General features: G+C 69.9%; 44 protein-coding genes and 1 pseudogene (1 of these 45 running past the window's edge). 29 read left to right on the plus strand and 16 right to left on the minus strand.

The features are described from left to right. Positions 1-133, plus strand: a pseudogene (locus ACFY2Z_RS34970) (4-hydroxy-3-methylbut-2-en-1-yl diphosphate synthase); the annotation flags it as partial. A gap of 28 nt (positions 134-161) precedes the next feature. Here ACFY2Z_RS34970 and ACFY2Z_RS34975 read toward each other — a convergent pair. Further along, positions 162-626: an ATP-binding protein gene (locus ACFY2Z_RS34975; protein WP_390748028.1), complete on the minus strand. Its 465-nt coding sequence runs from the start codon at positions 624-626 to the stop codon at positions 162-164. A gap of 136 nt (positions 627-762) precedes the next feature. Between ACFY2Z_RS34975 and ACFY2Z_RS34980 the strand changes: the two genes are divergently transcribed. From ACFY2Z_RS34980 to ACFY2Z_RS35000, 5 genes are all read left to right on the plus strand, one after another. Further along, positions 763-1,578 carry a helix-turn-helix domain-containing protein gene (locus ACFY2Z_RS34980; RefSeq protein ID WP_390748029.1) on the plus strand — a complete coding sequence of 272 codons (816 nt, stop codon included), beginning with the start codon at positions 763-765 and terminating at the stop codon, positions 1,576-1,578. Beyond that, positions 1,575-1,832 carry a DUF397 domain-containing protein gene (locus ACFY2Z_RS34985; protein WP_390748030.1) on the plus strand — a complete coding sequence of 86 codons (258 nt, stop codon included), beginning with the start codon at positions 1,575-1,577 and terminating at the stop codon, positions 1,830-1,832. Before ACFY2Z_RS34980 ends, ACFY2Z_RS34985 begins: the two co-directional genes overlap by 4 nt. A 92-nt stretch (positions 1,833-1,924) precedes the next feature. Beyond that, the gene (locus ACFY2Z_RS34990; RefSeq protein ID WP_390748031.1) at positions 1,925-2,773 is read left to right on the plus strand and encodes a GNAT family N-acetyltransferase; all 849 of its coding nucleotides are present in this window, start codon (positions 1,925-1,927) and stop codon (positions 2,771-2,773) included. A gap of 31 nt (positions 2,774-2,804) precedes the next feature. Then, on the plus strand, positions 2,805-3,353 hold the full coding sequence (locus ACFY2Z_RS34995) for a GNAT family N-acetyltransferase (RefSeq protein WP_390748032.1): 549 nt from the start codon (positions 2,805-2,807) through the stop codon (positions 3,351-3,353). 108 nt (positions 3,354-3,461) lie between these two features. Continuing rightward, entirely contained in the window at positions 3,462-5,162 is a 1,701-nt protein-coding gene (locus ACFY2Z_RS35000; protein WP_390748033.1) for a proline--tRNA ligase, read from the plus strand. Positions 5,163-5,261: 99 nt separating this feature from the next. Here ACFY2Z_RS35000 and ACFY2Z_RS35005 read toward each other — a convergent pair whose 3' ends face one another. The 3 genes from ACFY2Z_RS35005 to ACFY2Z_RS35015 all read right to left on the minus strand — a co-directional run bounded on the left by ACFY2Z_RS35005 (position 5,262) and on the right by ACFY2Z_RS35015 (position 7,425). Continuing rightward, a complete protein-coding gene (locus ACFY2Z_RS35005; RefSeq protein ID WP_390748034.1) occupies positions 5,262-6,164 on the minus strand; it encodes an aminoglycoside phosphotransferase family protein in 903 nt (300 codons plus the stop codon). A 74-nt stretch (positions 6,165-6,238) separates the two neighbouring features. After that, positions 6,239-6,721 carry a ferritin-like domain-containing protein gene (locus ACFY2Z_RS35010; RefSeq protein WP_390748035.1) on the minus strand — a complete coding sequence of 161 codons (483 nt, stop codon included), beginning with the start codon at positions 6,719-6,721 and terminating at the stop codon, positions 6,239-6,241. Continuing rightward, on the minus strand, positions 6,718-7,425 hold the full coding sequence (locus tag ACFY2Z_RS35015; RefSeq protein ID WP_390748036.1) for a hypothetical protein: 708 nt from the start codon (positions 7,423-7,425) through the stop codon (positions 6,718-6,720). The genes ACFY2Z_RS35010 and ACFY2Z_RS35015 overlap by 4 nt, the downstream gene beginning before the upstream one ends. 240 nt (positions 7,426-7,665) lie before the next feature. Here ACFY2Z_RS35015 and rimP point away from each other — a divergent pair, with 240 nt between their 5' ends. The 10 genes from rimP (at position 7,666) to ACFY2Z_RS35065 (ending at position 20,142) form a co-directional block, all read left to right on the plus strand. Continuing rightward, a complete protein-coding gene (gene rimP, locus ACFY2Z_RS35020) occupies positions 7,666-8,175 on the plus strand; it encodes a ribosome maturation factor RimP (protein WP_390748037.1) in 510 nt (169 codons plus the stop codon). Positions 8,176-8,177: 2 nt separating this feature from the next. After that, entirely contained in the window at positions 8,178-9,173 is a 996-nt protein-coding gene (gene nusA / locus ACFY2Z_RS35025) for a transcription termination factor NusA (protein WP_311697213.1), read from the plus strand. A 129-nt stretch (positions 9,174-9,302) separates the two neighbouring features. Continuing rightward, entirely contained in the window at positions 9,303-9,614 is a 312-nt protein-coding gene (locus tag ACFY2Z_RS35030; protein WP_390748038.1) for a YlxR family protein, read from the plus strand. Between the two features lie 145 nt (positions 9,615-9,759). Continuing rightward, entirely contained in the window at positions 9,760-12,852 is a 3,093-nt protein-coding gene (gene infB / locus ACFY2Z_RS35035) for a translation initiation factor IF-2 (RefSeq protein ID WP_390748039.1), read from the plus strand. 236 nt (positions 12,853-13,088) lie between these two features. Beyond that, positions 13,089-13,382: a DUF503 domain-containing protein gene (locus tag ACFY2Z_RS35040; RefSeq protein ID WP_311697210.1), complete on the plus strand. Its 294-nt coding sequence runs from the start codon at positions 13,089-13,091 to the stop codon at positions 13,380-13,382. Positions 13,383-13,420: 38 nt separating this feature from the next. Next, positions 13,421-13,873: a 30S ribosome-binding factor RbfA gene (gene rbfA, locus ACFY2Z_RS35045; protein WP_311697209.1), complete on the plus strand. Its 453-nt coding sequence runs from the start codon at positions 13,421-13,423 to the stop codon at positions 13,871-13,873. Then, positions 13,870-14,775 (plus strand): tRNA pseudouridine(55) synthase TruB, encoded by a 906-nt coding sequence (truB, locus tag ACFY2Z_RS35050; protein ID WP_390748040.1) that lies wholly within the window; start codon positions 13,870-13,872, stop codon positions 14,773-14,775. Before rbfA ends, truB begins: the two co-directional genes overlap by 4 nt. 237 nt (positions 14,776-15,012) lie before the next feature. Further along, a complete protein-coding gene (locus ACFY2Z_RS35055; RefSeq protein WP_390748041.1) occupies positions 15,013-18,723 on the plus strand; it encodes a trypsin-like peptidase domain-containing protein in 3,711 nt (1,236 codons plus the stop codon). 136 nt (positions 18,724-18,859) lie between these two features. Then, positions 18,860-19,816, plus strand: coding sequence for a bifunctional riboflavin kinase/FAD synthetase (locus ACFY2Z_RS35060; RefSeq protein WP_390748042.1), 957 nt, complete (start codon positions 18,860-18,862; stop codon positions 19,814-19,816). 95 nt (positions 19,817-19,911) lie between these two features. Further along, positions 19,912-20,142 (plus strand): DUF397 domain-containing protein, encoded by a 231-nt coding sequence (locus ACFY2Z_RS35065; RefSeq protein WP_311697205.1) that lies wholly within the window; start codon positions 19,912-19,914, stop codon positions 20,140-20,142. 114 nt (positions 20,143-20,256) lie between these two features. Here the strand turns inward: ACFY2Z_RS35065 and ACFY2Z_RS35070 are convergent, their stop codons facing one another. From ACFY2Z_RS35070 to eccE, 3 genes are all read right to left on the minus strand, one after another. After that, complete coding sequence (locus ACFY2Z_RS35070; RefSeq protein WP_390748043.1) at positions 20,257-23,295, minus strand: SCO5717 family growth-regulating ATPase; 3,039 nt, start codon at positions 23,293-23,295, stop codon at positions 20,257-20,259. A 186-nt stretch (positions 23,296-23,481) separates the two neighbouring features. After that, positions 23,482-24,324, minus strand: coding sequence for a hypothetical protein (locus ACFY2Z_RS35075; protein ID WP_390748044.1), 843 nt, complete (start codon positions 24,322-24,324; stop codon positions 23,482-23,484). Next, entirely contained in the window at positions 24,324-25,640 is a 1,317-nt protein-coding gene (eccE, locus tag ACFY2Z_RS35080; RefSeq protein ID WP_390748045.1) for a type VII secretion protein EccE, read from the minus strand. Before eccE ends, ACFY2Z_RS35075 begins: the two co-directional genes overlap by 1 nt. A 351-nt stretch (positions 25,641-25,991) precedes the next feature. Between eccE and eccB the strand changes: the two genes are divergently transcribed. From eccB to ACFY2Z_RS35140, 12 genes are all read left to right on the plus strand, one after another. Next, on the plus strand, positions 25,992-27,581 hold the full coding sequence (gene eccB, locus ACFY2Z_RS35085; protein WP_390748046.1) for a type VII secretion protein EccB: 1,590 nt from the start codon (positions 25,992-25,994) through the stop codon (positions 27,579-27,581). Positions 27,582-27,787: 206 nt separating this feature from the next. Then, a complete protein-coding gene (locus ACFY2Z_RS35090; protein ID WP_311697200.1) occupies positions 27,788-28,099 on the plus strand; it encodes a WXG100 family type VII secretion target in 312 nt (103 codons plus the stop codon). Positions 28,100-28,172: 73 nt separating this feature from the next. After that, on the plus strand, positions 28,173-28,457 hold the full coding sequence (locus ACFY2Z_RS35095; protein ID WP_365168340.1) for a WXG100 family type VII secretion target: 285 nt from the start codon (positions 28,173-28,175) through the stop codon (positions 28,455-28,457). Between the two features lie 211 nt (positions 28,458-28,668). Beyond that, positions 28,669-29,979, plus strand: a complete 1,311-nt coding sequence (mycP, locus tag ACFY2Z_RS35100) for a type VII secretion-associated serine protease mycosin (RefSeq protein ID WP_390748047.1) — start codon at positions 28,669-28,671, stop codon at positions 29,977-29,979. 41 nt (positions 29,980-30,020) lie between these two features. After that, on the plus strand, positions 30,021-30,368 hold the full coding sequence (locus ACFY2Z_RS35105) for a hypothetical protein (RefSeq protein ID WP_390748048.1): 348 nt from the start codon (positions 30,021-30,023) through the stop codon (positions 30,366-30,368). 31 nt (positions 30,369-30,399) lie between these two features. Beyond that, a complete protein-coding gene (locus ACFY2Z_RS35110) occupies positions 30,400-31,953 on the plus strand; it encodes a hypothetical protein (protein ID WP_390748049.1) in 1,554 nt (517 codons plus the stop codon). Positions 31,954-32,036: 83 nt separating this feature from the next. Then, the gene (locus tag ACFY2Z_RS35115) at positions 32,037-33,368 is read left to right on the plus strand and encodes a S8 family serine peptidase (protein ID WP_390748050.1); all 1,332 of its coding nucleotides are present in this window, start codon (positions 32,037-32,039) and stop codon (positions 33,366-33,368) included. 552 nt (positions 33,369-33,920) lie between these two features. Beyond that, entirely contained in the window at positions 33,921-34,259 is a 339-nt protein-coding gene (locus tag ACFY2Z_RS35120; protein WP_390748051.1) for a hypothetical protein, read from the plus strand. After that, positions 34,256-35,380 (plus strand): WXG100 family type VII secretion target, encoded by a 1,125-nt coding sequence (locus ACFY2Z_RS35125; protein ID WP_390748052.1) that lies wholly within the window; start codon positions 34,256-34,258, stop codon positions 35,378-35,380. Before ACFY2Z_RS35120 ends, ACFY2Z_RS35125 begins: the two co-directional genes overlap by 4 nt. A gap of 77 nt (positions 35,381-35,457) precedes the next feature. Beyond that, positions 35,458-36,798: a hypothetical protein gene (locus ACFY2Z_RS35130; protein WP_390748053.1), complete on the plus strand. Its 1,341-nt coding sequence runs from the start codon at positions 35,458-35,460 to the stop codon at positions 36,796-36,798. Positions 36,799-37,770: 972 nt separating this feature from the next. Continuing rightward, on the plus strand, positions 37,771-38,466 hold the full coding sequence (locus ACFY2Z_RS35135) for a hypothetical protein (protein WP_390748054.1): 696 nt from the start codon (positions 37,771-37,773) through the stop codon (positions 38,464-38,466). Between the two features lie 8 nt (positions 38,467-38,474). Continuing rightward, a complete protein-coding gene (locus ACFY2Z_RS35140; protein WP_390748055.1) occupies positions 38,475-39,671 on the plus strand; it encodes a S8 family serine peptidase in 1,197 nt (398 codons plus the stop codon). 113 nt (positions 39,672-39,784) lie between these two features. Here the strand turns inward: ACFY2Z_RS35140 and ACFY2Z_RS35145 are convergent, their stop codons facing one another. Then, positions 39,785-40,477 (minus strand): hypothetical protein, encoded by a 693-nt coding sequence (locus ACFY2Z_RS35145; RefSeq protein WP_390748056.1) that lies wholly within the window; start codon positions 40,475-40,477, stop codon positions 39,785-39,787. Positions 40,478-40,586: 109 nt separating this feature from the next. Here ACFY2Z_RS35145 and ACFY2Z_RS35150 point away from each other — a divergent pair, with 109 nt between their 5' ends. Next, positions 40,587-41,015 carry a hypothetical protein gene (locus ACFY2Z_RS35150; RefSeq protein WP_390748057.1) on the plus strand — a complete coding sequence of 143 codons (429 nt, stop codon included), beginning with the start codon at positions 40,587-40,589 and terminating at the stop codon, positions 41,013-41,015. 20 nt (positions 41,016-41,035) lie between these two features. Here the strand turns inward: ACFY2Z_RS35150 and ACFY2Z_RS35155 are convergent, their stop codons facing one another. The 8 genes from ACFY2Z_RS35155 to eccCa all read right to left on the minus strand — a co-directional run. Continuing rightward, entirely contained in the window at positions 41,036-42,364 is a 1,329-nt protein-coding gene (locus tag ACFY2Z_RS35155) for an SUKH-4 family immunity protein (protein ID WP_390748058.1), read from the minus strand. A 121-nt stretch (positions 42,365-42,485) separates the two neighbouring features. Beyond that, the gene (locus ACFY2Z_RS35160; RefSeq protein WP_390748059.1) at positions 42,486-44,609 is read right to left on the minus strand and encodes an ATP-binding protein; all 2,124 of its coding nucleotides are present in this window, start codon (positions 44,607-44,609) and stop codon (positions 42,486-42,488) included. Positions 44,610-44,693: 84 nt separating this feature from the next. Beyond that, positions 44,694-45,017, minus strand: coding sequence for a hypothetical protein (locus ACFY2Z_RS35165; protein ID WP_388975656.1), 324 nt, complete (start codon positions 45,015-45,017; stop codon positions 44,694-44,696). A gap of 485 nt (positions 45,018-45,502) precedes the next feature. Further along, positions 45,503-47,641 carry an SUKH-4 family immunity protein gene (locus ACFY2Z_RS35170; protein WP_390748060.1) on the minus strand — a complete coding sequence of 713 codons (2,139 nt, stop codon included), beginning with the start codon at positions 47,639-47,641 and terminating at the stop codon, positions 45,503-45,505. Between the two features lie 371 nt (positions 47,642-48,012). After that, positions 48,013-50,211, minus strand: coding sequence for an SUKH-4 family immunity protein (locus tag ACFY2Z_RS35175; RefSeq protein WP_390748061.1), 2,199 nt, complete (start codon positions 50,209-50,211; stop codon positions 48,013-48,015). A 7-nt stretch (positions 50,212-50,218) separates the two neighbouring features. Further along, complete coding sequence (locus tag ACFY2Z_RS35180) at positions 50,219-55,966, minus strand: toxin glutamine deamidase domain-containing protein (RefSeq protein WP_390748062.1); 5,748 nt, start codon at positions 55,964-55,966, stop codon at positions 50,219-50,221. A gap of 286 nt (positions 55,967-56,252) precedes the next feature. Continuing rightward, positions 56,253-56,651, minus strand: coding sequence for a hypothetical protein (locus ACFY2Z_RS35185; RefSeq protein ID WP_390748063.1), 399 nt, complete (start codon positions 56,649-56,651; stop codon positions 56,253-56,255). A 172-nt stretch (positions 56,652-56,823) separates the two neighbouring features. Next, positions 56,824-57,671 carry the 3' end of a type VII secretion protein EccCa gene (gene eccCa / locus ACFY2Z_RS35190; RefSeq protein ID WP_390748064.1) on the minus strand. 3,097 nt of this gene lie beyond the right edge of the window, so the window shows 848 of its 3,945 coding nt (coding positions 3,098-3,945); its start codon lies off the right edge, out of view; the stop codon is at positions 56,824-56,826.

The raw sequence follows: 57,671 nt of genomic DNA on the forward strand, positions 1-57,671 counted from the left end.
GGGCGAGGTCATCAAGACGGTGCCCGAGTCGAAGATCGTGGAGACCCTGATCGAGGAGGCCATGAAGCTGGCCGAGCAGATGGAGAAGGACGGCGTGGCCTCCGGCGAGCCGTCCGTCGCGGTCGCGGGCTGAGCCCCACGCACCCTTCACGCGAGTCCCGTCACCCGTCGGTGGCGGGACTTCGTCGTACCTCCGCCCAGACGCATTTCCCCGGCCTGCGCGGCTCCACGCCCCACCGCTCGGCCAGTGTCTCCACCAAAAGCAGACCCCGCCCGGACTCGTCGACCGCCGGGTCCCCCGGGGGCCGGTGCGCGGGGAGGCGCTCGGTGCGGGTGTCGGAGACCTCCAGCCGTACGCCGTACGGCGTCTCGACCAGCCGTAGGTGGAAGTCCCGCCCCGGCACATGCCCGTGCCGTACGGCGTTGGCGGCCAGCTCGGCGGCGATCAGGGTGACGGTCTCGTTGAAGGTGCCGTCGTAGGGGTGCCCCCACTCGTGGAGCCGATGCGAGACGAGACGCCGGGCGAGCCGGGCGCCCCGGGGACTGGACGTGAACCGCATCTCGAACGCGTGCGCGGACGGGATGCGCCTCGGCATATGCCAGTCATGGGGAGTTGCTGACTTCATGGGGTTTACGCTCCCGCACGCTGCGTAGCGTTGAACAGCGGCTGAACCGCGACCGTCGGGCGTTGTACGTGATCGGGGCGCGTCTGTACGCGAGCTGAGCCGTAACCGGTGCTGCGCCAGGAGCGGTGAGGGGTGTATGAGCGACGATCAGGCCGTGGGGACGGGTGTGCCGCACATCTTCGGGCGGCAGTTGAAGAGGCTGCGGACGTGGGCGGGGATGGGACGTGCGGAACTCGGCGCGCGTACGGGGTACTCGGAGTCGACGATCGCCTCCTTCGAGCAGGGGAGACGGATTCCGTCGCGGCAGTTCATCGGGCAGGCGGATGAAGTGCTGGACGCGCATGGGGTGTTGCTGGAGTTCGTCGAGGAGATGGAGAGGGCGCAGTATCCGCCGTTCTTCCAGGATGCGGCGAAGTTGGAGAAAGAGGCGGTGGAGTGGCATGTGTACGACGCCCTCGTGGTCAACGGTCTGTTGCAGACGGAGGACTACGCGCGGGCGGTGTTCGCCATGAGGCGGCCTTTGCTGGACGAGGACGTCGTCGACCAGCGTGTGACAGCTCGGTTGGCCCGTCAGTCGATCTTCTCCAGGAAGCCGGCGCCCGTCATCAGCTTCGTGATGGAGGAGTCGATCCTCCGTAGGCGTCTGGGCGGAACGGCTGTCATGCGGGGCCAGTTGGAACAGATTCTGCTCGTCGGGCAGCAGCGGAACGTCGAGATCCAGGTCATGCCGAACGACCGCGAGGAGCACGCGGCACTCGCTGGCCCCTTCACGTTGATCGAGACGACGGAAGGGCGCAGGATCGCCTATGCGGAGGTGCATACGTACAGCCGCCTCTTCACCGACCGTCGAGCTGTCAGGGAGTTGGAGGAGCAGTACAGCCTTCTGCGCGCCCAGGCCCTGACCCCGCGCGAATCACTGACTTTCGTAGAGAGGTTTCTGGGAGAGACATGAACACCCAAGAGCCATCCGAGCTTGTGTGGTTCAAGAGCACCTACAGCAGCGGCGAGGGAGGTCAGTGCCTCGAAGTCGCCCTGAGCTGGCGCAAGTCCAGCTACAGCGACGGCGAAGGCGGCCAATGCCTAGAGATCGCTCCCTGCCCCACCGCCATCCACATCCGTGACTCCAAGCACGCTCCCGACACCGGTCCCACCCTCACCCTCCCACCCGCCGCCTGGGAGGCCTTCGTCGGGTTCGCCGCTCGGTGATCGTGCCCTTACCGGGTGCTACGGGGCGGCGCCCACGAGGTACGCCAGGTACAGTGCGGAGATCAGCAGATCCCAGGGTGAGGCATCCGCACTTGTTGACGCAGACCACCACCCGGGTCCTCGAGCCGAGTGACCTGGACGCCGCACTCGCCGTCCTCGACCGCGAGCCGGTCACGAACGCCTTCGTGACGTCCCGGGTGCAGGTCGCGGGCCTCGACCCGTGGCGCCTGGGCGGCGAGATGTGGGGCTGGTACGAGGACGGCATGCTGACGTCGCTGTGCTACGCGGGCGCCAACCTCGTGCCGATCTGCGCGACCCCGCGCGCGGTGCGCGCCTTCGCCGACCGTGCCCGGCGGGCCGGCCGCCGCTGCTCATCGATCGTCGGACCCGCCGGGCCCACCGCCCAGCTGTGGCGGCTGCTGGAGCCCGGCTGGGGCCCGGCCCGAGAGGTCCGCGCCCATCAGCCGCTCATGATCACCGACCGTATGCCCGCCGACATCGCCCCGGATCCGTATGTCCGCCGCGTCCGCAAGGACGAGATGGAGACGATCATGCCGGCGTGCGTGGCGATGTTCACCGAGGAGGTCGGCGTCTCCCCGATGGCGGGCGACGGCGGGCTGCTCTACCAGGCCCGGGTCGCCGAACTCGTCGGCGCCGGACGGTCCTTCGCCCGGCTCGACGACCACGGCCGGGTCATGTTCAAGGCGGAGATCGGCGCGGCCACCCCGAGGGCCTGCCAGATCCAGGGCGTGTGGGTCGCCCCCGAGTACCGCGGCCAGGGCCTCGCGGCGCCCGGTATGGCAGCCGTGCTGCGCTATGCGCTGCACGAGGTGGCGCCGGTGGCGAGCCTGTACGTCAACGACTACAACACCGCGGCCCGACGGACCTACCTCAGGGTGGGGTTCCAGGAGGTCGGCGCCTTCATGAGCATTCTGTTCTGAGAGCGGCTCGATGCCCCGGTAGGCTCCAGGCATGCCGCGTACCCCCGTCGACGTAGTGATCGGCCCCCTGGACCTGTCCGCCCGCGTCGACGAGGCGCTCGCGGTGCAGGCCGTAGCGTTCGGGCTCGGCGCCGAGGAGGTCGCCGTGCGCCGCCAGATCGTGCTGCGGCACATGAACTACCCGGGTGCGCGTGCACTGGGCGCCACCACCGTCGACGGACGGCTCGCCGGGTTCGTCTACGGCATGCCCAACGACCGTACGCACTGGTGGTCCACCGTCGTCGAGCCCTATCTGCGCGCCCAGGGGCACGACGACTGGCTCGACAGCTCCTTCGTGATCACCGAACTCCATGTCCACCCGGCCTACCAGAACCGGGGCATCGGCCGCGGCCTGATCACCACCATCACCGACGCCGCCGCCCAGCCGCGCTCGATCCTCTCGGCGATCGACACGGACAGCCCGGCCCGCGGCCTGTACCACTCCCTGGGCTATGTGGACCTGGCCCGACGGGTGGTCTTCCCCAGCGCGCCGAAGCCGTACGCCGTAATGGGCGCTCCCTTGCCACTCCGCCGCCGTTAACGGATTTCCACCGGCACAGCAAGCCCGGCTAACCTCCTAGCCATCAGCCTCCTCCCTGCGCGGTCTCGCCCGGGCGGGGGGATCCCATCGGCAGGAGTACGAGAAACCATGGCGAACGCACCGGTCCAGCGCATGTCCCAGTTGATGGCGAAGACGCTGCGCGACGACCCGGCGGACGCCGAGGTCCTCAGCCACAAGCTGCTGGTCCGCGCCGGCTACGTGCGTCGTACCGCCGCAGGCGTGTGGACCTGGCTGCCGCTCGGCAAGAAGGTCCTCGCCAACGTGGAGCGGATCGTCCGCGAGGAGATGGACGCGATCGGCGCGCAGGAGGTGCTGCTCCCCGCCCTGCTGCCGCGCGAGCCGTACGACGCGACCGGCCGCTGGGACGAGTACGGCGCCGAGCTGTTCCGCCTGAAGGACCGCAAGGGCGGCGACTATCTGCTCGGCCCGACCCACGAGGAGATCTTCACCCTCCTGGTGAAGGACCAGGCGTCCTCGTACAAGGACCTCCCGGTCATCCTCTACCAGATCCAGACCAAGTTCCGGGACGAGGCGCGGCCGCGCGCGGGCATCCTGCGCGGCCGTGAGTTCCTGATGAAGGACTCGTACTCCTTCGACCTGGAGGACGAGGGCCTGGCCCACTCCTACGCCCTGCACCGCCAGGCCTACCAGCGGGTCTTCGAGCGCCTCGGCCTCGACTACCGGATCGTCGCCGCGACCGCGGGCGCGATGGGCGGCTCCAAGTCCGAGGAGTTCCTCGCCCCGGCCGAGGCCGGCGAGGACACCTTCGCCGACTGCCCGAACTGCGACTTCGCCGCGAACACCGAGGCGATCACCTACGAGCTGAAGCCGGTCGACGCCGGCGAGGTGCCCGCGCCGGAGGAGATCCCCACCCCGGACACCCCGACCATCGAGACCCTCGCCGCCTCGCTCGGCGTCCCGGCCTCCGCCACCCTGAAGAACCTCCTGGTGAAGGTCGACGGCGAGATCGTCGCCGTCGGTGTCCCCGGCGACCGGGAGGTCGACATGGACAAGGTCGAGGCGCACTTCGCGCCGGCCTCCGTCGATCTGGTCACCGTCGACGACTTCGTCGCCCGCCCCGACCTGGTGCGCGGCTACGTCGGCCCGCAGGGTCTGGAGAAGGTCACGTACATCGCCGACCCGCGGGTGGCCCCCGGCACCTCCTGGATCACCGGCGCCAACAAGGAGGGCATGCACGCCAAGAACGTGGTCGCCGGCCGCGACTTCGAGGTCGACGCCTACGTCGACGTCGTGGTGGTGCGGGAGGGCGACCCGTGCCCCAAGTGCGGCACCGGCCTCAAGCTCGACCGCGCCATCGAGATCGGCCACATCTTCCAGCTGGGCCGCAAGTACGCCGACGCCCTCAAGCTCGACGTCCTCGGCCCGAACGGCAAGCCGGTCCGCGTGACCATGGGCTCCTACGGCATCGGTGTCTCCCGCGCGGTGGCCGCGCTCGCCGAGCAGACCGCCGACGAGCAGGGCCTGTGCTGGCCCGCGGAGGTCGCCCCGGCCGATGTGCACGTGGTGGCGGCGGGCAAGGCGCTCCAGACCGAACTGGCCCTCGACGTGTCCGGGAAGCTCGCCGAGGCCGGCCTCCGCGTCCTGGTCGACGACCGGGCCGGTGTCTCCCCGGGCGTGAAGTTCACGGACGCCGAGCTGATCGGTGTGCCGAAGATCCTGGTGGCCGGACGCCGCTCCGGCGAGGGCGTGCTGGAGCTCAAGGACCGCCGCACCGGCGAGCGCGAGGAGCTGACGGTGGACGAGGCGGTCGCCCGCCTCACCGCCTGACGGTCCGCGCCCTTCTGCGCGGCGACGGCCGCCGGTCTCCGAGACCGGCGGCCGTCGGCCTCTCCCACGGCTCCGGCCTCTTCGACGGATTCGGGACCGCTACAGCCAGGTCGCGAACTCCAGCAGCAGTTCCGCGTCCTGGGTGCGGCCCACCCGGCGGGCCCGCACCCCCGACTCGACCGCCCGGAACAGCGTCCAGCCGCGCAGCCGCTCCTGGTCCAGATCCAGCGACTCCGCGAGCCGCTTCACCCGGCGGCGGGTGATCGACGCACCCGAGGGTGCCGCGATCAGGTCCTCCACCCGGTCGCGCACCAGGCGCGCCAGATCGAAGGCGCACTCGCCGACCACCGGATCCGGGCCCACCGCCAGCCACGGCATCCGCTCCCCGGCGAGGATCTTGCTCTGGCGCAGGGTGCCGTGCAGCAGCCGCTCCTCGGGCGGAGCGGCGAGCAACTGCTCACGGGCCGCTAGCGCCGCCTCGATCAGCGGCGCGGCCTCGGGATCCGTCCGGGCGCCCTCCCGCATCGCCTGGGCCTGTCGCCCGGTGCGCCCGGCGACCGTCTCGAAACCGTGCCCGGCGGGCGGCTCGACCCACAGCCGGCGCAGCGTACCCGCCGCCTCCAGCAGGGCCTTCGCCTCCGGCAGCGAGCGCACCGACATCTCCGGATGGAGCCGCTCCAGCAGCAAGACGCCCTGCTCGGCGTCCGCGTCCAGGAGCCGTACGGCCCCCGAGCCGTTCCAGTGCACGAGCGCCGCCCGCTCGCTCTCCGGCCGCGCCCTGGGCGGCGCCAGCTTCAGTACTGCGGGCGTGCCGTCCGCCTGCCGCACCAGCAGCACCAGGCTGCTGCGGCCGCCCGGCGCCTGCACCCGCTCCACGGTCAACCCGCGTAGATCCACGGCCTGCCGGATCAGCCCGGGCAGTGTGGCCAGCCACTCGGTGCCGCCGTCCCGGTGCGTCTCGCCCAGCGCCCGCACGAGACGCCGCGGCGGTTCGAAAGCCATGCGCGAGTTGTTCCCTTCCAGGTCGGCTTCGCACGCGTGCGAGATGCGCGTACGCCTACGTCCCGCGGCGCCGCTCAGGTCCGCGGTGTCACCGACGCGGTGGGGGAGGCCGCCGCCCGCTCGGCCAGACCAGGGAAGGCTACGCTCTCGCCGCTCCAGCGCACCGCCCGCACCGCCGCCTCCCGCAGCGCCTCGGCCGCGGACCGCCGCCGCGCGCCCGTCGACGCCCGCACCAGGTCCGAGTACACCCCGGCCACCCGCTCCTCCAGTTCGGCGGCGAGCCGCACGGCGGCGGCGGAGTCGGGGAGGGTGAAGGGCAGCGCGTACCCGGCCGCGGCGGGCTCCGGCGTACCGCCCAGGTCCCGTACCGCCCGGGCCAGTTCGTCCCGCCGGGCGCGGTGGGCGTCGTAGGCGGCCTGTGCATCCGCCCGGCGGGTCCGCTCGACGCGTCCGCCGACGACGCCGTAGCCGTAGACCGCGGCGTGCTCGGCGCGCAGGGCGGCCTGCAGGGCCGCCAGCTCGCCGCCGTCCTTCGGCGTGCTGTCGCTGTCGCTCATCTTCCGCCCTCCGTCAGCAGATACACATGGGCGGCCCCGGCCGCCGCCACGGACGCCATCAGCCGGGCCAGCTCACCCGGCACGTCCAGCAGCGCGGCCGCCCGCCGGTCGGCCAGGGTCCGTTCGGCCGCGGCCAGCCCGGCGAGAGCGGCCTTCGGGTCCGCAGGGACGGCGGACGCCGAGGGGGACGCGGATCCCGAGGTGGACGGGGACCCCGAAGTGGACGGGGATCCCGAGGTGGACGGGGATCCCGAGGTGGACGGGGATCCCGAGGTGGACGGGGATCCCGAGGTGGACGGGGACCCCGAAGCGGACGGGGACGCCGACCCGGAAGCAGCGGGGGATGCGGACCCCTGAGCGGACGGGGACGCCGACCCCGAAGCGGACGCCGAGTTCCCGGGGTGGGCGCCCGAACTCCCAGGGTGGGCACCGAGCGCCTGTGCGTGCCGGACGTTCTCCGCGCGCAGCGGGCCCAGCCGGGCCGCCAGCGCCGGATGGGCGGCGATCACGGCGGCGTAGCGCTGCGCCAGCTCCTCGCTGTCGCGGGCGGCACGCGCGCGTACCCGGTCGGCGGCCGAGGTGCCGCGGCCCGGGCCGGTCGTATCGGCGGCGGCGGAACAGCCCGCGACCAGCGCGGCACCCGCGGCCGACGCGAGCAGACTCCTTCTGCGCAGACGGGTGCGCGAGTGCGGAGGGAACGGCACGGCAGACGTCCTCGAAGACCTCGTACGAACGGATGGGCGGCTGCCCGTGATCACCGTACCCGCGCACCGCCCCACTGATCGCCATCGGCTCGGCCGGGCCGGGGCCCCCAAGGGTCCGGCCGGGCCCGCGGGCGGCCGGGAGGCGGTGCCGGTGGACGGCAACACCCTCCGGGACCGGATACCCTTTGACCTGACACGCGACCATCCCACAACAGCACACGCGGCCGAGGAGTCACCCGGATGAGCACCACCCAGAGCGAGAGGCTGCGAGAACTTCTGGAACCGCTCGTCAGCTCCCAGGGTCTTGACCTCGAAGAGATCGCGGTGGACTCCGTAGGCCGCAAGCGTGTGCTGCGCGTCGTCGTCGACTCCGACACCGGAGCGGACCTGGACCAGATCGCCGATGTGAGCCGCGAGCTCTCGGCGAAGCTCGACGAGACGGACGCGATGGGCGAGGGTGAGTACACCCTCGAGGTCGGAACCCCGGGCGCGGAGCGCCTCCTCAGCGAACACCGGCACTACGTACGGGCCGAGGGCCGGCTGGTGAGGTTCCAGCTGGCCGAGGGCGGCGAGCTGGTCGCCAGGATTCTGCGGGTCGACGACGAGGGAGTCGACCTCGAGGTGCCGGGTGTGAAGGGCCGCAAGGCCACCACCCGCAGACTCGCCTTCCCGGAGATCGACAGGGCGCGCGTACAGGTCGAGTTCAACCGCAAGGACACGAAGGACATGAAGGAAGAGGAGGAGGCGTAGCCGTGGACATCGACATGAGTGCCCTGCGGGGCTTGGTTCGGGAGAAGGAGATCTCCTTCGACCTGCTGGTCGAGGCGATCGAGGCGGCCCTCCTCATCGCCTACCACCGCACCGAGGGAAGCCGCCGCCACGCGCGCGTGGAGCTCAACCGGGAGACCGGCCATGTGACTGTGTGGGCGAAGGAGGACCCCGAGGACCTCGAGGAGGGGCAGGAGGCGCGCGAGTTCGACGACACCCCGTCGGGTTTCGGCCGCATCGCCGCCACCACCGCGAAGCAGGTCATCCTGCAGCGTCTGCGCGACGCGGAGGACGACGCGACGCTCGGCGAGTACGCGGGCCGCGAGGGCGACATCGTCACCGGTGTGGTCCAGCAGGGCCGCGACCCGAAGAACGTGCTCGTGGACATCGGCAAGCTGGAGGCCATCCTGCCGGTGCAGGAGCAGGTGCCGGGCGAGTCGTACGAGCACGGCAAGCGGATCCGGTCGTACGTCGTACGGGTGGCGAAGGGTGTGCGCGGTCCGTCCGTCACCCTCTCGCGCACGCACCCCAATCTGGTGAAGAAACTCTTCGCCCTGGAGGTGCCGGAGATCGCCGACGGGTCCGTCGAGATCGCCGCGATCGCCCGCGAGGCCGGCCACCGTACGAAGATCGCCGTCCGGTCCACCCGATCGGGTCTGAACGCCAAGGGCGCCTGCATCGGCCCCATGGGCGGCCGGGTCCGCAACGTCATGGGCGAGCTGAACGGCGAGAAGATCGACATCGTCGACTGGTCGGACGACCCGGCCGAGATGGTGGCGAACGCCCTCTCCCCGGCCCGTGTCTCCAAGGTGGAGGTCGTGGACCTCGCGGCGCGCTCCGCCCGGGTGACGGTCCCGGACTACCAGCTGTCGCTGGCGATCGGCAAGGAAGGGCAGAACGCCCGCCTCGCCGCCCGTCTGACCGGCTGGCGGATCGACATCCGACCGGACACCGAGCAGCCCGCCGACCGGCAGGGATGAGATCTCCGGCCCCGGCCGGGGAATAGATCCCCGGCCGGGCGTCGCTGAGATCACGACAGTTTTTTACGCAGCAGGTGTTCGATTCTTGCCCCAAAGGGGTGAGGTCGCTGCGGGGAGGTAGACTTAAGCGTGTCTGGCCGGACGCATGCCCGCGCATGCCCTGAGCGCACCTGTGTGGGGTGCCGGGAGCGAGCGGCCAAGATCGAACTGCTGCGCACCGTGGTGATCGAGGACGACTGCGTCCCCGATCCTCGCGGTACGCTGCCCGGCCGGGGTGCCTATGTGCACCCCGTGTCGGCTTGTCTCGACCTGGCGGTCCGCCGCCGGGCGTTCCCCAGGGCGCTCCGCGTCCCGGGGCCGCTCGACATAAAGGCGTTGCGCCAGTACGTCGAGCAGACCGAAGGTTGCCGACAGCGCGTAGCTGAGCAGGTAACACCGTAAGACGCGCCGCGTGGATCCCCGTGCGGTCTGGTACCTCGCGAGTCGAAAGCAGGTCGAGATTGCGATGAGCACTCGATGAGTACGCGATGAGTACGCCCATGAACTAGCGACGGTCCGGCCGCAACCCGGACCTCAAAGGAGCGAAGTGGCTAAGGTCCGGGTCTACGAACTCGCCAAGGAGTTCGGTGTGGAGAGCAAGGTCGTCATGGCCAAGCTCCAGGAACTCGGTGAATTCGTCCGTTCGGCGTCCTCGACGATCGAGGCGCCCGTAGTACGTAAGCTGACCGACGCCTTGCAGCAGGGCAACGGCGGCGGGAAGCCCGCCGCCCCCCGCAAGGCCGCACCGGCCAAGCCGGCCGCGCCCTCCCCGGCGCAGGCCGCACGTCCGGCTGCCCCGCGCCCGCCGGCGCCCAAGCCCCCGGCGGCCGAGCGCCCCGCGGCCGAGCGTCCGGCGGCTCCCGCCCCGGGCCCGCGGCCGACGCCCGGCCCGAAGCCCGCGCCGCGGCCCGCCCCGGCGGCCCCGGCCCCGAGCACGCCCGAGTTCACGGCACCGCCGTCGGCTCCGGCTGCCCAGACGCCGACCCCGGCTCAGGCCCCCCGTCCGGGAGCCCGTCCCGGCGCCCCGAAGCCCGGCGCACGTCCCGACGCGCGCGGTCAGGGTCAGGAGCGTGGTCAGGGTGCTCGTCCGGGTGCCCCGCGTCCGGGTGGCCAGGGACAGCGTCCCGGTGCCCGTCCGGCCGGTCCCCGTCCGGGCAACAACCCCTTCACCTCCGGTGGCTCCACCGGTATGGCGCGCCCGCAGGCGCCCCGTCCGCAGGGCGGCCCCCGTCCGGGCGGCCCGGGCGGTGCTCCCGGCGGCCCGCGTCCGCAGGGTGCGGGTCAGGGCGGTCCCCGTCCGCAGGGTGCCGCCGGTGGCGGTCCCCGTCCGCAGGCTCCGGGCGGCCCGCGCCCGACTCCGGGCTCGATGCCCCGTCCGCAGGGCGGTCCGCGTCCCGGCGGCGGCCCCGCGGGTCCGCGTCCGAACCCCGGCATGATGCCGCAGCGTCCCGCTGCCGGCCCGCGTCCCGGCGGCGGCCCCGGCGGCCGTGGTCCGGCCGGTGCCGGTCGTCCCGGCGGCGGCGGTCGTCCGGGTGGTGGCGGCTTCGCCGGTCGTCCCGGTGGCGGCGGCGGTGCCGGTCGTCCCGGTGGCGGCGGCGGCTTCGCCGGTCGTCCCGGTGGCGGTGCTCCCGGCGGTGGCGGCGGCTTCGGCGGTGGCGGCGGTGGCCGTCCCGGCTTCGGCGGTCGTCCCGGTGGTCCGGGTGGCCGCGGTGGCACGCAGGGTGCGTTCGGCCGTCCCGGCGGACCGGCGCGTCGTGGCCGCAAGTCGAAGCGGCAGCGCCGTCAGGAGTACGAGGCCATGCAGGCCCCGTCGGTCGGCGGTGTGATGCTGCCTCGCGGCAACGGCGAGGCCATTCGCCTGTCGCGCGGTGCGTCGCTCACCGACTTCGCGGAGAAGATCAACGCCAACCCGGCGTCCCTCGTCGCGGTCATGATGAACCTCGGCGAGATGGTCACGGCCACGCAGTCCGTCTCCGACGAGACCCTGCTGCTCCTCGCCGGCGAGATGAACTACACGGTTCAGATCGTCAGCCCCGAGGAGGAGGACCGCGAGCTGCTCGAGTCCTTCGACCTGGAGTTCGGTGAGGACGAGGGCTCCGAGGAGGACCTGGTCGTCCGTCCGCCGGTCGTGACCGTCATGGGTCACGTCGACCACGGTAAGACCCGTCTGCTCGACGCCATCCGCAAGACGAACGTCATCGCGGGCGAGGCCGGTGGCATCACCCAGCACATCGGTGCCTACCAGGTCGCGACCCAGGTCAATGGCGACGACCGGGCGATCACCTTCATCGACACCCCGGGTCACGAGGCGTTCACCGCCATGCGTGCCCGCGGTGCCAAGTCGACGGACATCGCGATCCTCGTGGTCGCGGCCAACGACGGTGTGATGCCGCAGACGGTCGAAGCCCTGAACCACGCCAAGGCGGCCGAGGTGCCGATCGTGGTCGCGGTCAACAAGATCGACGTCGAGGGCGCCGACCCGACCAAGGTGCGCGGTCAGCTGACCGAGTACGGCCTCGTGGCCGAGGAGTACGGCGGCGACACGATGTTCGTCGACATCTCCGCCAAGCAGGGCCTGCACATCGACAGCCTGCTGGAGGCCGTGGTCCTCACGGCCGACGCCGCCCTGGACCTTCGGGCCAACCCGAACCAGGACGCGCAGGGCATCTCGATCGAGTCCCGTCTCGACCGCGGCCGCGGTGCCGTGGCGACGGTCCTCGTCCAGCGAGGCACGCTGCGAGTCGGCGACACGATGGTGGTCGGCGACGCGTACGGCCGCGTCCGGGCGATGCTCGACGACAACGGCAACAACGTGGCCGAGGCCGGCCCGTCGACGCCGGTGCAGGTCCTGGGTCTGACCAACGTCCCGGGTGCCGGCGACAACTTCATCGTGGTCGAGGAGGACCGTACGGCCCGCCAGATCGCGGAGAAGCGTGCCGCCCGCGAGCGGAACGCCGCGTTCGCCAAGCGCACGCGCCGTGTCTCGCTCGAGGACCTGGACAAGGTGCTCAAGGCCGGCGAGGTCCAGCAGCTGAACCTGATCATCAAGGGTGACGCTTCTGGTTCGGTCGAGGCCCTGGAGTCCTCCCTGCTGCAGCTCGACGTCGGCGAAGAGGTCGACATCCGCGTCCTGCACCGCGGCGTCGGTGCGGTCACGGAGTCGGACATCGACCTGGCGATGGGCTCGGACGCCATCGTGATCGGCTTCAACGTCCGCGCGGCAGGCCGCGCGGCGCAGATGGCCGAGCGCGAGGGCGTGGACGTCCGGTACTACTCGGTCATCTACCAGGCGATCGAGGAGATCGAGGCGGCCTTGAAGGGCATGCTGAAGCCGGAGTTCGAGGAGGTCGAGCTCGGTACGGCGGAGATCCGCGAGGTCTTCAAGTCGTCCAAGCTGGGCAACATCGCCGGTGTCCTCATCCGCTCGGGCGAGGTCAAGCGCAACACCAAGGCGCGCCTCCTCCGCGACGGCAAGGTGGTCGCGGAGAACCTCACCATCGAGGGCCTGCGTCGCTTCAAGGACGACGTCACCGAGATCCGCGAAGGGTTCGAGGGTGGTATCAACCTCGGCAACTTCAACGACATCAAGATCGACGACGTCATCGCGACGTACGAGATGCGCGAGAAGCCGCGGGTGTAACACCCCGCAGCGGGTGTGACCGCCGACGGATCACCGCCGGCCGACGGGACCTGGTCCCGTCGGCCGGCGTGCCGTCTGCCCGGGGCTTCGGCCCCGGCACCCCGCCCCTGGCCCGACGGCCTCCGGTGAAAACCCCGTCGAGCCGCCTCCGGTGTTCGTTGTACGGTTTTCGTGTCCCTGCCCCTTCCGGCGGCGGGGCCATCGATCCCGTACCGGCGGGTCATCCGGATCCATACATGTATGTGGGGACGCTGTCCTTCGACCTCCTCCTGGGCGACGTACGGTCGCTGAAGGAGAAGCGCTCCGTCGTCCGCCCGATCGTCGCCGAACTTCAGCGGAAGTACGCGGTGAGCGCGGCCGAGGTGGACCACCAGGATCTCTACCGGCGGGCCGGTATAGGCCTCGCGGTGGTCGCCGGCGACGCGGGGCACGTGACCGACGTACTCGACCAGTGCGAGCGGCTGGTCGCCGGGCGCCCCGAGGTGGAGCTGCTGTCCGTGAGACGGCGCTTCCACGGCGACGACGACTGAGCATTGAACACAGACAGGAAAGAACGGGAGACGGACCAGTGGCCGACAACGCGCGGGCGAAGAGGCTGGCGGACCTCATCCGAGAGGTGGTGGCCCAGAAGCTGCAGCGCGGGATCAAGGACCCGCGGCTCGGCACACACGTCACCATCACGGACACCCGGGTGACGGGTGATCTGCGGGAGGCGACCGTCTTCTACACGGTGTACGGGGACGACGAGGAGCGGAAGTCGGCGGCCGCGGGCCTGGAGAGCGCCAAGGGCATCCTGCGCTCCGAGGTCGGGCGCGCCGCGGGGGTGAAGTTCACGCCCACCCTCACCTTCGTCGCGGACGCCCTGCCGGACACGGCACGGACCATCGAGGACCTCCTCGACCAGGCGCGCGCCTCCGACGCGAAGGTGCGCGAGACGGCCACGGGCGCTTCGTACGCCGGTGAGGCCGACCCGTACAAGAAGCCCGACTCCGACGACGAGACGGACGACACCTCGGCATGACCCAGCAGCACACCACGCCCGACGGCCTTGTCATCGTCGACAAGCCGTCGGGCTTCACTTCGCACGACGTCGTCGCCAAGATGCGCGGGATCGCCCGGACCCGGCGTGTCGGACACGCCGGCACCCTCGACCCGATGGCGACCGGCGTGCTCGTCCTCGGTGTGGAGAAGGCCACCAAGCTCCTCGGGTACCTCGCCCTGACGGAGAAGGAGTACCTGGGCACCATCCGGCTCGGGCAGAACACCGTCACGGACGACGCCGAGGGCGAGATCATCTCCTCCGCCGACGCCTCCGGGGTCACCCGGGACGCCATCGACGCGGGGATCGCCAAGCTGACCGGTGACATCCTTCAGGTGCCCTCCAAGGTCAGCGCGATCAAGATCGACGGCGTGCGCTCGTACAAGCGGGCGCGTGACGGCGAGGACTTCGAGATCCCCGCGCGGCCCGTCACCGTCTCCTCCTTCACGGTGTACGACGTCCGGGACGCCGTCGCCGAGGACGGCACCCCGGTGCTGGACCTGGTGGTCTCCGTCGTCTGCTCCTCCGGGACCTATATCCGGGCCCTCGCCCGCGACCTGGGCGCGGACCTCGGGGTCGGCGGCCACCTCACCGCGCTGCGGCGCACCCGCGTCGGGCCGTACAAGATCGACTCCGCGCGCACCCTGGACCAGCTCCAACAGGAGCTGACCGTGATGCCGATCGCCGACGCCGCCGCGGCGGCGTTCCCCCGCTGGGACGTGGACGCCAAGCGGGCCCGGCTGCTGACCAACGGTGTGCGTCTGGAGATGCCCGAGGAGTACGCGAACCGGGGCACCGTCGCTGTCTTCGACCCTGAGGGCCGCCTGCTCGCGCTGGTCGAGGCGTCCAAGGGGAAGGCGAAGAGCCTGGCGGTGTTCGGCTGACGCCGTTGTCGGTTCGAGCCCGTGGAGCGGCGAGCACGGGGTTCGAGCCGCCGCTCCACGGTCCCCCCTCGGTTCCCCCTCCCAGAGGTCTATCCATCCCCCCTCGCCTATTCACCCCATCGAGCAGGCGCTCGGAGTGAACCGAGGGAGCGGAAGGGGGCGCGTTCGCCGCAAGATCTGTTCCGTTGATCACCAGCGGCCTACCGTCGGGCTCAGGCACGGCGGGGAGGTTCGAGCATGGCGGTACCAGGCCCTCGGACACGGGACGGCGGCGAGGCAGGGCACGGCACGGATTCCGCCCTTGTGAGGGTGTGCGACCCGGCCGGACGCCCTCGTGGAACCGGGTTCGCGATCGACCACCAGGGCACGCTGATCACCAGCCACGAGGCCGTCGACGGACTGGCCCGTCCGGTGCTGCACACAGCGGACGGCCGCGTGTGCGTGCTGGACGCCGACGCGGTGACCCCGCTGCCGTACGCCGACCTCGCCCTCCTTCGCACCGAGGGGCTGGGCCTGGACCCGCTCCCGGTCACGGCCCGGGACCGGATCGAGACCGGCACATACGTGAAGATCGCCGCGGGCGGCTGGCGCGAGGCCCGGGTGCTCGACACGACCGCGGCCACCTACCGGGCCACCGACTGCCCCCGCCTCGTCGACGACACCCTGGAACTGGCGCTCGGCACGGCGGGTACCGAGGCGCTCCGCCCGGGCGGCGGGGCCGCCGGCGGACCGGTCCTCGACGCCGCCACCGGTGCCGTGCTGGCCGTGCTCGGCACCCGCCTGCACACGGATCAGCGGGCCACGGGGTTCGCCGTACCGCTGCGGGGGCTCGGACAGCCCCTCGACGAGCTGCTGGACCGCAACGCGCGGACCGTCCCCGCCCACGGGGAGGACCTGAACCTCGCGGGAGTCCTGGACCTCACGGCGAGGGCAGCGGGGACGGGCGGCCCGCCCGACGACCGCCTCACCGTCCGACGCACGCGTCTCATCGAGGAGTTCACCGCCTTCGAGCGCAGCGAGCGCGTCGTCCTGGCGCTCGTCGGCGCCCCCGGCAGCGGCCGTACGACGGAACTCGCCGCCCTGGCCGCACGGTGTGCCCGGGACCCCGAGCCGATCCCGGTGCTGCGGCTGCGCGGGGCGGACCTCAGGGAGACCGACCCCTCCCTGGCCGCAGCCGTGGCACGGGCGCTGCACCGGACCGGCGGCGGGCAGCCTCCCGTCGACGGCGAGCCAGGCGGAGTCCTGCCCGAGCGTCTCGCGCGGGTCGCGCGGGACGCCGGGCGACCGTTGCTGCTGCTCCTCGACGGCCCCGAGGAGATGCCGCACGGTCTCGCCCGCAGACTCCCGGGGTGGACGCGGGAGACGGCCGCCTGGCTGCGCGATTCCGGGGCACGACTGGTGACGGCCTGCGGGCCGGAGCACTGGGAGCAGGCCGGGACGCGGTTCCCGCAGGAGCTGCTGTACGGGGCGCGCGCGGGGGAGCCGGGGGCGCATCCGTCCGCGCCGGGCGGGTCCCACCCGGGCCCGGTGCCGGACCGTCTGCCGCCCTGCGTGGCGCTCGGCGATCTCAGCCCGGCCGAGGCACACGAGGCCCGGGCCCGCCATGGCATCCCGGAAGGCCTCCTCCAGGACTCCGACGCCCGGCACCCGCTGACCCTGCGCCTGCTGGGGGAGGTGCGCGCCGCGCTCCCTGATGTGACGGGTGAGCCGGACCTGCCCTGCGCGCCGGGCGCGGAGGACCTGCCGTGCGCGCCGGTCGACCGTGACGAGGTGTTCTCCGCCTATGTCGATCTGGTCTGCCTGCGCATCGCGGTGCGGCTCGCCGCGGAGAACGGCCTGCACGGCACGGCCGTACGCCGCCTCGCGGCCAAGGTCTCCGGGCAGGTCCACGACGCCGTCCGCCGCAGCCTGGGCCCCGGGCAGGGCGCCCTGGACCCCGTCGCCTTCGAGACCGTCTTCCCCTGGGGGCCCGCCGCGGGCCGACGGCTCGGCAACACCGCGGGCTGGGCCTGCGCCGTACTCGCCGAGGGCCTGATCCAGCCCGCGGGCCTGGGCTACCGCTTCGCCCACGAGGAACTCGCCCACTGGCTCCAGGGCAGGCACCTCGACCTGGACGCCGCCCTGCACACCCTGGTGCACCGGAGCGTGCCCGGCACGGGGGAGCACCCGGTGTCCTCCCTCGCCGCCACGGCCGCCGCACGCCGCCGCACCCGCCCCTTCCACCGGGCCGCCGTGGTGTCCCGTACCCAGCCCGTGCCGCGCCACCGCATCGGGCCGGTCGTGGAGGCGCTGCTCCATCTCGCCCGCCGAGAGGGCCCGGCCGGTCTCGCCCTGCGGCTGGAGGACCTGGTGCACGCGGTGGACGCGCTGCTGGAGCCCCGCCCCACGCCACCGGACGACGACGCGCTCTGGTGGGCCGCCCAGCTGCTCACCGACACCCTCGTCCGGCTCACCGACGCGAGGCCGTATCTGCATGTCCTGCGCCTCCTCGCCGACCGCGTCGTGCGGTGGCGGACCGCGGGACGGCGCGTCCCCCGGGCGTTCGCACCATGGTTCTGGACGGCACTGCCCGTACCGGAGGCGGAACGACTCGACCTGCTCCGAAGGCTGGTGACCGCCGACGAGCCCCCCGGCCGGTCCCGGCGGCCCCGGCCGGCTAGTGGCGCCGGCCACCGGCAGCCGGACGGGTCCGGTGGGGCCGCCCCGCCCCGGTACCTGGACGCCGTCGCCCGGCTGCTCGCGGACGACCCCGTCGCCGTACAGCGCCATCTCACCCGCTGGTTCGACGACGAGCGCCCGCTGCCCGCCACCCCGCACGCGACCGTCGCGACCGCCGCGCTGGCCCTGCTGCACACCCACCGGCACCGCGCCCCCGACGACCTGCCCGAGGCACTCGCGGACAGTGCGCACCGGCGCGGCGACGAACTGCTCGCGGTGCTCGCCGAGGAGGAACCGTCGGCCGTGTGCCGGGCCGTCGGCCGGTGGGCCCACGACGAGCGGCCCGCCCGGCGGGTGGCGGCGATGGCGTACGGACTGCGTGCCGCCCCGTACACCCGCACCGAGGCCGATCACGAGCTGCTGCGGCACGCCGCCTTCACCGTGCTCGCCCGACCCGCCGACTGCGCGGTCCACGGCGGCGCCCTCGCGCTCCTCGTACGCGATCCCCGCACCCGCACCCGGCATCTGCGGGGGGCCCTCGCCCGGTTCGCCGCCGGTGACCCCCAGTTGCCCCCGGACGCCCTGGTCACCGCCCTCGCCACCCATCCGGAACCGGTGCTCTGCGCGTTCCGCACCCGGCTGCGGCACTGCGGACCCGACACCGGCGAGACCCTGCGCGCCCTCGCGGACGCCACCACACCCGCCCTCGCCCACCAGGTCGCCGCCCTGATCCGCGAGGCCGCGGCACAAGGCCCGCAGGAGGCGAGCACCTTCGACCCGGGAACGAGTCTCGCGGAGCAGGTCGCCGCCCAGGTCGGCCGGCGGCTCGGCCACGGCCTCGAGGCCCGCGCCGTGCTGCTGCCGCTGGTCGCCGGGCTGCTCGACGGTGGATCCCCGGGGCTGCGGTCCGCGCTCGCCGTGGTCCTCGGCGCGCCCGGCGTCGAGGAGTCCCGCCCCCTGCGGCACGAACTGCTCGACCTGCTGCTCACCCAGGAGCGGGACCCCGCCGTCCTCGACGCCCTGCTGCGGGCCGCCGCCGAGGGGGCACAGGGCGGTGGGGAGACGCACGCCCGTGTGGTGATCCACCGGGCGGGCCTGCTGCTGGCCCGCACCCAGGAGGGCACCGCCCGACTGGACCGCGGCCTGCTCGATCTCGCCCGGCGGGTGCCGGGCTTCGCCCAGCTCCTCGCCCGCTGGCTGGCCGAGGCCCCGGCGGAGTGGGCCGCCCTGGTCGGCCCCGGCGGCCGCCGCATGATCGAGAGCCTCGCGTCCGTGCGGGTCCCGGCATGACCGGCACGGGCGGTCCTGCGGTGCGTGCCGCCCGTCACAGCAACCATGCCGATGCGGGCCGAGAGCGCGCGGCATGGCACCCTTAGACCTGCGTACAAGGCAAACACGGACACGGGTTCGACGAGGAGCGGTCACAGTGCAGCGCTGGCGTGGCTTGGAGGACATCCCCGAGGACTGGGGGCGCAGCGTCGTCACCATCGGCTCCTACGACGGTGTCCACCGCGGACACCAGCTGATCATCCGGCATGCGGTGGAGCGCGCCCGTGAACTGGGCGTCCCGTCGGTCCTCGTCACCTTCGACCCGCACCCCAGCGAGGTCGTGCGCCCCGGCAGCCACCCGCCGCTGCTCGCCCCGCACCACCGCCGCGCCGAGCTGTGCGCCGAGCTGGGGGTCGACGCGGTCCTGATCCTGCCCTTCACCACCGAGTTCTCCCGGCTCTCGCCCGCCGACTTCGTGGTCAAGGTCCTGGTCGACAAGCTGCACGCCAAGGCCGTGGTCGAGGGTCCCAACTTCCGCTTCGGCCACAAGGCCGCCGGAAACGTGGAGTTCCTGGCCGAGCAGGGCAAGACCTACGACTTCGAGGTCGAGGTGGTGGATCTGTACGAGTCCGGTGAGGCGGGCGGCGGCCAGCCCTTCTCCTCCACTCTGACCCGGCGGCTGATCGCCGAGGGCGACATGGAGGGCGCGAGCGAGATCCTCGGACGCCCGCACCGGGTCGAGGGCGTCGTGGTGCGCGGCGCGCAGCGCGGCCGCGACCTCGGTTTCCCGACCGCCAACGTCGAGACCCTGCCGCACACCGCGATCCCCGCCGACGGCGTCTACGCCGGATGGCTGCACGTCCTGGGCGAGGCGATGCCGGCCGCGATCTCCGTCGGCACGAACCCTCAGTTCGACGGCACCGAGCGGACCGTGGAGGCGTACGCCATCGACCGGGTGGGCCTGGACCTGTACGGGCTGCATGTCGCCGTCGACTTCCTCGCGTTCGTCCGCGGCCAGGCCAGGTTCGAGTCGCTCGACGCCCTGCTGGAGCAGATGGCGGAGGACGTGAAGCGCTGCCGCGAGCTGACCGCGGCCGCCCGGCCCACCGCCTGAACCCGACTTGTCGGGTTCGCTCGGTAAACCCCCTGCCACCGCGCTCAGTTGTAGAATCCTCGCTGTCCGTAAGGTCGGTGGAACGGAGTGAACCGGTGGCGACCGAGCAGGAGAAGGAAGCGCTGTACGCCATGGACATCAGCGGCGTCGAGTGGGTCGGCTCCCCTGACGGTCCCCAGGACGAGCGGGTGGAGATCGCATACCTGGAGGGCGGCGCCGTCGCGATGCGCAACTCCGCGGACCCCGACACGGTTCTGCGCTACACCGCGGCGGAGTGGCGGGCGTTCGTCCTCGGCGCGCGCGACGGGGAGTTCGATCTGCGGTAGCACCGCGGAGGCGTACCGACACGCTTGTGGCGACGCACGCGAACGCCAGAGGGTCGGCACTGTCACAGTGCCGGCCCTCTGGCGTTGCCGGCCGGTTCCTCGCCGGCCGGTCCGCTACTGCTGTGTCCAGCCGGGCGGTACGGGGCCCTGCTGGGGCTGCTCCTGCTGCGGAGCCTGGGGCTGCTGCCAGCCCTGGCCCGGCGCCGGCTGCTGCTGCCAGCTCTGCCCGGGTGCCGGCGGCTGCTGCTGCCAGCCCTGACCGGGGGCGGGCGGCTGCTGCCAGCCCTGTCCCTGCTGGGGGGCACCACCGGGCTGCCCGTAGGGCTGCTGCGGCTGCTGCGGGGGTGCGTACCCCTGCGGGGGCTGCTGGTACTGCAGATTCGGGTTGCCGAAGCCCTGCTGGGTACGGGCGATGTCCTCGGCGATGAGCGCGGCGAGATCGAAGTACGCCTCGCGGGTCTTGGGACGCATCATGTTGAGGTCCACCTCGGCACCCGCCGCGAGGTGTTCGTCGAAGGGCACCACGAGGACACCGCGGCAGCGGGTCTCGAAGTGCGCGACGATGTCCTCGACCTTGATCATCTTGCCGGTCTCCCGGACACCCGAGATCACGGTGACCGACCGCTGGACGAGATCGGCGAACCCGTTCGCCGACAGCCAGTCGAGCGTGGTCGAAGCGCTGCTCGCGCCGTCCACCGAGGGCGTGGAGATGATGATCAACTGGTCGGCGAGGTCCAGGACTCCACGCATCGCGCTGTAGAGCAGACCGGTACCCGAGTCCGTGAGGATGATCGGGTACTGCCGGCCCAGCACCTCCAGGGCGCTGCGGTAGTCCTGGTCGTTGAACGTGGTGGAGACCGCCGGGTCCACGTCATTGGCGATGATCTCCAGACCGGAGGGCGCCTGCGAGGTGAAGCGGCGGATGTCCATGTAGCTGTTCAGCTGCGGGATCGCCTGCACCAGGTCACGGATGGTGGCACCCGTCTCGCGCCGCACCCGTCGGCCGAGGGTGCCGGCGTCGGGGTTGGCGTCGATCGCGAGGATCTTGTCCTGGCGCTCGGTGGCGAGCGTGGCGCCGAGCGACATGGTCGTCGTGGTCTTGCCCACGCCACCCTTGAGGCTGATCACCGCGATCCGGTAGCAGGACATCACCGGCGTACGGATCAGCCCCAGCTTCCGCTGGCGCTCGGCCTCCTCCTTCTTGGCGCCGAACTTGAACCGGGACGGACCCGCGTTGTTCTTGCGGGCTTTGGGCTGGTTGCGCAGCAGCCGGTCGGAGGACAGCTCCACGGCGGCGTTGTAACCGAGCGGGGTGCCGGGAGCGGCCTGGTGCTGCGCGGCACCGGGTCCGGCCTGGGGGCCGACCGGGGCGGTCCAGCCCTGGTTGCCGTAGGCAGCGGGGGGCTGCGGGGGCGTCTGCTGCTGCGGCGGCACGGCCTGGGCCGGAGGCTGCTGCTGCTGGGGCGCGGGCTGCTGCGGCTGAGGCTGCGGTCGGGCGGGCGGCTGCGGGTAGCCGTAGCCGTCCTGGGGCGGATAGCCGTACGCGACCGGCCCGGGCTGCTGCTGCTGCTGCGGCTGCTGCGGCGGGGGCCCGGGCTGGGCGGGCGGCTGCGGGTAGCCGTATCCGGCGGCCTGCGGCTGGGGCGGCTGAGGCTGCGCGGGCGGCTGGGGATAGCCGTATCCGGCGGCCTGCGGCTGCGGCGGCTGGGGCTGCGCGGGCGGGGGCGCCTGCCGCGGGTCGGCCGGCGGCTGACCCTGCGTCGGGAACGCGGGCGGCTGGGCCGGCCCGAACGAACCCTGCGAGGGCACCTGATGCTCGGGCTGGGCGGGCGGCTGCGGGTAGCCGTATCCGGCGGCCTGCGGATGCGGATGCGGCTGCGCGGGCGGGGGCGCCTGCCGCGGCACTCCCGGGACCGGCTGTGCCGGCACATAGCCCTGCGGCAGCGGCGGAAGCTCCTGCTCCGGCTGGGGTTGTGCCTGCGCCGGGAGGGGACCGGGGGCGGGCTCTGCCTCCGTGCGTGCCTCGGCGTCCGCGCCTGACTCCGCGTCTGTTTCCGCCGGTGCCTCCGGCTCTGCCTCCGCCGTCGCGGACGACGGGTCGGTGTCGGCGTCCTCGGCCGCGGGGGCGGCGGGTTCCGCGACGGACGGGGCGTCCGTCGCCTCGTCGACGTCCGCACCGGGCACGGACCCGGCGGAGTCACCCGGCTCCGCCACCGCGTCGCCGCGCTCCTCCTCCGGCTCCTCGTCGTCGGGGCCGTCGCCGAACAGCCGCTGGGCCTCGGCGTCGGCGGCCGCATGGTTCAGCTCGGGCATCGGTTGCGCGGGCATCGGCTGCTCGGGGGCGGCCTGCCGGGGGACGCTCGCCACGGGGGCGGCTGCCGGAGGCGGGGCGGCCTGGGCGTCCTCGTCGACCGGGCGCAGCACGGGGAAGCCGGGCGCGGCGGTCGGCTGCGCCGGGGGCTGCTGTTGCTGCGGCTGCCCGTACCCACCCGGCGCACCCTGGTCCGGCTGGGGCGCGCCCGGTCCCGCCTGCTGCGGGTAGCCGTAGCCGCCGGGCGGCACCGCGCCCGCGGCCGCCGCCGGAGGAGTGCCCGGGGCGGAGTGCTGCTGCGGGAATCCGTAGCCACCCGTCGCGTAGGGGTTGGCGGCGGGCGCGCCGTGCGCGGGCGGCTGCGAGGCGCCCTGGGCGTACGGCGGTGCCGGAGGCTGGGGCGCCGGAGCCTGCGGGGCGGGCGCCTGGGGTGCAGGGGCCTGCGGGGCGGCGTGCGGCGGTACGGGAGTCTGCGGGGCGGCGGCGTGCGGCGGTACGGGAGCCTGGGGCGCGGTGGCGTGCGGCGGTACGGGAGTCTGCGGGGCGGCGGCGTGCGGCGGTACGGGAGCCTGGGGCGGGGCGGCGTGCGGTGCGGGACCGGGACCGCCCGGCGGCCCGGTGGGCACCCCGACGGCCGGACCGACCGGCGGTCCGGGAGACGGCGGTGGCGGCGCCTGGCCGGCGTCCCGGGGCCCGCCGGCCGGCGAGCCTGACTGCGTGCTTTGGGCGTACCAGGCGGGAGGCGTGTAGACGATTTCGAACTCGCCGGTGAGGTCAACCTCTTGATCGTCCCCGTCCGAGGACGGGCTGCCGCCGTTGTACTCGGACCGATCGCTGTTCACTGCTTGCCTCCTGGTCAGCCACTGCTGCTGAGTTGGTCGTCGTCGCGGCCGGGCGGACCGAGTGGCGAGCCCCACGCGGCTGCGATCGTCACCGCATCACCAGAAGACTAATCACTCGTATCGCGGGAGGGAAAAGTGGCCGTGGGGGTGGCCGACCGGCAGCACACCCACCGGAACGACGAGCCGTCAGTCCATCCGGCGGGCCACGCCGAGCAGGCCCGTCTCCGCGTCCGTGGGCTCGGTCATGACGAACTTGCGGTGCTTGCGGGTGCACCACAGGGCGACGCCGTCATACAGCGTCGGCAGCGCCTGCAGCTGCTCGTCCGGGATGCCCAGAGTGTCCCGTACGACCTCCGTCTCCTGCGGCGAGATGCGCTGGATACCGACCAGTTGGGCCTGGGCCAGCCAGCGCGGCGCGTGCTCGCTGACGAAGGGCAGCACCGTCACGACGGCCTGCCACGGCAGAGAGGTCACCCGCCCGCGCGGCGGACGGACGCCGCAGTCCCGGATCAGCACCACCGGGCTGGAGACCGAGGGACCCTGCGCGGGTACCCGCCCCACCGGATAGACCGTCACACACTGCTGGCCGCCACCGGCCGCCTGCGCCAACTGCTGCCAGGCCCCCGGACGGCCGGTCTCCACCCCCACGCGTGCCCCCGTCGCGGCGGCGCGCAGCGCCAGCACCTGGGCGAGCCAGAGACCGCCCACGAGGACGACGTCGAACGGCGTCGGACGGGACAGACCGAGCACGGCCGGCTGCGACTCCGTGTCGGTGCCGATGATCACACCGTCGTCACCGATCGGCATGCTGACCGCGGCCAGCTCGTCGACGGTGACGACATGGCGGTTGCGGCGCGGTCCGCGCAGCCCGAATCCCGGGCTGAACACGCGCCGTTGCTCCTGCGGCGCCTGCGGCCCCGAAATGATCGGGATCAGCCCGGTGTCGGTGGGCGAGGCCACATGCGCCGGCATGCGCCCGGGGGCCCGGCCGCGCTGCCCCGATTCCATGGCCGTAGCGGGATGGGACATCAGTACGTACCTCCGAGCGGCAAAGTGGCGAGGGCTCCGGGGACCTGCTCCCGGTCGAGGCGCACCAGACCGACCTTCGCGGCGCTCGCGGCCCGCTCCAACTCCCGGCCCACCTGGCCGAGTTCACTGTCACCGCGGGCGGTGATGCGGATGTGCCCGGTGAGGGAGACGCCCCGGCTGCCGGCCCTGCCCAGGGTCACACTGAACGTGGTGGCGAGCACGGGGAGCGAGGTGAACCGCGTGACCAGCTCGGGCAGCGCCACACCGCCGCCCCCCAACTGCGGCCAGCGGGAGAGCCAGTACGTGGTGTGCCACCGGTCGTCGACGCGCCAGCTGCGCACCGACTCGACCGTACGGCGCTGGGCCGGCCGCCCGTCCTGGGCGTGCTGCGCGTTGGCCCGCGGGTTCAGACAGCTGGACGTCGCGAGCGCCTGCACCAGCTCGTTCTCGTCCAGAATGGTCGCCTTGAAGCCGGCCCCGGCCAGCCGGCTCACCAACTGGTCCGCCACCCGCAGCAGTGCGCGCTGCGCCCCGGGAACGCCGTCACCCCGGGCCTGGACCGCCTCCGGGCACAGCTCCGGGTCGAGCTTGAGGGCGACCCAGGTGAGCCGCAGCGCGGGCGAGCCGGACTGCGCCTGGAGAGGACCGTAGGACCGTACGGCGACAGCCTGCGGCGGCAGATGGGGCGCGGGCGCGGGCTGTGTGTGCTGCACGATCTGCGCGGACGCCAGCCGGATCCCGTCGACCTCCAGCGCCTCGTGGACCAGTCGGAGCGGCAGCTGCCGCCCGGCGGACTCGGGACGCAGCGGCTGGTCACCGGGCTGCACGAAGAGCACGGCGGTCACGAAGGTGCCGTCGCCGATCATGCCGATCGAGCGGTTGTCACGGGACACGAAACGGTACGTCCGCAGCGCCGGGTCGCACTCCACGGCGGGGGCCAGCATCGGGTCCGTCCCCGGCGGGACGGGCAGCTTGGCGTCGCGTTGACGGCGCCTCAGCGCGCGCCGCGTCTCGTACCACTCGGGCAGCGGCCGGTGCCCCCGGCGCAGCACCGCGAGAAGCAGCAGCAGCGCCGCCACGGCACCGGCCGGCGCCAGCAGCCAGGAGGCGTCGGCGACCCAGGCGACCAGCATGACCGCCGCCGCCAGCTCCACCAGAACGAGCTGCGGCAGCCGTACCGGACCCATGCCGCCCGGGCTGGGCAGCAGACGCGGCGACGCGGCGGAGGGCGTCGAAGACGGCACCCGTCTGCGGTCCGGGCCGTCCTGTTGCTGCTGTGCGCGGCCTCCGCGCCGAGTGCTCGTAGCGCTGGTCATCCCCCGGGACATCCCTTTCGCGAAATAGTGGCCGTACGTCGGCCGGAGATCCTCTGCGGAGATCCCGGCGACGGGCCAGGGGCACCGATGGCCCACGTCATCCATGCGCGTGGCTCACGGTACCCGCTGCTGAACGCGGGGCGACACAGGGGACACCGGAACCCCGAACTGCCAGCCTGTCACGGACCGGCCCCGCATGGTGGTGCGCTGTGTGAGGCTCTGTGAAGATGCGGGGGCGGCCGCGCACCTGATGAACCGTCGCCCCATGGCGCAGTGCGATAGTAAATGCCTGCTCGGCCGTTGCGGCCCTTCGAGCACACAGAGCATGACAAAACGGGAGACCTGGGGACCATGGCAAAGCGTCGGGACGAGCTCGCCGCCTATACGTTCGCTCGCAAGCGCACCGTCGCGGCGTTCCTCGCACCATCGCCGGGAGGTTCGGACGAAGGCGCACCGCGCCCCATGCAGACGGTGATGCCCAGCCTGGCGATGGGCGTCGTACTGGTCGTGGGGTTCATCGCCTGGGGTGTGATCAAGCCGTCGGCGCCGCCCGGCTGGGACACGCCCGGCGAGTACATCATCGTCGACAGCGACTCCACGACGCGCTACGTCGTCCTCAACGACAAGGGGGCGAACGGCAAGGCGACTCCGACGCTGCACCCCGTCCTCAACTACGCCTCCGCCAAACTGCTCCTCGACAAGGACAAGGGCAGCGTCCTGGAGGTGCCCGGCAAGGAGATCGACAAGAGCGGCATCCCGCACGGCGCGACCCTCGGCATCCCCTACGCCCCCGACCGGCTGCCCGCCAAGGAGGACGCGGAGAAGGCCAAGACCTGGGCGGTGTGCGAACGGCCGGCCGCCGGATCGGACGACGCCATCGACCGCGCCGTCTTCGTCCTCGACTCGGGCGACGCGAAGTCGCTGGCGAACTCCGGGAAGGTGGATGTCGGCGAGGCCCTCTACGTCGTCGACTCCAAGACCAAACAGGAGTACCTGGTCGACGGAAAGGGCAGCGCCTTCCTGCTGGGCGGCTCCTCGGCGCTGAACAACACCACCATGGAGCAGCTGCGCGCCGCCGTCATAGGCACCACGGCCCGGCCGCAGCCGGTGAGCGAGCAGTGGCTGCACACCCTCAACGAGGGCGGGGTCATCAGCTTCCCGTACGTTCAGTCGGCGGGTCAGCCGACCTCGGTCAAGGGCCTGCCCCAGGAAGCGGGGACGGTGGGCCGGGTGCTCAAGGCGACGGACGCGCAGGGCACGCAGTACTACGTCGTCCTCCGCGACCACGTCGCCGCCATCACGCCCTTCGTGGCGAACCTGCTCAAGAGCTCGCCCTCCGCCAAGCTGGCGTACGGGACTGACGCGATCACGGACATCAAGGTCGGCACGCCGGACATCATCGCCGCCAACGGCGGCCAGGCGGACAACTTCTACGCGGACAAGGGCTGGCCCCAGACCGTCCCGCGGCAGGCCAACCCGGCGGCCACGTCGACCGAGCCGGCCCGCACCACCTCGTGCAGCGTCTACGACGGCACCATCGGCGCGGACAGGAAGCCGCAGCTGGCCGCCTGGGCCGGGACGGCGTACCCCGAGAGGGTCGTCGCCGACTCGCTGAGCGCCTATGTCTCCTCCGGCTCGGGCCTGCTCTTCCAGGAGGTCACCGGCGCGGCAGGGGGCGGCGGCGCCACGTACCTGCTGACCGACACGGGCCTGCGCTACTCGCTCCCGTCGAACAACGACAGCTCGGCCACCGCGTCGTCCGCTTCCTCATCCGCTTCCGCTTCCTCGTCGGACGGTGCCAGCGAGACGGACAAGGCACGCACCCGGCTGGGCTACGAGAAGGTCTCCAACCCCACGGTGGTGCCGCAGTCCTGGGCGACGTTCATCCCCAAGGGACCGACTCTGGACACCGGCAGCGCGGCACAGCCGCAGGCCCAGTAAGCGTCAACAGGCCTGCCAGGGACTCAGGTTGACGGGATCGATCACGGAATCATCGCTCAAGTGTGTGAGCCGTGTAACTGGTTGGCCTTGCTTGTGACTGTGTCGCAGGCGGACGATAGAGTGTTTGCAGCACTCAAGGCTGCGAAGCATTTCCGGGCGCCTGGTGCAGGTTTCCCGGATCAACAACGACATGGGGGAAGGTTCACATGGCCGGCCAGTTCCGGGTAACAGAGGACGAGCTGACCAAGCTCTCCGGCGACATCAACACCGCGAACGGTCAGATCCAGGGCGAGATCCGCCGTCTGAACGGCGTCATCGACCAGATCGCGGGCGGCTGGCAGGGCCAGGCGGCCCAGTCCTACCGCCAGTTGCAGGAGCGCTGGAACGCGGACGCGAAGAGGATGAGCGACATCCTCAACGACATCAAGGAAGCCGTGGACTCCACGCGGAGCAACTACTCCGCTTCGGAGGAGCAGCAGAACTCCGAGATCAGCAAGATCATGTCCGACTTCGGCTGATCCAGCCGCGTAGGACAGCAGTTCTCCCCTCTTTCCACCGTTTTCCTTCGACTCTTCCTGAAAGGGAACAGCGATGTCGATCCTCGTTAATTACGCAACCATCACCAACGCGTCCACGGACGTGCGCTCGACCGCGGGCCGCATCAAGCAGCAGCTCGACGACCTCGAGGCCGCGGTCAAGCGCGTCGCCAGCACCTGGGAAGGCGAGGCGCAGGAGGGCTACCAGCGCAAGCAGCGTGAGTGGGACCAGACCGCCGCGGACCTGCACGCCACCCTGCTGAAGATCTCCACCGCGCTCCAGAGCGCGGCCGAGAACTACCAGGCCACGGAGAAGAGCAACGCCTCGACCTGGGGCTGAGCCGTCGGCGACCCGAGGGGCGCGACATGAGGGGAATCGGCCCAGCCGACGCCACGGCGTCCGCTGGGCCGACCCCGTCTCAGGGGTCGCGCACAGTAAAAGACGTGAATCTTCACAAAGTCGGCACTGCTCCATCTGCGCCGACGCATCTCCACCACACACAGACATGACCCGGCTTCGAAGGAAGCAGGCAAGCCCTGGGGGCCTGAACATGGGGGGCACGACAGCCCGTTCGCGTAGGCGCGACAGCGGAACCCGCACACTGCGGCGGGCCTTCGGTGTGCTCGCAGCCACGGGAGTCTGCCTCGCCTCGGCCCCGTCGGCAGGAGCCGCCCCGGCGACACCCACCCACCTCACCACCGGCATCTCCGGTTCCGGCGACGACCCGGGCTCCGGCGTCTCGTCGACCGCCGAGTGCGTCTTCGGCGGCAGCGTCATCAAGTCCACGCCCTGGTCCCTCCAGCGGATCCTCCTGGACCAGCTGCACGGACAGGCGACGGGCAAGGGCGTCACGGTCGCGGTGATAGACACCGGCGTCGACGACTCCAACCCGCAGCTGAGGACCGCCATGGCCCCCGGCGGCGGCGACTTCGTCGGCTCCACCGACGGCACCCAGGACGTCGAGGGCCATGGCACCCGGGTCGCGGGCATCATCGCCGCCCGCCCGATCAAGGGCACCGGCTTCGAGGGCATCGCACCGGAAGCCAAGATCCTCTCCTTCCGCTACACGGGCGCGCAGGAGAAACAGGGCAACTCGCAGACCATGTCCCGGGCGATCAGCGCCGCGGTGGCCAAGGGCGCGAAGATCATCAACATCTCCTCGGACACCGCGGACAAGCAGGACAACACACAACTGCGCAACGCGGTCGAGGCCGCCGTGCGGGCGGGTGCCCTGATCGTGGCGGCCGCCGGCAACGACGGAGCCGACGGCCAGTCCGCGGACACCTACCCCGCCTCGTACCCGGGCGTCCTGGCGGTGGCGGCCTCCGACCGCAACGACGAACGCGCCTTCTTCTCACAGGCGGGCGACTTCGTGGACGTCGCGGCACCGGGCGTCGGCATGGTCTCCACCGTCCCGAAGGGCGGCCAGTGCACGGCCGACGGCACAAGCTTCGCGGCCCCGTACGTCGCGGGCGTGGCGGCCCTGCTGAAGGAGAAGCACCCGAGCTGGACGGCGGCTCAGATCGCCACCCGCATCGAGCAGTCCGCCCAACGCCCGGGCCGCGGGCCCAACCGCTACACCGGCTGGGGCGTGGTCGACCCGGTCGCGGCCCTGTCGGACGACTCCACGCCGGCCACCACCCCCCAACCGGACCCGCCCGCGGCGGCCCGCTCGGGAGGAGCCGTCCCGATGGCCGTCACGATGGGAGAGAGCGAAACGGACCGCGAACGCAGGATCGCCGTGTACGTCCTGGGCGTGACCCTGCTCCTGGTCCTGGTAACCGCGGGAAGCGGCATCGCTGTACGGGACTGGCGCACCAGGCGCTCCGGCCAAGCCGAACGGGCCGGGCTGCCGAGCTGAACAAGACTTGGATTTGGAAACAGGGGAGAGGACAACGGGGTATGAGCGACGGAATGCGGGTCGATCTGAGCGCACTGGATGAGGTCATCCGGAAGCTCAACGGCCTTCTCTCGGACATGGACAACGCCCACAACAAGGCGAAGTACGAGACGGACATCCCGAGCACTGCGTTTGGCAGCATGAAGTTTCTGGAATCGAATGACCTTCATGACGCCCACCAGAAGCAGAAGGCCAGGATCGAAAAGATCATCAAAGACCTGCACGGGATGATCGACGACTTCAGCACGAGCACCTCGAAGGTCAGGGACAAGTACAACAACCAGGAGCACGCGAACAAGCAGGGCATGAGCGCCGCTCCCATCGGCGGGCCCAAGGGCTCGGCCTACTAATCGGTCACACTGACGAAGGGGGAGTTCGACGATGGTCTACGGCGAGTACTACAACAACCCTGAGTACATCAAGGCTCAGGAGAAGGCCCGAGAGCAGCACATCAAGGACAAGCACGACGAGAAGCTTGAGTCGCTGCCGGATGGAGGTATGGGCGGCCCGGACCGCAGCCAGATCAAGACGCCCTTCATGAAAATGGGCATCCCGGCGCTGCGATCCATGATCCTGGACGCGGACCCCAACCGGATCTACGAGGTCAGCCAGCACTGGAAGTCGGTACATAACATCCTGTCTGGTGGCGACGCTGACGGCAAGACCGGAGGCGTGGACACGGTTTCCGCGAAGGACAGCGTTGCGGGCATGATGCAAAGCGCCGTCGAAAACGTATTGGAGCACTGGGAGGGCGAAGCGGCCGACGCCTTCCGAAAGAGGGCCAACACGATCATGCAGAACATTCAGAAGGGATCTGCATGGGCCAACTATTACGCGGAAACCACGCACGCCGTCCAGAACGACCTGCGGAACTCCATGGAGAAGATGAGGGACGTTCACGAGCCTTCGGGCTGGTCCAGGGCTTGGGACAAACTCTGGGACGATGACCGGAGTGACGAGCAGCTCGTCAAGGACATCAACAACGGGGTGAGCACGGACGCCGCGCGTCAGGCGAACGCCGACTCCCTGTCTAAAGGCAAGGAAGAGCAGTTGAAGGGGGTGGCGATCATGGAGCAGTTGGCGGTCAACTACAACGCATATGCACAGCGGGGTAACCAGCTCGACGGAAGCAAGAGAGACCCCTTCTCGCCTCCGAACCCCAATACACCAATGCCCCCACCGATTTCGATGCCTCCTGCTGGTGGGAGCGGCCCAGGCGCCGGAGGACGAACCGCTAAGCCGTGGAGCGCAGGCCCGACCACCAGCATCAAACCAGCCCCAACGGTTCCCCATGACCGAGGTATCCCGGGAAGCCCCACGGTTCCTCGAGACCCGGGCGTAAACGGAGGCGCGCAGCTTCCGACCGTCAAGACCAATGTGGATGGCATCTCCGCACTCCCGACGCCAGGTTCCGGCCCTGGAACCGGAGGATTCGGGGGTGGCACTGGCGGTGGCAGCATCGGTACAGGCGGAGTCAAGTCTCCGGACATCGTGGCTCCTGGTGGAGCATCCAACCTCGGACGCAGCGGTATCGGATTTGCTGGTGGCCGCAGCGGTCTGACCGGTGGCGGCGCGGTAGCAGGTCGCGGCGCCGGCGGCCGGACCGGCATGGGCGGCATGGGCGCCGGTGGAGCGGGTGCCGGCGGCCGAGGCGGTGCCGGACTTGGCGGCCGTGGCGCCCTCGCAAGGGCCCGTGGCGGTGTGGTCGGTGCAGCAAAGGGAGTCACCGGCAAGGGCGGTGGTGGCGCGGGCCTTCACGGCAGCCGCGGTGGATCTCAGCGAGGCGCCATGGCGGGCGGGGCTGGCGGCCGCAACGGCCGACGGTCTGAGGAAGAGAATGCTGGGAACGAGCGTCCCGACTACCTGGTCGAGGACGAAGAGACCTGGATCTCGGAAGAGGACCTGAACCGCAACGTACCGCGCACGATCGAGTAGACATCCAAGCGGGGTGGGCAGAGAGCCAGTGCCTGCCCACCTAGGCTGGCGTAGTCGGCCGTAGCTGAGTGAGGAGCAGGGAATTGGGTTTCAAACGAGTGTCGACCGCGACGGGAGTCGCGGCGCTGACAGGAGTCTTGCTCCTCACTTCAACCGCGCCTGCGTCGGCTGATCAGGTTCGGAATGCCCAGTGGCCGCTGACGGCGTACAACGCGGAAAAAGTCTGGGAGACCTCTCAAGGAGCGGGTGTAACCGTTGCAGTAGTCGATTCGGGTGTGGACGCCAGTCATCCGGATCTCATCGGGCAGGTTCTGCCAGGGAAGGACTTCACAGGCTCAGGGAATCCGGACGAAGACAATAATGGGCATGGCACCGGAATGGCTAGCCTCATCGCCGGTCATGGGCACGGGGCAAATGGTTCTGCAGGTGTGATGGGTCTCGCGCCGAGAGCTAAGATTCTTCCCGTGCGCGTGAAAATGGCTAAGAACAAGATTGATACGGAAGGTTGGGGCGCGGGAGTCCGCTACGCAGTTGACCACGGAGCTTCGGTTATCAACCTGTCATTCGATGATTCTCTGGCGGCCCCGGGTTCAAGTGCCGCCAAGGCAATCGAGTACGCGCAGAAACATGATGCCGTGGTTGTGGCGAGCTCGGGCAATGATGGGGGGACAGTTAATTACCCAGCCGGGCTTCCAGGAGTAGTGGCAGTTTCTGCTGTGGACAAGGACCTGAATTTTTGGTCCCAATCAAACACAGGGAATGTAACCGTAGCGGCACCCGGAGTGGAAACCCCTCAGGCTGATCCAACCAGCCGCAGTGGTTACGTGGTGGCAGACGGGACGTCTGGTTCCGCCGCCTATGTATCGGCCATCGTCGCCCTTCTCCGTTCCAAGTACCCAGACCTGACCGCAGGCCAGATCATCAACCGCCTGATCAAGTCGGCGTCCTTCCTGAATAACCAAGGCAAGAAGGTCCCAGACAGCGAACTTGGCTACGGAATCGCTCGCCCGGGTTCGGCACTCACGATGAATATCCCTGCCGGCTCCGAGGAGGGCCCGCTCGCCCAGGCGTCGGACTCCGGCGGCGCGTCAAGGGGAAGCGAGAGCTCGAATCAGGCGAGCAAGAAGGAGAGTTCCTCCTCCGGCGGCATCTTCCTCATCGTCGGCATCGTGGCTGTCGTGGTTATCGCCGCCGTGGCCTTCGCTCTGATTCGTAGCCGCCGCAACAACCGTGGCAATGGAACCGGCTCCGGCGGCGGATTCCCCCTTCAGGGCACGGGCTACCCGCCCCAGCCCCCAGCGGGTTACCAGCAGTACCCCAGTACAGCTCCCAACCAAGGGTACCCTGCGCCTCCCGGACAGTCACCGCAGCACCCCAACCCCTATACCCAGCAGCCCCCGCGCCAAGGGCAGTAAGGCACCCAAGCAACCGGAGGATGGTGTCCGCTCGGGGGGACCTAGCAGGCCATTGGCGTGCCCGGAAACATTGACACCACAGCCAAGTCAGTCCGAGAACGCGAAGGGACTCTTCTCAGTGGGGGCCATCGTCCTTATCGTCATCGTCGGCATGATCGGCATCGGAGCCCTGATTACCGCCATCATCGCGTTTACTGTAATCCGTAGCCGCCGCAACTCCAGGACCGGTCCGGTCAGCTCTGGGGTGGGAACGTATGCCCCTCATATGGGTTACTCTCCGCCGCAGCCGATCTACCCACCTGCTCAGCAGTCGTACCCCTCCACTCCCTATCAGGGGTACCCCGCTCCTCAGGGAACACCTCCGCCGTATCCCAACCCCTACCTACAACTACAACAACCCCCGCACGAGGGTCAGTAGCCGCTTTCGCCCCTCATCCCCAACAGGGGCTGAGCGCTCTAGGCTCTGAGAGGTTCAGGTGGGGTCATGTCAGTCATGGGAGACCTCATCAGCCGTATCCCGTAGCACGTGTGCCACCAAAATGAGGACAGTAAATGACTGACGACAGTACCTCGTGTTACGAGCCTGAGGCGGGAAGGGCTCTTGCCCGCAAATTTGAGTTGCATGCATACGACTTAAGGGCGTATCTGAAGGAATTCAAGGAGAAAACGGGGGAAGAGGCGATTACGGATGGATTCGGCGTTCTGACGGAGTCGGAGGAGGTCACATCCGCTTATATCGCGTACTCCGCGGACGTCGCCGCTGCCATGAGGGCCGTGCATGAGCACCTGGACAAGATCGCCGACGCTTTGCGGAAGGTGAACAGAGACACCGAAGTCACCGATGACAACCTTGCAGTCCTCTTCGGGAAGCAAGCGGATGGTGACCGGTGAGCGGCAGCGAGTCCGGGGCAGAAGAGATCATCGAACTCGGCATCGAGGTCATCAATCCCGGCGGGCGCCCGGAAGAGTTGGAATCCGCGGCCAAGGCGTGGCGTAAGTTGCAATCTGACGTCGGGGACCTCGTCAGGAGCCTAGACGGGGAAGTCAAGAGGACTGTCGGGCACACATGGCGTGGTGAGGCAGCGAACGCTTTTCGGGCTCACTGGGAGGAGTTCGCCGATGCCGTGTTGGACGCCACAAAGGATTTCGACGAAGCCGCCAAAGGCCTCGAGGACGCCGCCAAGTGCATTCGCGAGGTCAACGATGAGATCCACGAAATTTACATGGAGATCGGGATCTCCATCGGGGTCTCGGTAGGCATGTCGTTCCTCACGATGGGTGTCTCGGCCGCGGCTGGTACAGCGCGAGTGACCATGCTGGTCACGAGGGCTCTCGACGCCGCTGGGCGGATGGGCAGACTCCTACGCTTGATCGGGACCGCATTCCAGAGGCTTTACAGCATGGGAAGGACGGGGAGGCTCCTCACCGAGGGAGCCCTCAACTGGGCGGGTGGCACCGCGGGCGGCATGATTACCAGCCAGCTGAGCGGCAAAGGCTGGGAAGTCGAGACCAACATGATCGGGGGCTTGACCGGGGCGACCGTCGGTACTGCCGCGGGTAAAGCCGTGTCCTCACTGGGCGGTAGGGAGATTGTCAGTGGCATGGTCGGTGGTGCCGCTGGAGGAGTCTCGGGAGACTATCTGGACTCCTTGCGCAAAGGCGAGGACTTCGACATCAGGCAAGAGGCCGTCACCGCCATCACCGGAGGCGCAGCCGGCGGACTCGGTAGCGGCGCAAGGGTGGTCGACAGGGGCTTCGATGACATGGCTCGAGGCCTGAAGAACGACAACGACTTCGCCTACAGCGGGGACCGACCGGAGCACCAGCAGGTCGGGGCCGACGTCGCCTTCGGTTCTGTCACTCCAGTTGCGGGAGGCGTCTCCGCGAACACCGCGAAGGACGGGTTCGACGGCGTGGACAAGAGTGCGGAGCAAGCTCAGAAGGCCGCTCGGAGGGGCGTCGAGGGTGACCACAAGTCGGCAACGGAGCGGATTCGCGAGGACTTCGGGTGACGGTGCACGCGGAAGGGACTCGCACACCTCTTAGGGCGTCCTCCAGAGTCGGCGCGTGGTGTGGTGGCCTGGGGCTGGTGGCAGCGACGCCCGTGCTGTGGCTGTGGCTGTGGCTGTTCGGTACGGTCCCGGACCTGCGGCAGAGTCTGGTTCTGGTGTCTCTCGGCGGAGGGCTGGTCTGCGTCGTGGTGATCCCGCTTCAGCAACGGTCGTCAGGAGGCCGAAGGCCGTTTGGCGAAGTCGCTGCGGCGGTGTGGGCTGAATCTGCCCACGAGGCACACGGCTCGACCCGGGAGCTGTCCTCGGTACCACTGAACATTCCTTCGAGGCGAGGCCAGCAGTTTCGAAGCCTTGCCTGGGGAATCGGGGTTACCGCCGTGCTTGTGGGGGTCGTCGCCCTGGCTGCGGGGGCGCCGCAGAGGCCGGAGTTGGTGCAACGCATCTATTCGGCCGGAGGCGAGTTCGGAGTTGCACGAGCGGAGAAGGTCAGCGACGTCCGGCAAAAGTCCTCCAGTGGCAAGGACCCCTATACGGCCACGGTGGTCGTCCGACTGCCTGTCGGAGCCGGCGAACGGCCCGTGTCGACAACGGTCAGGCCGACGACGTATGAGCCCGTGCGTCCTGGTGACCCGGTGAAGGTGCTGTATTCGCCCGCACAGCCGCGGCTTGGAGCGGTGGCCGGGGACCAGCGCAGCCTGGGCTGGAAGCTACGTGGGGAGACGATGCCTGCGTACATGCGGTGGTTCTTTGTCGTCGCGCTGGTGCTCGGATGGTTCCTGGCCGTCAATCATCTGTCGGCGAGGCACGGCTTTCGGGCGTTTTCACGACTGGGCGAGAGAGACAAGGCCATTCGAGGCAGCTACGCACGAACTGGCGGAGAGTTCGGTACAGAAGGGCAGAAACAGCCGCTCAGAGGAACGTACCTGGAGATCCGTACGGATGCCGGGTTGGCGCGCTTCTACACAACTGCCGGCGAGAACGGCCTGCCAGAGGTGATGAGGGGTCAGCCGCTGTGGCTCTGCTGGGACGCGCATCGAGGCGCGCGAGGCTCACGGATTTCTCCGAGCACAACGCCTGCGGCGATGGTGTTCGACACCGGCTTGGTGGTGCACGGAATGATGAGCGTCGACCAGACACGGTTGTTGAACGGCAGCGCGGTCTTTGTGGAGAAGTTGGGCTCTGCTGTTCAGGAGGATCGACGGCTCCGGCTGTTCGACCCGCGTTCCTACTGGATCCTCTACATCGATCCGTTGGCATTGCAGGCCTGCGTGGTCGTCATTGCCTGCGCTGTCCTGCTGGCGTTCGATGTGCCGACCGGATGGCGCTGGGCGGCGGGGATCGTTGGGTTCCTCGCGGCCTGCGGGGTCGGTGGTGCCGTCGTGAGCGAGGGTCGTTCCACGAGGCGGGCTGCAGCGTAGGCGGTGATCGGCGCGAGTGGGCGGCCCGGCATGGGTGGTATGGGCTCCGGTGGAGCGGGCGCCGCCGGCCGAGGCGGTGCGGGGCTTGGCGGCCGTGGAGCCCTCGCGCGGGCTCGTGGCGGTGTGGTCGGTGCAGCAAAGGGCGTCATTGGCAAGGGTGGTGACGGCGCTGGCTTTCACGGCAGCCGGCCGTTGCGGCCACCAGCCGCCCGCCATGGCACCTCGCCGGGATCCACCACGAGGGAGGCCGAACGTCGGACCGGTTGGCTAGCCTCAATGCCGGGAACTTAGTGCTTTGGTGTGCGTTTGATCCGTTTGGGTTTAGTGGAATCAACGATGGTGATGGCCGCGGTGGGTGGGCGGCGCGTTTGAGGGGCCGACTGGCGACTTTGCGTTTGATGGCGTGGGGGGTTGGCCCGACGGCGCCGCGTGGCAGGAGGCGTTCGAGGAGTTCAGCGTGGGGGGCCTTGACCGCGCGTGGGCGTTTGCCGGGGAAAGAACGCCGCCTGGTCGGGGACCTGGCGGCGCACCTTGCGTCTGCGAAGGCCATAGAGTGTCATGAGACTTGCGGGGGTGCCGAAAGGTGCGCGAGTGGCTCAGGTTGAGCCTCGCAGCAACCTGGGTTGCGGGTCGGTCGAGATGCTGGGTTCTGTCGCGTGAGGCCGGACCACCTATCGTGCTCCCTCGCAGAATGATCAACGAGAGGGAAGCATGTCTTACCCACCGCCGAGCGGTAGTCCGTATGGGCAGCCGCTCCCGCAGAGTGGTTGGCAACAGCGAGGGCAAGTACCGGGTCCTGTGCCGCCCGAAGCGGAGGCACCCCCAAGGGTGCCTCCGGCGGGCGTTCCGGTCCAACCGGGGCCGCCTCAGTTCGCTCCGTACTCCCCGCCTGCGAGCCCCGTGCCAGTGGCCCCGATGCCACCTTCGGCTGGAGGCGGCACCGCCCGAAAGGCACTCGGGAGTCTGCTCGTTGTGTTCGGCGTGCTCGGCGTGCTCGGCGGTGGAGCGCTTGCCTCCCACGCGTACAGCAACAGTCGGCAGGCGATACCCAACTCCGCCTACGGTCCCACGCTGTGGCGGAACGAGACCATCGAGAAGCTCTTCCCGGCGACCGTCGGTGACACCCCCAACTACACGTACGAGGTGTCGAACAAGAAGGTCGCGCAGTGGAGCCGGATGGGCATCTCCCAGGACACCTCCTGCGCGAAGGGTCTGAGCGGCGAGACCGAGAAGAAGGCGGAGAAACTCGGCTGCAAGGCCGTACTGCGTGCCACGTACGTCGATCTCACCGGTGAGATGGTCGCCACCGTCGCGATCGTCGTCCTCCCTGAGGGCACCGCAGGCCAGGAGATGGGCGAGTACCTCGACGAGCAGGAGCACGCGGACGTCCCGGACGGCGCCGTGGTGCCGTTTGCGGTGCCCGGCACGCTCGCGGCGAAGTGGCAGGAGAACCGGCGCAACGGCATGGGCGGGGACGCCCTGGGTGGCGGTGAGCTCCCCTACGCCATCGCTGTCACCGCCGGCGCGGTCGACGGCCGTACGGCGGGCAACCTGCCCGGCGAGTTCGGCGATTACGCCGCCAACGACGAGGACCGCAAGCCCTGGATGGACGCGGCGAACGCCCTCAGCGGGATCTTCTACACCAACCTCGGGAATCTGGAGAGGTGAGCCCGGCAGTGAAGTTCCGGACCATACGCGCGACCGGCGCCGCGGTCGCTCTCACCGGTGTGCTGTGCACGCTGGCCACCGTTCCGGCCCGCGCAGCCACGCCGGTCGGCTGGGAGGGCCCGGCCCTCGGCCTGAGCGCGGCACAGCGGCTGAGCCAGGGCCAGGGAGTGACGGTCGCGGTCCTCGACAGCGGCGTGTACGCCGAACATCCCGCCCTCAAGGGCAAGGTCACCACCGGGCCCGACTACCGCCAGGACGGGCTGAAGGAGGGCGACGCGCAGTGGGGGCAGCACGGCACCGCCATGGCCTCCGACGTCCTCAAAGTCGCCCCGAAGGCAAAGATCCTCTCCGTGCGCGTCATCGACGACAAGCACGAGGAGGAACGCAGCGAGAAGGAGATGGAGAAGTACCGCAAGCGCGGCGACAACCCGCTCGCCAAAGGCATCAACTACGCGGTCCAGCATGGTGCCGACGTGATCTCCATGTCCCTCGGCAGCGATGACCTGTTCACCTCCTACGACAAGGAAGAGGCCGCCGCCGTGGCCTACGCCGTACGCAACGGCGTTACGGTGCTTGCCTCGGCCGGTAACGCGGGCGAAGTGCTCAACGGGGCCTCGTACCCGGCCGGTTATGCGGGCGTGATCGCGGTGGCCGCCACCCAGCGGGGCGGCGGGCGTGCCGGCTTCTCCACGGTGCACACGTACAACGACGTGGCCGCGCCCGGCGTCGACATCATGAGCGCGACGAGCACCAGCGGCTACAAGGCGGTCGACGGCACCTCACCGGCCTGTGCGCTGGCCGCCGGCGTCGTGGGCCTCATGTACGCGAAGAACCCGAAGCTGACTCCTGCCCAGGTGGATGACGTCCTGATCGCCACCACTCATCGCCCCGCAGGCGGTGGCAGTGCCCTGCTCGGGTACGGGCCGATCAACGCGGAAGCGGCCGTGAGGGCCGCTGCCTCGCCCCCCAAGGACATGACAGGTGCGGTTGCTTACAAGGGCAAGGAGCATCTAGTGACTCCGGACGGGACACCGAAGACCAAGCACGCCCCACTCGAGCAGGGGCTGTGGACGACCGGGCTGGTCGGTGCAGGCGCGGGGCTGGCGTTCCTGATCGGCGGCACACTCCTTGCGCGGTCCGGGCGCCGCAAGGTGACGGCGGCAGTGGGCGGGATGGTGCAGCCTCAGGGGCCCTTCCCGGGCTGAAGCGCTCACCTGCCGAAGCGCACAGCTCCTGTCGACTGGAATTGCGTCCGGGCGTCCAGCCGACAGGGGCTTTCGCTTCATGTGTTCAGCCGGAGACGAGATCAACTCCGGCATCAAGGGCGCGGCAAGGTTTGCTGAGGCGCGGTCACGTTCGCAGGAGTGTTGTGGCGATGGCCACTCGGTGATCTCGTTTTGAGGCTATGCGGTGCGTTCGGTGGGCAGGTCGGTCTCGTCGTTTCTGACTCCATCGGGTGGAGGCGGGCTTTGGCGAGTAGCTCGCGGCCCATGTAGCGGCGGGCGGTGGCGAGGCAGAAGACGCCGAGGCCCGTGAGGACCCAGCCGCCGAAGAAGGCGCTGAAGAAGCGCCAGGCGCGGTCCATACCGCTCTGGACGTAGTCGCCGTCCGCAGACGTGCCCGTCGTGGCCGCGCTCGTCTGCTGCACGGAGAGTTCGGCACCCGGCGCGTACTGCCGCCTGACCTGCACCGCCGCGCTCACGTCCTCGCTCTTGCCGTCGTCGGACACGAAGCTGCCCTCACAGCGGAAGGGGCGTCGGTTCTTACGGTGGCTGCGGGAGGCGTTGTTCGGATAGCTCACCTCGCACTGCTTCACGGTCAGCGTGCCGTGCGTGCCCGCCCAACCCGCAAGGTACGCCCCCTCGTACGCGCCCCATCCGCTCAAGGCGAGGCCGGCGAGGAGGAAGACCAGGCCGCCCGCGCGCCCGAGGCGGCCGAAGGCTCTGCCGACGAGACCGGCAAGGGAACGGTCGACACGTTTGCCTTGGGCTGTGCCTTGCGTCTGAGCCATGACAATGAGGTCCTTCTCCTCGTCGGCCGGTAGGGCGTCAGCATGGCATCCGTGTATGACGGGAGATACTTCGGGTGTCCGAGAGACGAGGGCAGCGAGGAGAAGCGACATGACCAGGCGACCCGCGAACTCAACGAATCCGCAGGGTCCTTCGCAGGAGCCCGGCGTGCTGGACGAGGCGCTCGAACCGGAACAGACACGTTCTCTCAACTCCGCCCTGCGCAAGCTGTCCGAGACCGACGGTGTCGGCAAGGACATGCAGGAGGCGGCGAAGAGGCTGCTCTCCGGCCGCCTCGCCCTGCGCAGCGCCCTGGACGATCCCACGGTGGCCCACGCCCTCGGCGAAGGGCTGGGGTCCCTGCGCGGCCAGTGGGAGTCGCTCTCCGAGGAGGAGCGCGAGCAGATCAGGCACGGGGAGGCGCTGACGAGCGGTGACCCCTCCTCGGGGCAGTCCGAGCCGAGGAGGGCGGAAGGTCAGTCCTCGCAGGCCGGGAAGAAGGGCCAGACGCGGCACAGCGGTGGGTTCTCGCTGTACTGATGCGGGGTCGGCCCGGCCGGTCAGAACAGCCCGTGCCACATCTGCTCGACGATCAGCGACCACCATGTGTCCGGGTTGCCCAGCGACGAGGGATCGATGGCGGCGAGCTGCTCCTGCAGGGCAGCCACCGCCGCCCCCGCCGCGGCCGGGTCCAGGCCCTGCATCCGCTGCCGCGTGGTGGAGAGCAGGGCCAGACAGCGGGCGAACGTGGCGGCCGAGACGTTGATGTAGCGGGCGTCGGCGGTGACCGGGTCCACCGCCCACAGCGCGCCGAGGCCGTCCGGTTCCGTCGTACCGGGCAGGCACTGCACCGCGACCACCGCGAGCCCGTCGAACCCGATCCGCACCAGATGGGCCAGGGCGCCGATCTTCTCCTCGCCGGCCGAGCTGTGGCGCTCCCGCAGATTCGTGGCGACGTCGGTGAACAGGCCACCGGCCGGAGGCGCGTCGGGCCGGTCGGCGGTGAAGAAGAGCGGCAGGTCGGCGGGGAGCCCTGCCCAGGTGAGCGTCGCCTTGGTGGTCTCGGGCAGCGGGCTCTCGGCGATGTCGTCGGCGGCGTGGCGGCGTACGCCGTCCTGGCCGAAGACCTCCACGAGATGGCGGCCGAGGGCCACGTCGCGCATCGGCTCCGCGAGCCTCACGTGCGCGGGGACGGGGAGGCGGTGCGGGCGGGGCGGCGGCTGCTGACCGGCCATCCGGTGCATGATCTCGACCTGCTCGACCAGGGCGGCGATGCCCTCCGCGCGGTCCTCGGGACGGGCGCCGTAGTTCTGCGAGCAGGAGAGTTCGGCGTTGCGGAACCGGCTGAGCAGCTCGGCGGTGTAGCCGCCGGGGAGCAGGCTGGGACGCAGGTCGGTGTGGATAGCGAGAACACTGCTCTCGGGGACGTTCATGCGCCGTAGCTCGGCCCAGGCCTGGTACTCGGCGGGAGGCAGGCCCGGACCGGAGGTGCGGAAGAGGGTGGTCTCCTCGCCGTTGGCCGGGTCGGTGTAGGTGATGACGGCGGTGTTGCCGGGGCCGGTGACCGGACGGGCGTCCCCCGCCGCTGCCCCGCCCTGCGCCCCGCCGCCGTGCTTCTGCTGGTACATCCGTACGACCTCCTCGACCGGCGCCGAAGGCCAGACCGTCAGCTCGCCGGTGCGGCGGTCGACGACCCCGCGCGCGTCGCCGACCTCGGCGGGTGGGCGGCGCTCCCCGGTCACCGGGTCGTGTTCGGGGGCTCCGGGCGCGGCCCACACCACCCACCCCAGATCGAACTCCCGCATCCCGACCTCACGACGCGGCGCCGCCGAGCCTTCCGGGTTGAGCCAACGGTCGGCGATGGCGAGCGCCTGCTCCTGGCTGGTCACGGGGAAAGCTCCTTCGAGGTCGAGGTCGAGATCGAGATCGAGGTGGAGGTCGAGGTCGATCGAGGGCGGAGGGAAGGAAGTAGGGAGAAGAGGGGAGGGCGGGGGGACCTCTGCGTATGCCCTACGAGGCTATCGTCGCGGCCGCCGGGCGGATGTGGAGGGCCTTCGCCCCGCGCTCGGTGGCGACGACGAGGACGCCGTCGGGGGAGAGGTCGGCAGCGGTGAAGGGCGTGTCGGAGATCAGCGCGGCCACGACCTCCCCACTCGCCCGGTCCCAGACGCGCAGATAGTCGGCGCCCCGGCTGAGCCCCAGTGGGGCGGCCGCCCGCTCGTCCTCGGACGGGCGCAGGATCAGCCCGGGATCGATGTCGGCGAGGGGGTGGGGCCGGAGGATTTCGTGCACGAGTAGGGCGGAGCGGCCACGGTCCGTCGTCTCGTCCGACTCGTCGGCTTCGCCGGCCCCGTCCGAGCCGCCGGCAGCGTCCGCGCCGCCGGCCCCGTCCGCGCCGCCGGCCCCGTCCGAGCCGCCGGCAGCGTCCGCGCCGCCGGCCCCGTCCGAGCCGCCGACAGCGTCCGCGCCGTTGGTCTCACCGGTCGCGCCCATCTCGATCTTCCCCATTCCCCCGACCGGACGCGCACCAGGAGTGTCCGCAGGTACGACGAGGACGGCGACGGGCGTGGCCGGCCCCTCGGGACGGGGGAGGCTGCCGGCGGTCACGGCGCTGACACCGGCGACGGGCAGGCTCCACAGCGTCCGCCAGGGCAGCTCGAAGCCGAGCCGGTGGACGGCGTCGGCGTACTCCGGCAGGCCGTCCTCGACGAACGCGGTCTCCAACAGGGCCGCGCGCAGCGCGGCGGGCACCTGGGTGCGGGTCAGCAGGGGAGCCGTACGCAGATACGTACGGGCCGGAGCGCCGAGCGCCGTCACGGGTACGGCCTCGACAGCGGCACGCAGCGACACCGGGTCGGCGTGCACGAACAACCCGGGGTCCGTGAGGAGTTGGGGCAGCAGGCCCGCCTCCAGGGTGTGACCGGCGACGTGGTCGCGCACGTACGGGTCGGCCCTGCTCCAGTCCTGCTCCGGCACGGCCTCCAGCAGCGCCATCGCGAGCCGTGTCTGAGCGGCGCGGACGTTTGGCAGGCCGGCGCGGATCTCGGCGCCGATGGCGGGGTGGAGCAGCCGGAGCAGCATCCGTCCGCCGCCCTGCTCCTTCTCCGCCCGCTGGTCCTCGGGCTGTACGAAGGGCCCGGCGAGCAGCATCCCACCGGCGATGGCCTGACTCATGTCCTGTTCCGCGACCGCGCTCGCCAGCCGCGCCCACAGAGGGACGGGTATGCCCTCGGATTCGGCCAGGGCGAGCGGTGCCAGCATCAGCCGTAGCGTCTGCGGGTCGGCGCCGAGTCGTTCGGCGTGCAGATCGAGGGCCTCGCCGACGGAGGTCGGCAACCATCTCTCGTCGGCGGGATCGAAGCCCTCGGGCGCCATCAGGACGCCCTGGACGGCGAGTTGAACGACCAGCGGACTCGTCCCGGCCCGGCGGCCGATGGCTGCGCCGAGGGCCAGGCGGGCGGCGGGATCGACCGTGAACGGCAGCTCGGGCGCACCGAACTCCGGATTGAGCGCCGCCTGAGCGTGCAGTACCAGGCCCTGCGGGTCGGCCCACTCCGGCTCATCGAGATCGATGATCTGTACGGTGCCGGGCGCGAGACCCCCGGCCAGTTCGACGGCCAGCGGACGCGGCAACTCGGCCAGAAGTCGTACGGCCCCGGTGGCGGCGAGGGGTGCGAGCACCTCCCGTACAAGCCGCGCGGGCTCGCCCGCGGCCCGTACCGGACCGGCCCGGTCGGCATCCGGCACGACGACCGTCACCGGTTCGTCGAGTGCCGCCAGCTCGGCGAACACGCCCCGCGTGCTCATGGCGTCCAGCTCGTAGTGGTCGGCGAGCAGCCACAGCACCTGCGCGGCGGTCAGCCCGTCGGGGGCCGGGACCGCCGGGGCCGGAAGCTCCGGCGGCACCGTCGACGGATCCATCGCGTCCAGCGGCAGTTGCTTGCGGAACTCCGGCTCGCACAGCATGAGGAAGCCGGTGAGCAGCCGCGAACGCCCGCTGCCGGAGTCGCCGGTGACCACGACCACGCGCGGCACGCCGGGCGCGGCCCCGCGCCACGCGGCGAGCGCGCGCAGTGCGGCGGTCCGGCCGCCTATGTGGGGGTGCGGTGCGTAGTCCTCGGTCGAGCCGCTCATGGTTCCCCGTTCCCCGTCCTTCGCCTTCACGGTCGCATGTGCGTACGACGCCTACCTGGCCTTGATCTTAGGTGCCGACGATCGCTACGCGTTCGGCTGTTGCGCCTGGCGCTGACGGCGGTAGAGGGCGATCGCTGCCTCGGTCGGGAAGTTGGGGACGGTCACGGTCTCGCCCGTGTCCTTGGCGACCACGATCTTGCTGCCACCCGGCGACGAGGGCTGCGGCCGGCCTTCGGCGTCGGTGGTGGGCGGGAAGGTCGCGTACACCAGATAGCCGATGTCGAACTCGTGGACGTTCAGAGCGGCCGGGGTGCCGTCGGGCAACTTCGGCTGGGCATAGCGGCTGCGGACGATGGCGAGGGCTTCCTCGGGAGTGGTGGGGGGAGCCGCCGGGGTGTCCGGGGTCATGGAACGGGTCTCCTAGTTGTGGTGGCCGTATCGGGGCCGCTCACGGGCGAGTTCGCCCCGCGGCTGACGGCTGACGGCTGACGGCTGACGGCTGACGGCTGACGGCTGACGGCTGACGGCTGACGGCTGACGGCTGACGGCTGACGGCTGACGGCTCCAGGGACGGACAGGTCCTTGGGACGGTATCCCGAACCGGCGTCGGCCGACATGCCGGTGCGGTGAGGGGACCGTGCGGCCAGTCGGCTCTGGCAGGTCTCCGGCGAGGCCCGCCCGCCCGTAGAGGGCGGGCCGGCGCACGCTCAGGTCGACCTAAGCCTGGGTGAAGTCGCGGTCGTTGTCGGGTAGCCACAGTGGCTCGTGCATTCCGGGCGCGGTCATTGTGTTGGTCCTTCTGAGTCGCCAACGGACGGTGAGCGACATCGTCTGCTGTTAAACCACGGCAGGCCGGACAGCCGAATCCCACCGTGGTTCCACCTGCATTCCCATCAGACACGATCCGTGAAGTCGTAGTCCACGAAGACGCGTTGCCAGCACTGAGCAGCGTAAGCTTCGGGGTCGAGACGAGCGAGCCATGAACGCAGGTCGGCCTCCGAGTCTTCGGCGGACCAGTCGGAGGCGAACCACCAGTAGTAGAGCCGGACCATGGTGACGAACTGTCGCAGGGAGCTCCCGGCCAGTGGGTTGCTGATTCCGGTGGATCCGTCCTGCAACACTTTGCCACTGTTTCCGTCGATGAGCAGTTGCGCCCCCTGCCAGGTCCCGAGCAGAAACCCGGTCCCATCCTCGACCAGGGGATGGGAAACAGCCGTCAGATCTGTCACGGACAGATCCAGAGTTTCAAGTTCCAGGAAACCGCTGACGTGAGGGAAACCGACCTCGGTCAAGAACTGGCGTGCTCCCGGATCGGAAAGGTTCGAGGGCAAGACATCCTGGGCAATCCTCTTCATCCGGGTTGTACCCCAGACATTCTCGAACCACTTGGCGGGAGCCCGTAGCGCCTCAGTGGGAAAGTCGGCGGCCCCAAGCCTGGTGGTGGTACGCAACATCCGCTTCAGGACTCCCGACGGCACCCCCGCCCCCGAGGAGTGGATGGCGATGGCGAAGACTCCGTCGCTGGACGACATCACAGCACGGTCACCCGTGCGAACGGCACGTCGCACATATCGCGGCATACGCGGTACGTCTACGTGCCCTTCGGCCGTTCCAGCAGGCCTCCACCCCTGGAGCCCTTGGTCCGCCTCGACGGACTCCGGCGCCAGGGGAGCGTTGTGAGGGGCAACGGCAGGCTCACCGCTGTCCAGCCGCCAGACCCTGCTGCTGCCCTGACCGTCCGTGGCAGTGACCAAGGGGGCGGGAGCGGGGTGCACGATGTGTAGTTCGCGTACGTTTGGCCGCTTGATCAAGTTCTCCGTGGTGGGGATGCCGGGACCGATGCCATGTGTCCACAGGGTGTGCCACGGCAAGGCGCAGGCGCCGACAGCACTGAGGAGGCGATCAGTCAACGCCTCACCTGCTGGTCCTCGGTTAAGGAGGGAATGATGCAGGAGAGCAAGCCACTCACCGTGTGTATGGGGCCAGACGCCGCGTTCGGCGAGGTAATAGAGGTTGGCGGCGAGACTTGACTGAGGCACGGTGTCGCCGTGGTAGGCGGCTTCGTATGCCTCGAACAAGGTGTGGTGGCCGACCTTGGCCATGATGGCTGCGTCTTGGAGCAGAGACTCGAAGGCTCCGCCTGCGGCTGCGTGGCCGGCGGCCGCGCGATGCACGTACCAGTGGACCGCAGACGACGGTTCTGCAGACCGCAAGGCCGAGAGCACCGCTGCATGGAAGAGCTCTGCCTCTTCGTGCGGCACTGTCTCACGCCACACCTGGGCAGTGGACTCGCGACGGAAAGCGACGCCTGCCCAGGGGAATTCACTGTTCGGTTGCGTCAGTAGATCCGCTGAGCGCGATGAGGTCAGCCGCTCCAATTGCTGGACTGAGACGTCGTGTCCAAGCGCTGAGCACAGGACCGGCCAGACAGGCAGCGGAACAGTCCGGGACTCGGCCAGTGCGAGGGCACGGAATGCTGTGGCCTCGACCGGATCCGCGGAACGATTCGTTTGTGCGTAGTCTCCGCCGGGGGCGCGCAGTGTCAGCTCCCGGCCGCCCATGGATGACATCACGTCCGTGGTGTGGTCCACCTCGATCAGTAGTCGCATCCTCAGGCTGCGCCTGTGATTCCTGATCAGAGTATGAACCACCTGATGTATGACTCGCTCCGGCTCACGCGTGGTGCGGAGACTTCCTGCCCACTGAGTGTTCGCCAGGAGCACCACCGGTCCCGCCGAGATACTGGCTACCGCATTCGAAAAATTTCGGCCATAGGTATCGAGTGCGGCCACGCCCAAGAAATCAGCCAGTTTTCGGGCGATCTCCTCGGAAGGCACGCCCGCGCAATCCAAGAAGAATGCATCGGGCTGCCGCCCGGAAATTTCGCGCAGCAGCTGGGTCTTCCCGGCCCCTTCCTTGCCGCCGAACCACAACCAGGCACTGCTGTCACGCGGCCTGTCGATCCACCGCAGGGCGCGGTTCAAGGCGAGTTCGGGTGACACTTCGGTCGGGTCCGGGACGGATGTGCTCATACGCCAAGTCGTTTCTAGGAATTCGACGTGGGGGGCAGCCGCTTTCCTGACGGCCGGTGTGCGGTTCCAGGGGCCGGGCGAGCGCCGTCCAGACGGACAGTGGGGCACGGCGCACCTCGGCCGGGGCGAGGGCTCGCAGCGCTGCTGCGTCCACCCCGGCGATTTGCTGCTCCAGCCGCCCCTGAGCCATGCTCGGCTGGAGCGGCACCACCAAGTTCTGTGCCATTCCCTGACATCGTTCGGGTCTCGCTCGACGAGGACCTACCCGCTGCGCCACGGACTCGGCTGATAGGACCGCGCACTCCACGAGGATGGACCAGTCGATTGCCGCTGCCGCCTCTCGCTTGTCCTCCTGCCCTTCGGTCGATCGGTCATTCGTTGTACAGCGCGTACTTCCAGGCGCCAGCAGCGGCGCCTTCGTCATCGATGTCCCAGAGGGCGTCGTCGATGTGTTGGCGCAACAGGTGGGCCTCGTCCTGGTTGTCCAAGTCCTCCAGGATGCGGAGACCGGTGATCCAGTGAACGAGCATTCTCAGGAAGCGGTCCAGGTCGTTGGCCAGAAGCGCGCCGTCGAGGCCGCTTTCGTCAGCACCATGGGGGACGCGCAGTACGTGTCCGGTGGGGCCGTCGATGACCACGACACCGCCCATCCACAGACCGATGCGGAAGAAAGGCCCGGTCTCCTCCGACGGCTCCACATCGCTGGGCCATGGCAGCTCCTCCAGGAACCGCGCATCGCCTGACTGAAGTTCGATCCCTTGCTCTCTCATCGCTGGGAGACCGACGTCCGCAAGCACTCGGCGTGCGGTTTCCTCTGTGAGTCCAGGCGGAATGTGCTCAACCTGGGTACGCAGAGCCGGGGCGTCCGGAACCAGTTTGCCGAGATCGGAAGCGGTCGTCTCGGGTGCGTGCTTCGGCCTGGCGGGACCGGCCGCGGTGCGGGTGCCGAGCAGTGGCTTGTCTCCCAGCGGCGCGATCTCCGCAGGGGTTCCCGGACTGGTCGAGGCCACCGCACATACGCCGCCCACTCCGGCGAGTACCGTGGTGTCGCCAAAAACGAGGGCGACAGGCAGGAATTCGTCATCCTCGCCCGGTCCTTCAGCGGCCAGTTCTTGGCTGCGAAGTTCGCGGAGACTTCTAGGGCCGCCCTCCTGGAATTGGCTACGATCTGCATCCCAGGCCAGATCGTCCAACTGCTCGACGGGAAAGCCTTCGCCGGTCCACGGTCCTGCCATTAGTTCGGACGTTGAGACGTCCCAGACATGGACGGTGTCGTCGACTGAGCAGCCTGCCACAGCCGGTTGCCCCCGCCATCGTACGGAAAAAAGCTCGTAAACCGGGCCGGGCCGGAGATAGCGGGGATCATATCCACCCGGTGGGCGCCAGTGTGTCCACAGCGCCTTCCAGGGCAGGTGTACGCCCGAGTTCTCGATGCCCCTGCACATTTCGGCATCATCCCTCGCTGCTGCCATGAGGTGAAGCCATGCAGCCCACTGCGCCTGGGAAGAGGGAGCCACACCGTACATCTGCAGGAAGACCGCATCGGCAGCCGGGTTCGATCCGAAGAGCGAGCCGTCGTAAGCGCAGTGTGCTGCGTCCAGAAGCGCGGTCTGTGGCAGGTTGGCCAGTACTCTGCCGTCATCGAGCAACTCTTCGAACTCGCCCGCCTGTACCGTGTGCATGGCCAGTCCCTGAGCGGCGTACCCACCGACGGGGCCGGAGGCGGCCCATCCCTCGGGGTGGTGGAATTGTGGGTGGGTTTCAAGAAGCCACCGCGCCACGTGACGGTGGACCTGGGTGCTCAGTGTTTCGGGCATGCGGCGGCGCAAGGCCTCAGGCACGGACTCATCAATGAAGAAGACGACTTGGTCGCTGACGATGGTGACCAGGTCTGACAAGCGTTCGGCAAGTCGGCGCAAGGAGTCGTCATCGGAGTCCGGAATCCCAAGTGCCCGAACCATCTGACTCCATACCGGCAAGGGCACTCCTCTGGGTTCGGACAGGGCGAGTGCCTGGAGGTGCGGGTGGCTAATCGCTGTCGCGATCTGTGACTCGAGTCGCTCGCCCCGATCACCGACTGCGGAATCGTCCAGCCCAAGTGTGACAACCCCTCGTCGACGCGCCACCGGCCCCTGCCCCTGTGGGCCGACGTCGACGATCACTCCGGCCCCCCGAAGAGCGAGCCGTCCGGCAGCGGACTCCAGAACCCCGCTCGGTTGGGCGGATCGCCGAGTGGAACCTGCTCGCCAGGCGTTCGTGACCAAGACGAGTTTGTCTTTGGCGTGCCGCTTCGCGGCCCGGTGCCATCTGTGGGGTGTCAGCTCGGAGTCGGGTACCCCGATGGCGGTGAGCATGCGCCGGAAGATGTCATCCGTGTCGGCGCCAGTCGCATCGATGATGGCACTCTCAGGGATCTGCTCGTGCACTTCCTCGAGCAGCGAAGCACTGCCGAACTGGCTGACGACGCGGACCTGGGACCCGCCGGGACGTCCTTCGCGCCACCAGTCCACCAGCCGTGCGGCCAGCCGACCTGCTGAGAGGTGTTGGGGCTCGGAGAAAGGGTCGGACATGCAGCTCCTAATGAGGCGGGATGATGTGCAGCATAGTCTCGGCCCAGACCTCGCCGATCACGGACAGATGATCGTTCATCTCCTCGGTCATGGCGCTCTCCGGGTCTGTGGCGATCTTGCCCACCTTGCGCGATATCTGCGAGTTGTGGAGACCGAGTTTCTTAAGTCTCCTCTCTATTTCCTCCTTGGGTAGACCGTCCTCCATTTTGGCGAGTGCTTTGTTTTGCAGATCCTTCAGTCGTTCTCGGTCCGCTTGTCGCAGCTCCAAACCTTCAGGATCGGTGCGGTAGGTGGTGCTGTAGTGGACAGGAATCTTTCCGTCCCTCATGTCCGGGTGAGTGCGTAGCCGTGTCGAACAGTCGGCATGCCCCTCTCCCACACCACATGGTTCACGTTCCGTATAGAGGCCGGCAAGGGTGTACTTCTTGCCTTCTGGAGCGGAGTTGGTGCGATCGAACCAGTCGAGGAGATGCTTCTCCGAGTGACGCGGAGAGACTCCGGACTCATCCGCGGGAACAGACGAGTCGACGACGTAGCTGCTGTTTCCCTTGGAGTCCACGACTTCAATGACGGCGTAGTTCTTTCCGGAGAAATCCGGCTTGTGTCCAGTGGCATCAATGATCGCGTTGATCTGTTCAATGGTCGGCCGCTTAGAATTCCCGGTGAGTCGCTCGTGTAGCTCTTTGAGATTGTCCTTTGTCTCCTGGTCGGAACGGTACTGGCTCGGGAACTTATTGTTTGCCCTGTCACGCGCATCCGCGCTCACCGCGCGTTCGGAGTCCGTGGCGCGGTCAGGGTCTCCGTCCCCGCGCGGCTCGGCGTCCATGTACGGGCGGCCATCGCGGTCATGTTCGGGGTTGTGCCCGACTCCCTGGCTTTCGTGGTATGCGAGGCTGAGCCTGGCCAGAGATGCGACCACTGCATATCTCTGGCCATCATTCAACTGACGGAACTCGTCGCCGAGCGATTCCTCGAGGAACTTTCTGGAGAAGGCCGTTGGCGGCATATCCGTCTCGCCCGCCTCGCGAGCCTGCTTGACAGCGTCCATCCTGTCGGCTGCTTCTCTGAGCACTGACGCCAGACGTCCGTCGCGTGCCCACCCTCTCAGGCCCTCGTGGACGGGCTCGAGGTCGATGCGGTGTACCGGAAGACCCCTCAGATCGGGGTTTTCGTAGTCGCGCACGGCTTGCTGGGCGTCATCCGGTGCCAGGCCAAGTTGCTCAGCGTCGGGTCGCTCCGGCAGCGGAAGGGACGCGTTCCGCTCGGCCCGGGTCGGATCGGCGTCGTCAGGCGTTGACCCGTGTCCGGCAGGGTTCTCGGGCGCTCGGTGGTTTCGGTTGTCGGGGATGGCCGGTGCAGGGCGATCGGGGCGAGCTGTGGTGTTGGGCCGGGGGCCGGGCTGATCGTCTGTCGGTGGTTTCCGTTCGGAGGTGTCTTGCTTGAGTGGATCGGTTGGGCGCGGGGCGGGGGTGTGCTGCTGATGCGGTGTCCCGGCCGTGTGCGGCCCTGAGGTGGGGGTTCGCTGGTCGGTGGCCAGGTCACCTGTTGCGGCGTGCTTGGGCGCGGGGACTGTGTCGTCCGTGACGTTCCGGGGGTCGGTGTTCCCTGGGCGCTCGGTCGCTGAAGGGGACTGGTGTTCAGGGGTTGGGTCGCCGGCGTGGGGGGCGTGGGGTACGTCCGTTCGAGTGCTGGCGTGCGACGGCTGTACGGCGTCGTGTGCAGGCGAGGTGAGCCTGTCGCCTTCCGTACGGTTCTTGTTCTCGTCGGTGGTGTGCGGGGACCCAGAGTCCGGCTCGTATGTGGTGTCGGACGGATGGCGGGTTGAGGTGCCGTCGGTCTTTGGTGTGTCCGCGTGGGTGGGGCCTGGCTCAGCGTGGGACGGGTCTTCCCCGCTGTGGTTGTCGGACTCGGTGCGGGGTGGATTGTGCGGGGTGGTTTCGGCCTCCGAGTTGGGGGTGTTCTCGTCGGGGGCCTTCTTCGAGGGCTCGTCTGACGAGTTCTCCGAGTCGGGGGTCTTGTTGTTCTCATGGAGGGAGTTGTCGGACTCCGGGTGGGGAGTGCCGGTTCCCTCTTGGGGGTTGTTCGAGTCGTGGTGAGAGGTGCCGTTTTCGGGAGGGGGGGTGGGGTGGAGCGGGTTGCGGTTGGCGTCCAGGGGGATGTGCCAGACGTGTTCCGCGTTGGGGATGTGGAGGGGCTGGTGGCTGACCTCTCCGCTCTGGGTGTCGATCCAGATGATGTTGCCGTGGTGGTTCACGGCGTTGAAGGCGTGGCCGCCTCCGCCCGGCCAGTCGACCTGGACGATGGCCGCGGCACCGTGGCCGGCTTGCTGGAGGTCCGACGCGATGCGGTTGGGGGTTTCGGGGTCGCTGCCGGTGCCGGCGTAGGTGTGCGCGGCGCCTGACCACCGGATCTGGTTCGTGTTCGCGTCGTGCTCGGGGGACCAGGGGTCGAGGTTGCCGTGCTGGTCGACGTCGAGGGTGCGGGGCGCTGAGACCTGGGGGTTTCCGTACCAGGTCTCCAGGAAGGAGCGGGAGCAGTCGGCGCAGTTGTTGCTGCGACCCGGGACCTGGTTGCCGCCGTCGTTCTGGAGCTGGGACCAATGGCCGAAGGGGTCCGGGAAACGCTGCGGGGTGCCGTCGGGCTCGTGCGGTACCGCGTTGACCAGGGCCTGCTGGTCGTGGGGGTGTGGTTCGGTCAGGCCGCCGGGATAGTGGTCCAGGCCGTTGCGGATGGTGTCCAGGCTCTCCTGGTGCGGGTGCTGTTGGGGGGACGTGCCCGGTTCGGTGTGCGGCGCGCCCGGTGGCTGCGGTGTGGTGTGGCCCGCGTGCGACGGCGGGGTGGAGGGTGTCGCGGCGGGAACGACGGTGTGGATCGGGACGGGCGTCACCTGATCGTGCTGTCGGTCGTGGTCGCGAGACTTGTCCGTTCCGGCTTCGGATGTCTGCGACGTGTGGTGCTGTGACGCCGGTTGCTGCGGGGCGTCCGGGTGCGGATGGGTGCCGGGTGCCGTGCCTGCGGGCTGGTTCGGCTTGTTGGGGGTGGGGCGGGGGCCCGGCTGGTTCTGGGTGCCGGGCGCGCCGGAGCCACGGGAGGGCTGGGTGGGGCCGGGCTGCGCTGAGGAGTTCGGGGTCTGAGTGCTGCTGTTCGGGTTCGAGGAGGTTCGCTCCGGCCCGCTGCCGCTGCCGGTGCTGGCGCCGGTGTTGCTTGAGGTGGGGGGTGGTGGCGTCTGGTTCGCGGTTCGGTTCCTGGGCGAGTTCGGGTCCGCGTTCGAGTTCCGGTTCGGGCTCGGGTCCGAGTTCGGGTTCTGGCCCCGGGTGGGTGTGCGGGTGTCGGTCGCGTCCGTGGTGTTCCGGGGCGCGGTGCGGTCGCCCGGTGTGGTGCCGGGTGTGTTGCGGGGTGCGGACCGGTCTTCCGGGGTGCTGCGGGGGGTCGTCCGCTCATCGGTGCGGGGGGTCGTCCGCTCGTCGGTGCGGGGGGTCGTCCGCTCGTCCGTGCGGGGGGTCGTCCGCTCGTCTGTGCGGGGGGTGGCGCGGTCCTCCGGCCGGGGCGTCGTACGGTCCTCCGAAGGACTGCGGGGCGTCGAGCGTCCCTCCGGTGTTTCGCGCGGTGCAGTTCGGCTCTCCGGGGCCGTGCCGGGGGTGCGCTGCGTCGGGATGCGGCCGTCTGTCGCACCGGGCGTACGGCCGTCTGTCGCACCGGGCGTACGGCCGTCTGTCGCACCGGGCGTACGGCCGTCTGTCGCACCGGGCGTGCGGCCCTCTGCCGTCCCGGGCGTGCGGCCCTCTGCCGTCCCGGGCGTGCGGCCCTCTGCCGTCCCGGGCGTGCGGCCCTCTGTGGTACGAGGCGTGCGTCCGTCGCTCGTGCCGGATGGCCGTCCGCCACCTGCGCCGGATACTCGGCCGTCACCACCGCCGGGTACGCGGCCGTCCCCGGCGCTGGGTATTCGGCCGATGCCCGCGTTGGATGTGCGGCCGTCACCCGTGCCGGGTATGCGGCCCTCCGGCATCGCGGTTCGCGGTGTCCGGGGCGTGGTCGAGGACGTGGGGCTCGGCGTGGACGCGGGGCCCGTTCCCGTTGTGGTCGGGGTCGTGGAGGAGGGATTCCTCGTCGGGCCCGGGGTCGTGGTCGGGCTGGTGGGGCCTGCCGTGGAGGACGTGGTGCCGGGTGTGCTTGCCGTCGGGCGCGGGCCCGGGCCGTCGGCCGTGGTGGGCGGTGGCGTGGGCGAGGTCGGCATGGTTGGGCCGCCGTCCGTGCGGCCGCCGGTTCCGCTGGGGGAGTGGTCGGTGGGCGTCGGCGTGGGCGAGGCGTGGGACTGGGTGGGGACGCTGGCGGCCAGGCTGTCGATCGACGTACCGATGCCACCGCCCCTGCCGCTGCTCGACGAGGACGCCGTACCGTCGGACGACACATGGCTGGGTGCCGCGTGCGGGGCCGGTGAGGAGAAGCCGGAGACCGAGGAGTGGCCCGTGCCGGTGGGGGCGGACATGCTCGGGGCGCCGGACGAGACGTCGGTGTTCGGGGCGCTGTGCGAGGTTCCGCTCGGCGTGGGGTCGTCGAAGTCCGCCAGCGACGGTGTGTGCCGCGGGGCCGAGATGTCCGAGGAGGAATGATTCGGCGACCGGGAACCCGAGTCGGAGCCGGAGCCGGAGCCGGAATCAGAACCGGAGTCCGATCCGGGCCCCACGCCCACGTCCGGCGTATGAACACCGGCACCGCCCGTGTCGGCGGATATATCGCCGCCTATGTTCCTCCCCGGACCTGAACCTGAACCCGAATCCGAATGCGTGCTCGTACCCGAATCCGTGCGGTCCGAGTGCCCGCTCGTGTCCGAGTGCCCGCTCGTGTCCGAGTGCGTCGACGACGAGGAGTCGGATGACGACCCCGAGTCCGTATTCGTGTCCGAGTCCGACGACGACCTCGACGGGGAGTTGGAGTCCCCGTCACCGCCCCCCTGCCCGTGTCCGCCGTCCCCGCCCTCGCCGTTCTCCGTGCCCGACGTGTGATGGCCGTCGATGCGGCTGTCGATGGCGTGGTGGAAGCGGTGTCCGGCCTTCTGGCCCAGGTTGTCGCGTACACCCTCGACCAGGGTCTGGGGGGTCTGCTTGATGGCCTGCCAGCCGGCGTCCTTGCCGGCCTTCACGGTCTGGCCGAGGTCGTAGCCCTGCTGGGCGCCGAAGCCGACGTTCACCGTCTGGCGGATGAGGTCGGTGATGATCGCCTCGATGGCCGAGATGGCGGGTTCCTTCAGCGCCTGGACGATCGACTCCATGAGCGCCTCTTTGAGCTCGTCGAGGAGGCGGCGCACGATCAGCCGGGTGACCTGGGTGGCGCCGAGCGCCCCCGCTTCGGACAGGCCGAAGGTGAAGGGCGCGGCGGCCTGGGCGGCGGCGATCTCGAAGGCCAGGGCGATCAGCTGGGCGATCACCGCCCATTTGGCGAACTCGACGATGTATGCGCAGGCTTCCAGCACGTTTGCGATGGTGTAGGCGGCCTGTGCCGCGTTCGCGAGGTAGCCGTCGGAGCCGTTCCCGCCGTCGAACTTGGCGTAGGCCTTGGTGAACGCGTCGATCGACTCGCCGGCGTTGTGAGCCACCACGGTCCGGGCACTGGCGTTCGCCGAGGCGTGCAGGTCGGTGACGTCGTCGCCGAACTTCCGCCACAGGGTGGCGCACTCCCTGAGCTTGTCCTCGTCCGCCGTCGGCCAGCGGTAGCCGAGCATCTGGAGAACCCACTCGAGTTCGTCCGGCAGCATCATCGACACAGCGCACACACCCCCGTCTGCAACCGGCTTCCAACTCCCCCACCCAGCAGGGGAGATCGCGCTTGGAACAGCCGTACGCACAGCTTACGTACCGGCCCGCAAGCAACTTCAGAGGATTGCTGTCACAAATCTGTTGCAGGGCGGACCGCTTGACCGCGGCGCGCGCGGCGGCCTTCTGACGGCCCCGATCGAGCAGCCTCACGACTGCGGATCGAGCCGCCTCACGACCACGGATCAGGCTGTCGTACGACCACGGATCGAGCCGTCGTACGCCTGCTGATCAGTCCTCTTGCCGACGACGCAGATGGTGCGGCCCCGTCGGCATCTCCACCTGGCCGTCGTACTGAGTCGTGATGCTCTGCCAGGTGGCGTACTGGTCGTCCTCGTTCTGCTCGTGCCGTACGCCCATCTCGGTGAAGGCCAGCCCCATCCCCGCGAGCCGTTGCGCAAGGCTGTTCATCGACTGGTACATGCCGTCGCGCAGGCCCTCGTAGGCGACGCCGAACTTCTCGCCGATGTCGTCGTCGCCCCACGGCGGGGTGCCGTTGCCGCCTTCGAGTGCGGTCAGCCCGTTCTGGAGGCTTTCCACCGCCTTGCTGAAGTTCTGGCCCACCGTGAACATGTTGTAGCCCTCGGCCTTGAGGACCGAGGGATCGGCGCGCAGCCCGTCGTCGGCCACAAGTGCCCCCCGCGAATCGGCATTTGTTCGACTGTTCGACAGGCCACCCTAGCGGGCGGGCCGGGGCCGTACCCACCTCCGGCCCCTCATCCCCTCCAACCCCACACACGCCGAAGGGGCGGCACCCCTCGGGTGCCGCCCCTCCGATCGCCGTGCCGGGCTCGACGCGAGCTCAGAACCGCGCCGGGAGCCATCCGGTCTGGATCAGCTGACCCCCGCGCCGCCGCGTGTGGAAGTATCCGCGGCCGGGCGGCAGTTGCGACGGGGTGATGTTGCCGAGCAGCGCACCCTCCGTACGGTCGCCGGAGAGCACGATGCCCTGGGCGCCCAGTTCACGCAGGCGCTGCATCACCGGTTCGTACAGCGACCGGCTGGCACCGCCCGAGGACCGCGCGATGATGACCCGCAGACCGATGTCACGGGCGAAGGGAAGGTACTCGAGCAGCGGGGCCAGCGGGTTCATGCCCGTCGCCACCAGGTCGTAGTCGTCGACGATGACGAACGCGTCCGGGCTGCTGTACCAGCTGCGGTTGCGCAGCTGCTCGGGCGTGACGTCCGGGCCCGGCATGCGACGGTGCATCGAACCGGCCAGGCCCTCGAGCGTCTCGGCCAGGGCGGGCGCCGACGCGCAGTAGCGCGACAGATGCGACTCCGGGACACCTTCCAGATGGGCGCGCCGGTAGTCACCCATGACGATCTTCGCCTGATCCGGGGTGTAGCGCTCGGTGATCTGTTTGATGAGCAGCCGCAGTACCGCCGACTTACCGGACTCGCTCTCACCGAACACGATGAAGTGCGGATCCGTCTCGAAGTCGACGAAGACCGGCGCGAGCGACGACTCGTCGATGCCGATGGCGACACCGCGCTCCGGGTGCTCGTACCCCTTGGGCAGCCGGTCCGCCGGCATCTGGGTGGGCAGCAGCCGTACGGCCGGAGCGTGGCTGCCCTGCCAGTTGTCGTTGACGCCGCGCACGAGGATCGTCGTGGCCTCCGACAGGTCCTTGGTGTCCGAGGAGCCGT

Origin of the sequence: Streptomyces sp. NPDC001222 (genome assembly GCF_042896945.1) — a bacterium.
In the GTDB taxonomy this organism is placed as follows: Bacteria; Actinomycetota; Actinomycetes; order Streptomycetales; family Streptomycetaceae; genus Streptomyces; species Streptomyces gibsoniae.

Bases quoted from the DNA above. Each gene is read 5' to 3' on its own strand.
- ACFY2Z_RS34975 (WP_390748028.1), bottom strand. From the start codon at position 626: ATGAAGTCAGCAACTCCCCATGACTGGCATATGCCGAGGCGCATCCCG.
- ACFY2Z_RS34980 (WP_390748029.1), top strand. From the start codon at position 763: ATGAGCGACGATCAGGCCGTGGGGACGGGTGTGCCGCACATCTTCGGG.
- ACFY2Z_RS34985 (WP_390748030.1), top strand. From the start codon at position 1,575: ATGAACACCCAAGAGCCATCCGAGCTTGTGTGGTTCAAGAGCACCTAC.
- ACFY2Z_RS34995 (WP_390748032.1), top strand. From the start codon at position 2,805: ATGCCGCGTACCCCCGTCGACGTAGTGATCGGCCCCCTGGACCTGTCC.
- ACFY2Z_RS35000 (WP_390748033.1), top strand. From the start codon at position 3,462: ATGGCGAACGCACCGGTCCAGCGCATGTCCCAGTTGATGGCGAAGACG.
- ACFY2Z_RS35005 (WP_390748034.1), bottom strand. From the start codon at position 6,164: ATGGCTTTCGAACCGCCGCGGCGTCTCGTGCGGGCGCTGGGCGAGACG.
- ACFY2Z_RS35010 (WP_390748035.1), bottom strand. From the start codon at position 6,721: ATGAGCGACAGCGACAGCACGCCGAAGGACGGCGGCGAGCTGGCGGCC.
- rimP (WP_390748037.1), top strand. From the start codon at position 7,666: ATGAGCACCACCCAGAGCGAGAGGCTGCGAGAACTTCTGGAACCGCTC.
- ACFY2Z_RS35040 (WP_311697210.1), top strand. From the start codon at position 13,089: ATGTATGTGGGGACGCTGTCCTTCGACCTCCTCCTGGGCGACGTACGG.
- truB (WP_390748040.1), top strand. From the start codon at position 13,870: ATGACCCAGCAGCACACCACGCCCGACGGCCTTGTCATCGTCGACAAG.
- ACFY2Z_RS35055 (WP_390748041.1), top strand. From the start codon at position 15,013: ATGGCGGTACCAGGCCCTCGGACACGGGACGGCGGCGAGGCAGGGCAC.
- ACFY2Z_RS35075 (WP_390748044.1), bottom strand. From the start codon at position 24,324: ATGTCCCATCCCGCTACGGCCATGGAATCGGGGCAGCGCGGCCGGGCC.
- eccE (WP_390748045.1), bottom strand. From the start codon at position 25,640: ATGACCAGCGCTACGAGCACTCGGCGCGGAGGCCGCGCACAGCAGCAA.
- eccB (WP_390748046.1), top strand. From the start codon at position 25,992: ATGGCAAAGCGTCGGGACGAGCTCGCCGCCTATACGTTCGCTCGCAAG.
- ACFY2Z_RS35090 (WP_311697200.1), top strand. From the start codon at position 27,788: ATGGCCGGCCAGTTCCGGGTAACAGAGGACGAGCTGACCAAGCTCTCC.
- ACFY2Z_RS35095 (WP_365168340.1), top strand. From the start codon at position 28,173: ATGTCGATCCTCGTTAATTACGCAACCATCACCAACGCGTCCACGGAC.
- mycP (WP_390748047.1), top strand. From the start codon at position 28,669: ATGGGGGGCACGACAGCCCGTTCGCGTAGGCGCGACAGCGGAACCCGC.
- ACFY2Z_RS35105 (WP_390748048.1), top strand. From the start codon at position 30,021: ATGAGCGACGGAATGCGGGTCGATCTGAGCGCACTGGATGAGGTCATC.
- ACFY2Z_RS35110 (WP_390748049.1), top strand. From the start codon at position 30,400: ATGGTCTACGGCGAGTACTACAACAACCCTGAGTACATCAAGGCTCAG.
- ACFY2Z_RS35120 (WP_390748051.1), top strand. From the start codon at position 33,921: ATGACTGACGACAGTACCTCGTGTTACGAGCCTGAGGCGGGAAGGGCT.
- ACFY2Z_RS35145 (WP_390748056.1), bottom strand. From the start codon at position 40,477: ATGGCTCAGACGCAAGGCACAGCCCAAGGCAAACGTGTCGACCGTTCC.
- ACFY2Z_RS35150 (WP_390748057.1), top strand. From the start codon at position 40,587: ATGACCAGGCGACCCGCGAACTCAACGAATCCGCAGGGTCCTTCGCAG.
- ACFY2Z_RS35160 (WP_390748059.1), bottom strand. From the start codon at position 44,609: ATGAGCGGCTCGACCGAGGACTACGCACCGCACCCCCACATAGGCGGC.
- ACFY2Z_RS35165 (WP_388975656.1), bottom strand. From the start codon at position 45,017: ATGACCCCGGACACCCCGGCGGCTCCCCCCACCACTCCCGAGGAAGCC.
- ACFY2Z_RS35170 (WP_390748060.1), bottom strand. From the start codon at position 47,641: ATGAGCACATCCGTCCCGGACCCGACCGAAGTGTCACCCGAACTCGCC.
- ACFY2Z_RS35175 (WP_390748061.1), bottom strand. From the start codon at position 50,211: ATGTCCGACCCTTTCTCCGAGCCCCAACACCTCTCAGCAGGTCGGCTG.
- ACFY2Z_RS35180 (WP_390748062.1), bottom strand. From the start codon at position 55,966: ATGATGCTGCCGGACGAACTCGAGTGGGTTCTCCAGATGCTCGGCTAC.